Source organism: Streptomyces sp. DH41, assembly GCF_029813785.1.
Taxonomy (GTDB): Bacteria; Actinomycetota; Actinomycetes; order Streptomycetales; family Streptomycetaceae; genus Streptomyces.
Genome location: NZ_JARVKY010000009.1, coordinates 1 through 55,398 on the forward strand (window position 1 = coordinate 1; position 55,398 = coordinate 55,398).

The 55,398-nt window shown below is 72.5% G+C and carries 54 protein-coding genes; 28 read left to right on the forward strand and 26 right to left on the reverse strand.

Translation table 11 applies throughout. The features are described from left to right. Window positions 1-316 precede the first annotated feature (316 nt). Window positions 317-3,700, forward strand: a complete 3,384-nt coding sequence (locus tag QC283_RS16510) for a CARDB domain-containing protein (RefSeq protein WP_279562276.1) — start codon at window positions 317-319, stop codon at window positions 3,698-3,700. Between the two features lie 93 nt (window positions 3,701-3,793). Here QC283_RS16510 and QC283_RS16515 read toward each other — a convergent pair whose 3' ends face one another. The 5 genes from QC283_RS16515 to QC283_RS16535 all read right to left on the reverse strand — a co-directional run bounded on the left by QC283_RS16515 (window position 3,794) and on the right by QC283_RS16535 (window position 11,775). Further along, entirely contained in the window at window positions 3,794-6,046 is a 2,253-nt protein-coding gene (locus tag QC283_RS16515; RefSeq protein WP_279562277.1) for a PI-PLC domain-containing protein, read from the reverse strand. A 100-nt stretch (window positions 6,047-6,146) separates the two neighbouring features. Continuing rightward, entirely contained in the window at window positions 6,147-7,166 is a 1,020-nt protein-coding gene (locus tag QC283_RS16520) for an ABC transporter ATP-binding protein (RefSeq protein WP_279562278.1), read from the reverse strand. Continuing rightward, the gene (locus QC283_RS16525; RefSeq protein ID WP_279562279.1) at window positions 7,163-9,139 is read right to left on the reverse strand and encodes a dipeptide/oligopeptide/nickel ABC transporter permease/ATP-binding protein; all 1,977 of its coding nucleotides are present in this window, start codon (window positions 9,137-9,139) and stop codon (window positions 7,163-7,165) included. The genes QC283_RS16520 and QC283_RS16525 overlap by 4 nt, the downstream gene beginning before the upstream one ends. Further along, window positions 9,139-10,089: an ABC transporter permease gene (locus QC283_RS16530; protein ID WP_279562280.1), complete on the reverse strand. Its 951-nt coding sequence runs from the start codon at window positions 10,087-10,089 to the stop codon at window positions 9,139-9,141. Before QC283_RS16530 ends, QC283_RS16525 begins: the two co-directional genes overlap by 1 nt. Window positions 10,090-10,221: 132 nt before the next feature. After that, a complete protein-coding gene (locus QC283_RS16535; protein ID WP_279562281.1) occupies window positions 10,222-11,775 on the reverse strand; it encodes an ABC transporter substrate-binding protein in 1,554 nt (517 codons plus the stop codon). A 186-nt stretch (window positions 11,776-11,961) separates the two neighbouring features. On the opposite strand from QC283_RS16535, the gene QC283_RS16540 reads away from it, so the two are divergent. From QC283_RS16540 to QC283_RS16565, 6 genes are all read left to right on the forward strand, one after another. Next, complete coding sequence (locus QC283_RS16540; RefSeq protein ID WP_383531571.1) at window positions 11,962-12,714, forward strand: FadR/GntR family transcriptional regulator; 753 nt, start codon at window positions 11,962-11,964, stop codon at window positions 12,712-12,714. A gap of 342 nt (window positions 12,715-13,056) precedes the next feature. After that, complete coding sequence (locus tag QC283_RS16545) at window positions 13,057-14,073, forward strand: acetylxylan esterase (RefSeq protein WP_279562283.1); 1,017 nt, start codon at window positions 13,057-13,059, stop codon at window positions 14,071-14,073. Window positions 14,074-14,100: 27 nt separating this feature from the next. Then, entirely contained in the window at window positions 14,101-15,582 is a 1,482-nt protein-coding gene (locus tag QC283_RS16550) for an exo-alpha-sialidase (RefSeq protein ID WP_279562284.1), read from the forward strand. Window positions 15,583-15,717: 135 nt separating this feature from the next. After that, entirely contained in the window at window positions 15,718-16,677 is a 960-nt protein-coding gene (locus QC283_RS16555; RefSeq protein WP_279562285.1) for a dihydrodipicolinate synthase family protein, read from the forward strand. Beyond that, the gene (locus QC283_RS16560) at window positions 16,674-17,621 is read left to right on the forward strand and encodes an ROK family protein (RefSeq protein ID WP_279562286.1); all 948 of its coding nucleotides are present in this window, start codon (window positions 16,674-16,676) and stop codon (window positions 17,619-17,621) included. Before QC283_RS16555 ends, QC283_RS16560 begins: the two co-directional genes overlap by 4 nt. Further along, window positions 17,618-18,298: an N-acetylmannosamine-6-phosphate 2-epimerase gene (locus QC283_RS16565; RefSeq protein WP_279562287.1), complete on the forward strand. Its 681-nt coding sequence runs from the start codon at window positions 17,618-17,620 to the stop codon at window positions 18,296-18,298. Before QC283_RS16560 ends, QC283_RS16565 begins: the two co-directional genes overlap by 4 nt. A 25-nt stretch (window positions 18,299-18,323) precedes the next feature. Here the strand turns inward: QC283_RS16565 and QC283_RS16570 are convergent, their stop codons facing one another. Next, complete coding sequence (locus QC283_RS16570; protein WP_279562288.1) at window positions 18,324-19,769, reverse strand: glyceraldehyde-3-phosphate dehydrogenase; 1,446 nt, start codon at window positions 19,767-19,769, stop codon at window positions 18,324-18,326. A 107-nt stretch (window positions 19,770-19,876) separates the two neighbouring features. Between QC283_RS16570 and QC283_RS16575 the strand changes: the two genes are divergently transcribed. Continuing rightward, entirely contained in the window at window positions 19,877-20,359 is a 483-nt protein-coding gene (locus QC283_RS16575; protein WP_279562289.1) for an SRPBCC domain-containing protein, read from the forward strand. A 21-nt stretch (window positions 20,360-20,380) separates the two neighbouring features. On the opposite strand, the gene QC283_RS16580 is transcribed toward QC283_RS16575, so the two are convergent. Together QC283_RS16580 and QC283_RS16585 are read right to left on the reverse strand one after the other, a co-directional pair. Beyond that, window positions 20,381-20,986, reverse strand: a complete 606-nt coding sequence (locus tag QC283_RS16580; RefSeq protein WP_443032616.1) for an AMIN-like domain-containing (lipo)protein — start codon at window positions 20,984-20,986, stop codon at window positions 20,381-20,383. A gap of 185 nt (window positions 20,987-21,171) precedes the next feature. Further along, window positions 21,172-21,498 carry a DUF2795 domain-containing protein gene (locus QC283_RS16585; RefSeq protein ID WP_279562291.1) on the reverse strand — a complete coding sequence of 109 codons (327 nt, stop codon included), beginning with the start codon at window positions 21,496-21,498 and terminating at the stop codon, window positions 21,172-21,174. A gap of 278 nt (window positions 21,499-21,776) precedes the next feature. Between QC283_RS16585 and QC283_RS16590 the strand changes: the two genes are divergently transcribed. Beyond that, on the forward strand, window positions 21,777-22,178 hold the full coding sequence (locus tag QC283_RS16590) for an SseB family protein (RefSeq protein ID WP_279562292.1): 402 nt from the start codon (window positions 21,777-21,779) through the stop codon (window positions 22,176-22,178). A gap of 55 nt (window positions 22,179-22,233) precedes the next feature. On the opposite strand, the gene QC283_RS16595 is transcribed toward QC283_RS16590, so the two are convergent. Next, window positions 22,234-22,641: a MarR family winged helix-turn-helix transcriptional regulator gene (locus tag QC283_RS16595; protein ID WP_279562293.1), complete on the reverse strand. Its 408-nt coding sequence runs from the start codon at window positions 22,639-22,641 to the stop codon at window positions 22,234-22,236. A 340-nt stretch (window positions 22,642-22,981) separates the two neighbouring features. Between QC283_RS16595 and QC283_RS16600 the strand changes: the two genes are divergently transcribed. From QC283_RS16600 to QC283_RS16610, 3 genes are all read left to right on the forward strand, one after another. Then, complete coding sequence (locus tag QC283_RS16600; protein ID WP_279562294.1) at window positions 22,982-23,461, forward strand: fluoride efflux transporter FluC; 480 nt, start codon at window positions 22,982-22,984, stop codon at window positions 23,459-23,461. Further along, complete coding sequence (gene crcB, locus QC283_RS16605) at window positions 23,458-23,832, forward strand: fluoride efflux transporter CrcB (RefSeq protein WP_279562295.1); 375 nt, start codon at window positions 23,458-23,460, stop codon at window positions 23,830-23,832. The genes QC283_RS16600 and crcB overlap by 4 nt, the downstream gene beginning before the upstream one ends. An 86-nt stretch (window positions 23,833-23,918) precedes the next feature. Then, window positions 23,919-24,755 carry an undecaprenyl-diphosphate phosphatase gene (locus tag QC283_RS16610; RefSeq protein ID WP_279562296.1) on the forward strand — a complete coding sequence of 279 codons (837 nt, stop codon included), beginning with the start codon at window positions 23,919-23,921 and terminating at the stop codon, window positions 24,753-24,755. Window positions 24,756-24,795: 40 nt separating this feature from the next. Here the strand turns inward: QC283_RS16610 and QC283_RS16615 are convergent, their stop codons facing one another. Then, window positions 24,796-25,854: a fatty acid desaturase family protein gene (locus QC283_RS16615; protein WP_279562297.1), complete on the reverse strand. Its 1,059-nt coding sequence runs from the start codon at window positions 25,852-25,854 to the stop codon at window positions 24,796-24,798. A gap of 95 nt (window positions 25,855-25,949) precedes the next feature. Here QC283_RS16615 and QC283_RS16620 point away from each other — a divergent pair, with 95 nt between their 5' ends. Next, on the forward strand, window positions 25,950-26,882 hold the full coding sequence (locus QC283_RS16620) for a glutaminase (RefSeq protein WP_279562298.1): 933 nt from the start codon (window positions 25,950-25,952) through the stop codon (window positions 26,880-26,882). 45 nt (window positions 26,883-26,927) lie between these two features. Here QC283_RS16620 and QC283_RS16625 read toward each other — a convergent pair whose 3' ends face one another. The 3 genes from QC283_RS16625 to QC283_RS16635 form a co-directional block, all read right to left on the reverse strand. Then, a complete protein-coding gene (locus tag QC283_RS16625; protein WP_279562299.1) occupies window positions 26,928-28,112 on the reverse strand; it encodes a D-alanyl-D-alanine carboxypeptidase family protein in 1,185 nt (394 codons plus the stop codon). A gap of 164 nt (window positions 28,113-28,276) precedes the next feature. Beyond that, window positions 28,277-29,416: a transcription termination factor Rho gene (gene rho, locus QC283_RS16630; RefSeq protein ID WP_279562300.1), complete on the reverse strand. Its 1,140-nt coding sequence runs from the start codon at window positions 29,414-29,416 to the stop codon at window positions 28,277-28,279. 410 nt (window positions 29,417-29,826) lie between these two features. Next, complete coding sequence (locus tag QC283_RS16635; RefSeq protein WP_279562301.1) at window positions 29,827-30,237, reverse strand: nuclear transport factor 2 family protein; 411 nt, start codon at window positions 30,235-30,237, stop codon at window positions 29,827-29,829. Between the two features lie 105 nt (window positions 30,238-30,342). Here QC283_RS16635 and QC283_RS16640 point away from each other — a divergent pair, with 105 nt between their 5' ends. Together QC283_RS16640 and QC283_RS16645 are read left to right on the forward strand one after the other, a co-directional pair. Next, window positions 30,343-30,930 carry a PadR family transcriptional regulator gene (locus QC283_RS16640; RefSeq protein ID WP_279562302.1) on the forward strand — a complete coding sequence of 196 codons (588 nt, stop codon included), beginning with the start codon at window positions 30,343-30,345 and terminating at the stop codon, window positions 30,928-30,930. A 4-nt stretch (window positions 30,931-30,934) separates the two neighbouring features. After that, window positions 30,935-31,660: a class I SAM-dependent methyltransferase gene (locus QC283_RS16645; protein WP_279562303.1), complete on the forward strand. Its 726-nt coding sequence runs from the start codon at window positions 30,935-30,937 to the stop codon at window positions 31,658-31,660. An 18-nt stretch (window positions 31,661-31,678) separates the two neighbouring features. Here QC283_RS16645 and QC283_RS16650 read toward each other — a convergent pair whose 3' ends face one another. From QC283_RS16650 to QC283_RS16670, 5 genes are all read right to left on the reverse strand, one after another. Continuing rightward, window positions 31,679-32,443 (reverse strand): GntR family transcriptional regulator, encoded by a 765-nt coding sequence (locus QC283_RS16650; protein WP_279562304.1) that lies wholly within the window; start codon window positions 32,441-32,443, stop codon window positions 31,679-31,681. A gap of 199 nt (window positions 32,444-32,642) precedes the next feature. Then, on the reverse strand, window positions 32,643-33,611 hold the full coding sequence (locus QC283_RS16655) for an acetylxylan esterase (RefSeq protein ID WP_279562305.1): 969 nt from the start codon (window positions 33,609-33,611) through the stop codon (window positions 32,643-32,645). Window positions 33,612-34,014: 403 nt separating this feature from the next. Continuing rightward, window positions 34,015-34,734, reverse strand: a complete 720-nt coding sequence (locus QC283_RS16660) for a ferredoxin reductase (RefSeq protein WP_279562537.1) — start codon at window positions 34,732-34,734, stop codon at window positions 34,015-34,017. 49 nt (window positions 34,735-34,783) lie between these two features. Beyond that, window positions 34,784-35,389 (reverse strand): sulfite oxidase-like oxidoreductase, encoded by a 606-nt coding sequence (locus tag QC283_RS16665; protein WP_279562306.1) that lies wholly within the window; start codon window positions 35,387-35,389, stop codon window positions 34,784-34,786. Between the two features lie 133 nt (window positions 35,390-35,522). Further along, window positions 35,523-35,930 (reverse strand): MarR family winged helix-turn-helix transcriptional regulator, encoded by a 408-nt coding sequence (locus QC283_RS16670; protein WP_383531174.1) that lies wholly within the window; start codon window positions 35,928-35,930, stop codon window positions 35,523-35,525. Between the two features lie 190 nt (window positions 35,931-36,120). Between QC283_RS16670 and QC283_RS16675 the strand changes: the two genes are divergently transcribed. Together QC283_RS16675 and QC283_RS16680 are read left to right on the forward strand one after the other, a co-directional pair. Then, window positions 36,121-37,185, forward strand: coding sequence for a hypothetical protein (locus QC283_RS16675; protein ID WP_279562308.1), 1,065 nt, complete (start codon window positions 36,121-36,123; stop codon window positions 37,183-37,185). 172 nt (window positions 37,186-37,357) lie between these two features. Then, entirely contained in the window at window positions 37,358-38,179 is an 822-nt protein-coding gene (locus QC283_RS16680; protein ID WP_279562309.1) for a putative protein N(5)-glutamine methyltransferase, read from the forward strand. On the opposite strand, the gene QC283_RS16685 is transcribed toward QC283_RS16680, so the two are convergent. Beyond that, on the reverse strand, window positions 38,169-40,265 hold the full coding sequence (locus QC283_RS16685) for a SpoIIE family protein phosphatase (protein WP_279562310.1): 2,097 nt from the start codon (window positions 40,263-40,265) through the stop codon (window positions 38,169-38,171). The genes QC283_RS16680 and QC283_RS16685 overlap by 11 nt on opposite strands. Before the next feature lie 239 nt (window positions 40,266-40,504). Between QC283_RS16685 and QC283_RS16690 the strand changes: the two genes are divergently transcribed. The 4 genes from QC283_RS16690 to QC283_RS16705 all read left to right on the forward strand — a co-directional run bounded on the left by QC283_RS16690 (window position 40,505) and on the right by QC283_RS16705 (window position 44,650). Then, complete coding sequence (locus QC283_RS16690) at window positions 40,505-41,386, forward strand: hypothetical protein (protein WP_279562311.1); 882 nt, start codon at window positions 40,505-40,507, stop codon at window positions 41,384-41,386. A gap of 80 nt (window positions 41,387-41,466) precedes the next feature. After that, complete coding sequence (locus QC283_RS16695; protein WP_279562312.1) at window positions 41,467-41,835, forward strand: hypothetical protein; 369 nt, start codon at window positions 41,467-41,469, stop codon at window positions 41,833-41,835. 113 nt (window positions 41,836-41,948) lie between these two features. Further along, the gene (locus QC283_RS16700; protein ID WP_279562313.1) at window positions 41,949-43,964 is read left to right on the forward strand and encodes an NADPH-dependent 2,4-dienoyl-CoA reductase; all 2,016 of its coding nucleotides are present in this window, start codon (window positions 41,949-41,951) and stop codon (window positions 43,962-43,964) included. A gap of 98 nt (window positions 43,965-44,062) precedes the next feature. After that, entirely contained in the window at window positions 44,063-44,650 is a 588-nt protein-coding gene (locus tag QC283_RS16705; protein WP_279562314.1) for a PadR family transcriptional regulator, read from the forward strand. Window positions 44,651-44,663: 13 nt separating this feature from the next. Here QC283_RS16705 and QC283_RS16710 read toward each other — a convergent pair whose 3' ends face one another. Next, the gene (locus QC283_RS16710; RefSeq protein ID WP_279562315.1) at window positions 44,664-45,221 is read right to left on the reverse strand and encodes a hypothetical protein; all 558 of its coding nucleotides are present in this window, start codon (window positions 45,219-45,221) and stop codon (window positions 44,664-44,666) included. A 174-nt stretch (window positions 45,222-45,395) separates the two neighbouring features. Beyond that, on the reverse strand, window positions 45,396-46,400 hold the full coding sequence (locus tag QC283_RS16715; protein WP_279562316.1) for a fibronectin type III domain-containing protein: 1,005 nt from the start codon (window positions 46,398-46,400) through the stop codon (window positions 45,396-45,398). Window positions 46,401-46,609: 209 nt separating this feature from the next. Here QC283_RS16715 and QC283_RS16720 point away from each other — a divergent pair, with 209 nt between their 5' ends. Beyond that, window positions 46,610-47,458 carry a glycoside hydrolase family 75 protein gene (locus tag QC283_RS16720; RefSeq protein WP_279562317.1) on the forward strand — a complete coding sequence of 283 codons (849 nt, stop codon included), beginning with the start codon at window positions 46,610-46,612 and terminating at the stop codon, window positions 47,456-47,458. A gap of 54 nt (window positions 47,459-47,512) precedes the next feature. On the opposite strand, the gene QC283_RS16725 is transcribed toward QC283_RS16720, so the two are convergent. Next, complete coding sequence (locus QC283_RS16725; RefSeq protein ID WP_279562318.1) at window positions 47,513-48,274, reverse strand: SDR family NAD(P)-dependent oxidoreductase; 762 nt, start codon at window positions 48,272-48,274, stop codon at window positions 47,513-47,515. Between the two features lie 133 nt (window positions 48,275-48,407). On the opposite strand from QC283_RS16725, the gene QC283_RS16730 reads away from it, so the two are divergent. Further along, a complete protein-coding gene (locus tag QC283_RS16730) occupies window positions 48,408-49,052 on the forward strand; it encodes a TetR/AcrR family transcriptional regulator (RefSeq protein ID WP_279562319.1) in 645 nt (214 codons plus the stop codon). An 82-nt stretch (window positions 49,053-49,134) separates the two neighbouring features. Here QC283_RS16730 and QC283_RS16735 read toward each other — a convergent pair whose 3' ends face one another. The 4 genes from QC283_RS16735 to QC283_RS16750 form a co-directional block, all read right to left on the reverse strand. Next, window positions 49,135-49,545, reverse strand: a complete 411-nt coding sequence (locus QC283_RS16735; protein ID WP_279562320.1) for a PTS-dependent dihydroxyacetone kinase phosphotransferase subunit DhaM — start codon at window positions 49,543-49,545, stop codon at window positions 49,135-49,137. After that, window positions 49,538-50,137 carry a dihydroxyacetone kinase subunit DhaL gene (gene dhaL, locus QC283_RS16740; RefSeq protein WP_279562321.1) on the reverse strand — a complete coding sequence of 200 codons (600 nt, stop codon included), beginning with the start codon at window positions 50,135-50,137 and terminating at the stop codon, window positions 49,538-49,540. The genes QC283_RS16735 and dhaL overlap by 8 nt, the downstream gene beginning before the upstream one ends. 49 nt (window positions 50,138-50,186) lie before the next feature. Next, the gene (gene dhaK, locus QC283_RS16745; protein ID WP_279562322.1) at window positions 50,187-51,179 is read right to left on the reverse strand and encodes a dihydroxyacetone kinase subunit DhaK; all 993 of its coding nucleotides are present in this window, start codon (window positions 51,177-51,179) and stop codon (window positions 50,187-50,189) included. Window positions 51,180-51,368: 189 nt separating this feature from the next. Then, complete coding sequence (locus QC283_RS16750; protein WP_279562323.1) at window positions 51,369-52,058, reverse strand: helix-turn-helix transcriptional regulator; 690 nt, start codon at window positions 52,056-52,058, stop codon at window positions 51,369-51,371. Between the two features lie 441 nt (window positions 52,059-52,499). Here QC283_RS16750 and QC283_RS16755 point away from each other — a divergent pair, with 441 nt between their 5' ends. The 5 genes from QC283_RS16755 to QC283_RS16775 are packed head-to-tail and all read left to right on the forward strand — an operon-like array spanning window position 52,500 to window position 55,335. Then, the gene (locus QC283_RS16755) at window positions 52,500-53,066 is read left to right on the forward strand and encodes a quercetin 2,3-dioxygenase (RefSeq protein ID WP_279562324.1); all 567 of its coding nucleotides are present in this window, start codon (window positions 52,500-52,502) and stop codon (window positions 53,064-53,066) included. Between the two features lie 3 nt (window positions 53,067-53,069). Beyond that, complete coding sequence (locus QC283_RS16760; RefSeq protein ID WP_279562325.1) at window positions 53,070-53,216, forward strand: DUF1427 family protein; 147 nt, start codon at window positions 53,070-53,072, stop codon at window positions 53,214-53,216. Then, the gene (locus tag QC283_RS16765; RefSeq protein ID WP_279562326.1) at window positions 53,213-53,434 is read left to right on the forward strand and encodes a DUF1427 family protein; all 222 of its coding nucleotides are present in this window, start codon (window positions 53,213-53,215) and stop codon (window positions 53,432-53,434) included. The genes QC283_RS16760 and QC283_RS16765 overlap by 4 nt, the downstream gene beginning before the upstream one ends. A 13-nt stretch (window positions 53,435-53,447) precedes the next feature. After that, on the forward strand, window positions 53,448-54,413 hold the full coding sequence (locus tag QC283_RS16770; protein WP_279562327.1) for an amidohydrolase family protein: 966 nt from the start codon (window positions 53,448-53,450) through the stop codon (window positions 54,411-54,413). Window positions 54,414-54,429: 16 nt separating this feature from the next. After that, window positions 54,430-55,335: an alpha/beta hydrolase gene (locus tag QC283_RS16775; RefSeq protein ID WP_279562328.1), complete on the forward strand. Its 906-nt coding sequence runs from the start codon at window positions 54,430-54,432 to the stop codon at window positions 55,333-55,335. The last annotated feature ends 63 nt before the right edge of the window (window positions 55,336-55,398 follow it).

Here is a 55,398-nt window from a genome sequence, read left to right on the forward strand (position 1 = left end):
CCCTTCTGTTTCTCGTCCCCGTACACCACTTGCGTGCCTCACGAGGTTCGGTAGGTGCTAGAAGTCCTTCTCGGCAACACATTCCCAGTTCACGGCTGACGCAAGTGCTTAGCAAGCGACGCAAGTCGCTTGCGTCCCAAATCCCGCTGTAACGAGGACCGTTGACAAACCGGCGACGCACTAGAAATCTGTTGACGCACTTTCCGCAAAGAATCGACTGTCCTGCTCAATTGCCGCGCATGGTCGGTGCCTCGGTGCTTCCCTCTCCCCGCCGGCCTGCCGCGCTCCCCGACTCCCCACGGAACAGAGGACCCCCATGAGATGGAGATCCCTCGGCAGACGGACGCTGACGGGCGCCGTCGTGGCCGGGCTGATGACGGTCGGGCTGCTCCCGCTGCCCCTCACGGCCACCGCGCGGGCGGCCACGGCCGCCGCCGACGTCAACCTCGCCCTCGGCCGCCCGGCCACGGCGGGCGGCTCGCACGGCGCGTACCCCGCCGGCCACACCACCGACGGCACCCAGGCCTCCTACTGGGAGGGCCCGGCCGGCTCCTTCCCCCAGTGGGTGCAGGTCGACCTCGGCGAGACACGGAACGTCGAACGGGTGGTCCTCAAACTGCCCGCCGGCTGGGAGAGCCGCAGCCAGACCCTCTCCCTCCGGGGCAGCACCGACGGCTCCACCTTCGGCAGCCTCGCCGGATCCGCCGCACGGACGTTCACTCCGGACCGGGCCAACACCGTCGCCGTCGACCTCGCCTCCCCCTCCGACGCGCGCTACGTCCGTGTCCAGGTCAGCGGCAACACCGGCTGGAACGCCGCGCAGCTGTCCGAACTGGAGGTGTACGGCGAGGAGGTGGTCACCGAGCCGCCGCCCACCGGCACCAACCTGGCCCGCAACAAGCCGGCCGAGGCCACCTCGTCGGTGCACTCCTACGTCGCGGCCAACGCCACCGACGACTCCACCTCCACCTACTGGGAAGCGGCCGGCCACCCCGCCGACCTCACCGTGCGGCTCGGCGCCGACGCGGACGTCAGCGCCGTCGTCGTCAAGCTCGACCCGAACCCCGTATGGGCCGCCCGGACCCAGAGCATCCAGGTCCTCGGCCGTGCGCAGGGCGAGAGCGACTTCACCTCGCTGCGCGCCCGTGCCGACCACTCGTTCAGCCCGGGCAACGAAAACACGGTGACCATCCCGGTCACCGGCCGCGTGTCCGACGTACGGCTCAGGTTCTTCGCCAACTCCGGTGCGCCCGGCGGCCAGGTCGCCGAGTTCCAGGTCGTCGGCACCGCCGCGCCCGCACCCGACCTGACCGTCACCGGCCTCGACTGGTCACCCGCCGACCCCTCCGAGCGGGACGAGGTGACCGTGAACGCCACGGTCCGCAACGCCGGCACCGCGCCCTCGGCCGCGACGACCGCCGAGGTCACCGTGGAGGGGACGACCGCCGGCAGCGCGGAGGTACCCGCGCTCGACCCCGGCGAGTCCGCCGAGGTCGCCGTCGCCACCGGCACCCACGCGGCCGGTGACTACGCCGTCGCCGCGGTGGCCGACCCGGGCGACACGGTCGCCGAACTGGACGACACCAACAACAGCCGCACCGCCTCCGGCCGGCTGGTCGTCGACCGGGCCCCCGGACCCGACCTGGAGGTGCGCTCGATCACCACCGACCCCGCCAACCCGGCCGTGGGCGCCCGTGTCTCCTTCACCGTCGCCGTGCACAACCGCGGCACGAGCGCCGCCGAGGCCGGCTCGGTGACCCGGCTCCAGGCCGGCTCCACCACCCTGAACGGCACCACCGGTGCGGTGGCCGCCGGTGCCACCGTGAACGTGCCGATCAGCGGCACCTGGACGGCGACCGGCGGCGGCGTCACGCTCTCCGCCACGGCCGACGCGACCGGCGTCGTCACCGAGACCAACGAGAACAACAACGTGCTCGCCAAGTCCCTCGTCATCGGACGCGGCGCCGCCGTGCCCTACACCGAGTACGAGGCCGAGGACGGCCGTCACAACGGCACCCTGCTCACCAGCGACGCCAAGCGCACCTTCGGGCACACCAACTTCGGCACCGAGTCGTCCGGCCGCGAGTCCGTCCGGCTCGACTCGACCGGCGAGTACGTCGAGTTCACCTCCACCGCACCCACCAACTCCATCGTGGTGCGGGGCTCCGTCCCCGACGCACCCGGCGGCGGGGGAGCGGACGCCACCATCGGCCTCTACGCCGACGGCGACTTCGTACAGAAGCTGACCCTGTCGTCCAAGCACAGCTGGCTGTACGGAAACACCGACGACCCCGAGGGCCTCACCAACCGGCCCGGCGGTGACGCGCGGCGGCTGTTCGACGAGTCCCACGCGCTGCTGGACAGGACCTTCCCCCAGGGCACCGAGTTCCGCCTCCAGCGCGACGCGGGCGACTCGGCCGCCTTCCACGTCATCGACCTGATCGACCTGGAGCAGGTCGCGCCGCCCGCGGCCAAGCCCGCCGACTGCGTCTCCATCACCGAGTACGGTGCCGTCCCCGGCGACGGGCTCGACGACACCGACGCCATCCAGCGTGCCGTCACCGCCGACCAGAACGGCGAGATCCCCTGCGTGTGGATACCGGCCGGGCAGTGGCGCCAGGAGCAGAAGATCCTGACCGACGACCCGCACAACCGCGGCCAGCACAACCAGGTCGGCATCCGCGACGTCACCATCCGCGGCGCGGGCATGTGGCACTCCCAGCTCCACACCCTGACCCCGCCGCACGAGGCCGGCGGCATCAACCACCCGCACGAGGGCAACTTCGGCTTCGACATCGACCACAACACGCAGATCTCCGACATCGCCATCTTCGGCTCGGGCACCATCCGCGGCGGCGACGGCAACCACGAGGGCGGCGTGGGACTCAACGGCCGCTTCGGCAAGGACACCAGGATCAGCAACGTATGGATCGAGCACGCCAACGTCGGCGTCTGGGCCGGCCGCGACTACGCGAACATCCCCGAACTGTGGGGCCCCGGTGACGGCCTGGAGTTCACCGGCATGCGCATCCGCAACACCTACGCCGACGGCATCAACTTCGCCAACGGCACCCGCAACTCCACGGTCCACAACTCCTCCTTCCGCAACACCGGCGACGACTCGCTCGCCGTGTGGGCCAGCAAGTACGTGAAGGACACCTCCGTGGACGTCGGCCACGACAACCACTTCCGCAACAACACCATCCAGCTTCCGTGGCGGGCCAACGGCATCGCCGTCTACGGCGGCTACGGCAACACCATCGAGAACAACGTCATCTCCGACACGATGAACTACCCCGGCATCATGCTCGCCACCGACCACGACCCGCTGCCCTTCTCCGGACAGACCCTCATCGCGGGCAACGCCCTGCACCGGACGGGCGGCGCGTTCTGGAACGAGGACCAGGAGTTCGGCGCCATCACCCTCTTCGCGCAGGGGCCGGACATCCCCGGCGTGACCATCCGGGACACCGACATCCTCGACTCGACCTACGACGGCATCCAGTTCAAGACGGGAGGCGGCGCGATGCCGGACGTGAGGGTGGACAACGTCCGCATCGACAAGTCGAACAACGGCTCCGGCGTCCTGGCGATGGGCGGTGCCCGCGGCAGCGCCACCCTCACCGACGTCACGATCACCAACTCGGCCGAAGAGGACGTGACGATCGAACCGGGATCGCAGTTCAAGATCAACCGGTGAGACCGGCCGGCGGTCCCGCACGGCACCGCCGGCAGCACCCGCCCGGCGACGCGGAGCACCGACGCGTCGCCGGGCGGCACGCCGCCGCCTTCCTCACGCCCCGGGAAGCTTCTCCGGTGACCGTCCGGCCGGATGGCGGGAATCGTCCTCGCGGCGTTCGGCGTTGAGTTCCTGGACCGCGCCGAGCGCGTCGCCGATCGTCGCGTAGTCCACCGCGATGAAGTTGACCGGTCTGCCGCGCCGCCGCTCGCAGGTGTGCGCCCGCTCCAGCACGCGCTGCCGGGAGTTGACGACACCGGCGTCCAGCCGCCGTCCGCCGCCGGCCGTGACGAAGTGGTTGAGCAGGAACAGCCGCTTGTCCGCGCCGCCCCGGTTCGGCAGGCAGGACATCTCGTCCGGGCTGCGGAACGCGAAGGGCGTCTCCATGCCGTACCGGTAGAAGTTCCGGTACCACGGCGCGGGCCCGTCGGCCTTCTCCGCGAAGACGACCAGGCGCCGACCGTCGTCGATCATGTCTCCCAGCGGCGGCCACGGGCGGTCCGGGTCGGCGTCCGGCTCGTACAGCAGGTCGGACAGCCCGGCCCGCTCGAAGGCGCTCTGGCTCTCCACGGAGCCGACGCCGTCCTGAAGGATCAGGGTGACTATCTCCGTGGGATTCGCACGCAGCCACTCACCGATCTGGCGCAGTGTGGGCTCCAGTTCGAGGGCCCCGGCCCCGCACACCGAGTGGCACAGCCACAGGCCCGGGTGGGGAGGGTTCACCCGCTCCAGGATCCCGGTGAGCCGCCGGCGCAGTGCCGGGGAGAAGTCCGAGGTGCTCAGCCGGTCCGCGACCTCCGCGGGCCGCTCCCACCGGTGCGTGTCGAGCAGCAGGACGCGCACCCCGGCGTTGAGCTGGCCGACGATGTCCGGGTCCTGGAGGGGGCCGATGAACCGGTCCGCGGTCGTGGCCATCGCGTTGTGCGACGCGAGCTGGGCGATCTCGTCGTAGCGGGCGTCGCACAGCTCGGCGCTCCCCTGGCAGACGCGCGGTCCGGAGCCGGTGATCGCCACCGGTGCCAGCATCGTGCCGACGAGCGCGCACGCCGTGACGGCGAAGGTCAGGGTGGGGCCGTGCCGCGGATCGGTGAGGACCGGCACACCGGGCCTGGTCTGCCAGACCCAGCCGACGGTGATCAGCAGGGCGCCGGCGGCCAGCAGGATCACCGCGACGACGGTGGCGGTGGTCAGGAGCCGGTCGAGAGCGGTCGCCTGGATGTCGCCGAGGAGGGACGACGCCGACGGGGGCCAGGACGACGGGGTGCCGAACAGCGCGTCGCCCAGGGTGAGACGCAGGAGGAGCACCGTCAGCGCCATCAGCGACGCGGCGGCCGCCGGCACCCAGCCGAGCGGCATCAGCCGGCGTTTGGCGGGAGAGGGCGTGGAGAACCACAGCAGCGTGAGCGCGGCGGCACAGAGCACGGCGGCCGCCGGTTCCACCACGTCCTGGAAGAGGCGGGTGACGGCACGCGCGCGGTCCACCGGAGCGAGCGCCTCCTGCCGGGGGTCGAGATCGACGGTGATGACCCACGTGCCGTCGTTCGCCTCCCGCAGCAACTCCGCGGCGGCTGCCCGCACCTGGTCCGTCAGGGCGACCGGCGCGATAGCGGCCAGTGCCGAGGCCACGTCCCCCCGGTCCAGCGCCGTCCGCACGCCCGGTCTGGCGTCGGCGCGTGCGGCCGCCGGCACCAGTCGCATCAGCGCGTCCGTGGCCGCGACCGCCTGGTCGCGGGAGAGCGGCAGCGACGGCAGGCCCTCCAGCGGCGCCTCACCGGCGACCACCTGTGCCGCCAGTTCGGACAGCCGCTGCACGAAGGCCTGGAAGTCGGGTTCCGACCGCTGCTGCAGGGCGGCGACGGCATCACCGAAGTAGGCCTGGCTGAGCCGTTCGACGTTCGCGACCACGGGCTCCAGGTCGACCGTGACCCGCAGCCGGTCGCGGTCGCCCTCCAGGTAGTGGATCATCTCGGCGATCTGCCGGTCGCCCATGGCCCGCAGTGTCTCCGGCGGGATCACGACCTTGAGGTTCGAGGTGATGGTGGACTGCGGGACGGGCAGCCGGTCCAGCAGTTCCTGGGCCAGTGGCGTGCTGGCCGGGTCGACCAGTACCTCGTCGTAGAACCGCTGGTAGGCCCGCTCGTCCTCCAGTACCTGGCCGTAGAACTCCGGATCGAGCACGGTGCTGCGCACGACGGCGGCCGCGGCCAGAACGGTCAGGCTCAGCACCGCCACGCACCAGATCAGCGCCTCGATCCAGGGCGAGCGCCGGGGCGGGCGCCGGGGTGGGCGCCGAACCAGTCCTTGCATGGCCCCATTCTCGTTTCGGCCGGCCGTCGTGCGTTACGGCGTCCGAGCGGAGAACGCCATCACACACATGCCCCGGCCCGGCCGGCCGATGCCCGCCGGGTCAGCCTCCGCTCAGGGCTTCCTCCGTCATCATGCCCGCCTGAGGATGTACGCAGTGCCAGCGATGGCCTCCCGGGCCGTCCGTCGCCGCCGGGAAGGCGGTGGCGCACGCGTCGTCCGCCTTCCAGCAGCGGGTGCGGAACGGGCAGCCGGAGGGCGGGTTGGTGGCCGACGGTACCGGGCCGTGCAGGACGATCCGCTCGGGACGCTCGAGCAGGCTGGGCGTGGCCGACAGCAGGGCCTCGGTGTACGGGTGGCGGGAGGCGCCGGCGACCTCGGCGGCACCGCCCTCCTCGACGACGCGGCCCAGGTACAGCACCGCGATGCGGTCCGCCAGATAGCGCACCGTCTGCACGTCGTGGGAGATGAACACCATGCCCAGACCGAGGCGGGCGCGCAGGTCCACCAGGAGGTTGAGGATCTGGGCGCGCACCGACACGTCCAGCGCGCTGGTGGGTTCGTCGGCGACGATCAGCTCCGGTTCCAGGGCCAGGGCGCGGGCGATGGCCACGCGCTGGCGCTGGCCGCCGGAGAGCTGCCCGGGCAGCGCCTCCATGGTGTGGCCGGGGAGCCCGACCAGGTCGAGGAGCTCCTCGACGCGCCGCTCCCGCTCGGCGCGGGTGCCGCGACGGTGCACGTCCAGCGGGTCGCGCAGGATCTGCCGGACGGACAGCCGCGGGTTCAGCGCGGTGGAGGCGTCCTGGAAGATCACGCCCACGGCGGAACCGAACTCGTCACGGCGCTCGGCCGCGCTCATCTTCCACAGGTCCCGTCCCTGGAAGTACACCTGGCCCTCGGTGGGCCGCTGCAGCCCGGTGACCACGCGGGCCAGCGTGGACTTGCCGCAGCCCGACTCACCGACCAGTCCGAGGATCTCGCCGCGCCGGACCTCCAGGGAGGCGTCGGTGAGGGCGTGCACCGCGTCCCGGCGCAGGATCCCGCCGCTGCGGGCCCTGTGCCGTACGTGGATGTGGTCGAGCCGGATGAGAGGGTCCATGGCGGTGTCCTTCCGCGCGGTCATCGGGCGCTCTCCAGCGACTTGGCCGACCGCTTCTCGGGCGCCGGGTGGTGGCAGGCGAAGAGGTGGTCCTGCCCGGCGTCGCGGTCGGTGGCGGGTGGCGGGGTGGTGGCGCACAGCTCGGTGGCGGCGGCGCAGCGGGACGCGAACCGGCAGCCGGGGCCGAACGCCCTGGGAGCCGGCACGACACCGCGGATCTGGTGCAGCCGCTCGGCGCCCGACTCCAGCGAGACGACCGAGCCGAGCAGCCCCCGGCTGTAGTGGTGCGCCGGGTCGGTCAGCAGCGAGCGGGTGTCGCCGGCCTCGGCGACCTGACCGGCGTACATCACCGCGACCCGGTGGGCGAGGTCGCCGACCAGGGCCAGGTCGTGCGAGACGAGGACCATCGCGAAGCCGAGTTCGTCGCGCAGCCTGATGAGCAGTTCGACGACCTGGGCCTGCACGGTGACGTCGAGCGCGGTCGTCGGCTCGTCCGCGATGAGCAGCCGCGGGCTCCGGGAGAGCGCCATGGCGATCAGCACGCGCTGGCGCTGGCCGCCGGACAGCTCGTGCGGATAGCTGCGCAGGGTGCGCTCGGGGGAGAGGCCGACCAGTTCGAGCAGTTCGGCGGGGGTGCGGGTGCCACCGCGGGAGGTGAGCCAGGTGAGCTGGGTGCCGATCAGCACGGACGGGTTGAGGGACGACATGGCGTCCTGGTAGACCATGGCGATCTCCGGGCCCATGAGCGCCCGGCGTTCCTTCGGCGACAGCTTCAGCAGGTCGCGGCCCCGGTAGAGGATCTCGCCCTCGGCCTCGGCGTTGCGGGCCAGCAGCCCCATGATCGCGAGGCTGGTGATCGACTTGCCGCAGCCCGACTCGCCGACCAGTCCGAGGGTCTCGCCCTCGCGGACGGTGAAGGAGATGCCGTCGACGACCCGGGTGTCGCCGTAGCGGTCGGGGAACCGGATGGACAGGTCGCGCACGACCAGGAGTTCGGATGCGTCCTCGCTCAGCGGAGGCACGGCGGGCTCCGTGGCCGCGAGCCGTGCGGCGAGCTCGTCGAGCGCGGCGTCCACGTCGGCGGTGTCGGCGTCGGGCGCGGCGGCGGTGGCGTTCTCGTCGGAGTCGGTGCCGCCGGTGCGGGACTTGTCCGGGGAGGCCGCGGCGTCCGTCAGACCCTCGGAGAGGACGTTCAGCGCGAGCACCGTGAGCAGCACGCACAGACCGGGGAAGAGGGTCGCCCACCAGCCGCCCGACAGCAGGATCTGCCGGCCGTAGGCCAGGACGCTGCCCCAGCTGGGGTCGGGGTCCTGCACGCCGGCGCCGATGAAGGACAGGCTCGCCTCGAAGATGATGGAGTCGGCCACCATGACGGTCGCGAACACCAGGATCGGCGCCGCGCAGTTGATGGCGACGTGCCGGGCCACGATGTAGCCGCGGCGGGCGCCGATGACCTGCTCCGCGGCGACGTAGTCCTCGCCGTACTGCTCCAGCACGTTGGCCCGTACGACCCGGGCGAGCGAGGGCGAGTAGACGAAGGCGATGGTGAAGATGATGACCGGGACGCTGGGCCCGAACACGGCGACCAGTACGGCGGCCAGCGCGATCGGCGGGAACGACATCACGACGTCGAGCGTGCGCATCACCGACTCGTCGGCGAGCTTGCGCGAGGTCGCCGCCAGCGCGCCCAGGGCCGAACCGAGGACCAGGGCGAGGAGGGTCGCGCCGAGACCGATGACCAGGGAGTAGCGCGCGCCGTGGACGACCCGGGCGAACACGTCGCGGCCGGCCCGGTCGGTGCCGAACCAGTGGTCGGCGCCCGGCGCCTGGGCGGGTATGCCGGTCGCCAGGGGGTCCTGGGTGAGCAGCGGGGCGAACACCGCGCCGACCACGACCACCAGCAGGATCCCCAGGGCGATCCGGGAGGGCACGGGCAGGCGGCGCAGGCGGGCGCCGGGCCGGGACAGCCGCGCGGCGAGGGAGCTTCGGGCGAACATCACACCGTCCTGATGCGCGGGTTGACGAGCAGGTAGAGCAGGTCGACGACGACGTTGACCACGAGGAAGGCGACCGCGATGGTGAGCACGGTGCCCTGGACGAGCCCGACGTCGCCGCCGTTGACGCCCTCCAGGATCAGCTTGCCCATGCCGGGCAGGTCGAAGATCGCCTCGATGACGACGGCGCCGCTGAGCATGTAGCCGACCTTGACGCCGAGCACGGTCAGCGGGGTGACCAGGGCGTTGCGCAGCACCGACCGGATGATCAGGAAGGGCGGCAGGCCGCTGCCCCGGGCGGTGCGCACGTAGTCGCGGTCGAGTTCGGTGACCATCGAGGTGCGGATCAGGCGGGCCAGCGAGGCGGCGACGGGCAGGGCGAGGGACAGCGCGGGCAGCGTCATACTCTCGAGCCAGCCGGAGAAGGAGTCGGCCGGGTTGACGTAGCCGCCGGTCGGGAAGATCGGCATGTTCAGCGAGAACTGCTGGATGAGCAGCACACCGACCCAGAACGAGGGCAGGGCGATCCCGGCCATCGACAGCACCCGGAAGACCTGGTCTGGCCAGCGGTCCCGGTAGATGGCGCTGAGGACGCCGAAGACCAGCGCCAGCACGATGGCCAGCGTGAGACCGAGCAGCGTCAGCTGCAGCGTGAGCGGGAAGGCGGTGGCGATCCGGTCGGTGACGGGCTGGCTGGGCGACATCGTGACGCCGAGGTCCCCTTGCAGCAGATCGCCCAGGAAGGCGAAGTAGCGCACGGGCAGGGGGTCGTCGAGTCCGTTGGCCTCGGCGAACGCGGCTCGCGCCTCGGGGCTCGCCGAGTCGCCGAGCGCGTTGTACGCGGGATCGGTCGGCGAGAACTGCAGGACGACGAAGACCAGCAGCGCGATGCCGAGGACCATCACCGGCATCATCGCGACGCGGCGCAGCGCGAGCCGGAGAAATGCAACCATCGTGAGGTTCCTAGAGATTGGGGCGGGGGCCGCCGCCCGTGGTGGCGTGGCGACGGCCCAGCGGCCTGGGCGTGCGGGTCAGGGGGTGTCGTTCGGATCAGGTCGGCTCCGGCAGGATCCGGACGACACCCCCTATGCCCGGCCGACGTCGATGAAGGACAACCCGGTGGTGGGCAGCGGCTCGAACCCGGTCAGCGTTCCGTCCCGCCAGGCGGTGGGCAGCTTGCGGTGCAGCACCGGATACAGGGCGGCCTCGTCGGCGACCAGGTCGGTGACCTGGCCCCACAGATGCTTGCGCTTCGCCTCGTCGGCCTCCGCCGCGGCCTTGTCGAGCAGGGACTTGGTCTGCTTGTAGGGCGCGGAGCCCTTCCAGCCGTAGCGGTTCTCCGGCCAGAAGCCGTAGTAGAACCAGCGCAGCAGCAGGTCGGCGTCGTTGCCGAAGACGGACGGGTCGCCCGGCGCGGCCAGGGCGTCGAAGTCACCCTTGTCGATCTTGGCGTACTGGGCGGCGGACTGGGCGATGTCGAGCTGGGCGTCGACTCCGATCGCCGCCCAGCTCTCCTTGATCAGGGGCGCGATGTCCTTGACCCAGCCGTTGTCGGTGAGCAGCAGCGTGAAGGAGAGCTTGCCCACGCCCGCGTCGGCGAGCAGCTTCTTGGCCTTGGCCGGGTCGTGCTCGTAGACGGTGGAGGCCTTGTGGTAGTCGGGGTGCGTGGCCGGCACGTATCCGGTGGCGGCCTCGGCGTTGCCCAGCAGCGCCGTGGAGATGATCTTCTCGGTGTCGAGCGCGTAGTGCAGGGCCTGCCGCACCCGCTTGTCCTCGAAACGCTTGTCGGCGCAGTTGAACATGAGGAAGAGCAGCCCGAAGGACTGGACGGACTCCACCTTGTCCTTGCCGGTGAAGCCCTTGACGTCGATGTAGGGCACGTCCTCGATGGCCTGGACCCGCCCGGACTTGAGCGCGCTGACCCGCGCGGACGGGTCGGACATGAGTCGCCAGACCATCTTCTTGGCCTTGGCCGGGTGCGGGCCGTTGTACTTGTCGTACGCCTCCATGACGATCTTGTCCTCGCGGACCGCCGACACGAAGCGGTACGGGCCCGAGCCGACGGGCCTCGCGTCGAAGGCCTTGGCGTCGGCGCCGGCGATCTTCTTCGGCACGATCCGCACCACGGATATGCGGGACGGGAAGAGCGCGAAGGCGTACTTCAGCTTGAACTCGACCGTCGAGGCGTCGACCGCGGTGACCTTGTCGATGAACGGGACGAACTGCGCCATCAGCGAGGCGTTCTTCTCGTCCAGCACCCGCTCGAAGCTGAACACCACGTCGTCCGCGGTGACCGCCGAACCGTCGTGGAACGTCGCCCCCTCGCGCAGGGTGGCCCGGTACGTGGTCGCGTTGATCTTCTTGGGCATCTCGGTGGCCAGCGTCGGCCGCGCCGCCAGCGTGGCCGGGTCGAGGTCCACCAGGCCCTCGAAGATGTGCATGTTCGCGGCGAACGGGGTCGCGCCCGAGGTGATCATCGGGTCGAAGCCCGTGGAGAGGGGATAGGAGAGCCCGGCCTCGATGGTGTCGCTGCCACTGCCCGAGTCGCCGCCGCCGTCTCCGCTGGAGGCCGGGCCTCCACAGGCGGACAGGCCCGCGGTCACGGCGGTCGCCACACCGATGGCGCTGGTGTATCTCATGAAGGTGCGGCGATCGACGCCGGCTGCACTGCGCGCGGACAAGGAGTCCTCCATGCGGGAGATGAGAGGTCGAGCTGGGGAGGAGGCGAGAGTGTGATCGGCGCCTCACCGACAGTGCATCAGACGTCTGATGTCTGATGCTTGGTAGTGTGGGAACGTAGCTGGGCAAATGAGAGGGGTCAAGAGGTGGCGGTGGGGCAAAGGGCGATTCGGCATACGGTGCCGGAGCCCAAAGCGGCACGACAACCGTTGCGGCAGGAGGTCGTCGACGGAATCAAGGCGTACATCCTGCGCAACGAACTGCGTCCGGGGGATCCCTTGCCGACCGAGCCCGCCCTGTGCGAGGCGCTCGGCGCGAGCCGCTCCAGCGTGCGGGAGGCGATCAGGATCCTCACCGCGCTCGACATCGTCGAGGTGCGGCACGGACACGGCACCTATGTGGGGCGGTTGAGCCTGTCCGCCCTGGTGGAGAGCCTCACCTTCCGCGGTCTGCTCAGCCCGGACGACGACTTCCAGGTGATGTCCGACCTGATCGAAGTGCGCGAGCTGTTCGAGCGGGGCATGGCCGAACGCCTCGTCTCGTCCCTCGACCAGGCGCAGATCGACCGCCTCGGGAGCCACGTCGACGAGATGCGCAGGGCCGGTGCCGGGGAGGGGCACGGCTTCGTCGAGGCGGACCGCGCCTTCCACACCCTGCTCCTCGCTCCGCTCGGCAACGACCTCATCGGCCAGCTGTCCACGGCCTTCTGGGACGTCTACGTCATCGTCGCGCCGCACCTCGACGTCTTCACGCACGAGCACGAGGCGGCCACCATCGCCAATCACCAGCGCATCGTGGACGCCGTGGCGGACCGTGATCCGGCCGAGTTCGCACTGGCACTGACCGAACACTACGCGCCAGTACGGCTGAGAATCGCCGAGGCCCGCGCCCGACGCTGACCGGCTCCCGCGCCCGACGCCGACCGGCTCCCGCGCCCGACGCCGACCGGCTCCCGCGCCCGACGCCGACCGGCTCCCGCCGACGAGCCGACCGACTCCCGCCGACATCGCGGGCGCTCCCGCCGTGCGGGGACGCCCGCGTCGTGCTGTGGCCGGCCGACGTCCTGCCGGGGAGGGGGCACTTGACGGCCGTCGTGGGCACTTGACGGTCGTCGTCCGGATCTCTAGTGTCCCAGGACAACAGACATCAGACGTCTGCTCTTGCCGGGGGTCCGGTTCGACCGGCCCCCTCCGTAACTCCGCGCTGCGCCGCGCGCACGCCTCACCCATCGGGGCCCCTTCATGCCACTGACGGACCTCACCCTCGCCGAGTGCCTCGCACTGCGGCCCGACCTCGACGAGCCCGCCGACCTCGACGCCTTCTGGGACCAGACCGTGCGCGAGGCCCGGGGGAGCGGCGACGCGCCCCTCTTCGTCCCCGTGGACAGCGGTCTGACCGGAGTCACGACCTACGACGCGACCGTGCCCGGCTTCGCCGGGGAGCCCGTCCGGGGCTGGCTCCACCTGCCCGCCGACGCGAAGGAGCCACTCGGCTGCGTCGTGGAGTTCCTCGGCTACGGACGCGGGCGCGGCCTGCCGCACGAGCAGGTGCTCTGGGCCAACGCGGGCTACGCGCACTTCATCATGGACACGCGTGGCCAGGGCTGGTCCACCGCCGGCGGGGACACCCCCGACACCGCCGCCCTCAACGGCACCGTGCCCGGCTTCCTGACCCGCGGCGTCGAGAACCCCCACGACCACTACTACCGGCGCGTGTTCACCGACGCGGTGCGCTGCGTGGAGGCCGTCCGCGAGCACCCGGCCGTCGACCCGGCCAGGGTCGTCGTCACCGGCATCAGCCAGGGCGGCGGCATCGCGCTCGCCGTCGCCGGGCTCGTGCCGGACCTGGCGGGCGTGATGCCCGACGTCCCGTACCTGTGCGACATCCGGCGCGGGGCGAGCATCGCGGCCCAGCCGCCCTACACCGAGGTCGCCGAGTACCTGCGTCTGCACCGTGACCGGACCGAGACCGTCTTCATGACCCTGTCCTACGTCGACGCCGCCCTGCTGGCCGCCCGCGCCACGGCCCCGTCACTCTTCTCCATCGCCATGATGGACGAGATCTGCCCGCCCTCGACGTGCTTCGCGGCCTACCACCGCTACGGGGGCCCCAAGGACCTGCGCGTCTACGAGTTCAACGGCCACGAGGGCGGCGGCGGCCACCACCGGCGCGAACAACTCGCCTGGCTGCGGGAACTACTGGCCCCGCCCGGCACCCCCACCGACCTCTCCGCCCTGCACGACCCCCAACTCGCCTGACCCCTCACCCGAGAAGAGGCCTGTCTCATGCAGCGAAGAGTCCTTCTGACCCTCGGCACCGCCTCCCTGCTCACCCTGGGGGCCATGGCCCCCGCCGCCCACGGCGCCACCGAGGCAGCGCCCTCCGGCACCGCCGGCACCCTCACCTCGCAGGACATCGCCACCGCCGGCACCGGCTCCCCCTACTACCGCATCCCCGCCCTCACCCACACCACCGAGGGCACCCTGATCGCCGCCTACGACGCCCGTCCGACCCTCGGCGACCTGCCCGGCAACCTCGGCGTCGTCCTGCGGCGCAGCACCGACGGCGGCACCACCTGGCAGGCCCAGCAGGTCGTGCGGAAGGAAGCGGCGCCCAAGGGCTTCGGCGACCCCAGCCTCCTCGTCGACCGGGAGACCGGACGGATCTTCGTCTTCTACGCGGCCTCGGTGAACCAGGGCTTCTTCGGCTCGGCGACCGGCAACGACGAGAGCGACCCCGACGTCCTCCAGGCCGACTACAGCTACTCCGACGACGACGGCCTGACCTGGAAGCACGAGCGGATCACCGCCGAGATCAAGAACCCGGCCTGGGCCGGCATGTTCGCCGCCTCCGGCGAGGGCATCCAGCTGCGGCACGGCACCTACAAGGGCCGCCTCATCCAGCAGTACGCCATCCGCAACAACGGCCTCAACTACGCCGTCAGCGCCTACAGCGACGACCACGGCGCCACCTGGAAGATGGGCACCCCGGTCGGACCCGGCGGCGACGAGAACAAGACGGTGGAGCTGTCCGACGGCCGCGTCATGCTGAACAACCGCTCCAAGCCGCACCGCACGGTCGCCTACTCCACCGACGGCGGTGTCACCTACACCCCCTTCCAGAAGGACACCGAGCTGCCCGACCCCGCGAACAACGGCTCCATCGCCCGTTTCGCACCGAACGTGGCCGCCTCGCACCCGCGCTCCTCCTGGCTGCTGTTCAGCAACACCGCGACCACCGGCAGCCGCAGCAACCTCACCGTCCGCCTGTCCTGCGACAACGGGCAGAACTGGCCCGTCCGCAAGACCGTCGAGGCCGGCTCGGCCGCCTACTCCACACTCACCCCGCTCGACGACGGCACCGGCGCCAACTCCCGCGTGGGCCTGCTGTGGGAGCGGGACAACCACAAGCACATCACCTACTCGTCCTTCGACCTCAGGTGGCTCGGCGGAGTCTGCGCGCCCGTCACCGTCACCCCGCCCGCCTCCCTGCCCGCCGGGAAGACCACCGACGTCACCGTCCGCGTCGTCAGCCAGAACGACGTGCGGCTCCCCGCCGGCACGGTCTCCCTCAAGCTGCCGCAGGGCTGGAGCGCCCCCGGCGTCACCATGCCCGCGCTCGACCCCGGCCAGGGCGCCAACGTCAGGATCCCCGTCACCGTGCCCGCCGACGCCACCGCGGGCGGCGTGGCGACCACCGCGACCTACCAGGTCCGCGGCTCCCAGCACTCCTACGGCGACTCGACGCTCACCGTCGCCGCGCCGTAGCAGGGCCACGGGCCGCCCGCACGCCCGCCCCCGACGCGGCGGCGGACGGCCCGTCCCACCTCGTACCACCGACGTTCCACCCCGTACCACCGACGTTCCACCCCGTACCACCACTCGCACAGCCCAGGAGACACCATGTCCTCGTCCCAGCCCCTGAGCGGCGTCGTGCCGCCCGTCTGCACCCCTCTGGATGCGTCGGGCGAGGTCGACACCGCCTCGCTCACCCGGCTCGTCGAGCACCTCGTCAGCGGGGGAGTGCACGGGCTGTTCGCCCTGGGCTCCAGCAGTGAGATCGCCTTCCTCACCGACCGGCAGCGGGCCGTGGCCCTGGAGACGGTCGTCGAGGCCGCCGCGGGACGCGTGCCCGTACTCGCCGGCGTCATCGACATGACCACCCCCCGGGTGCTGGAACACGCGGATGCCGCCCGGAAGGCCGGCGCCGACGCCCTCGTGGCCACCGCGCCCTTCTACGCCCGCACCCACCCCCGCGAGATCGCCGCCCACTTCCGCACGGTCCGCTCGGCCGTCGACCTCCCCCTGTACGCCTACGACCTCCCCGTCTCCGTGCACAGCAAGCTGTCCGCCACCCTGGTGCGCGAACTGGCCGAGGACGGCACGCTGGCCGGCCTCAAGGACAGCAGCGGCGACGAGGGCGGGCTGCGCAGGCTCCTCGTCGAACTCGGCGGACGCCACGGCCGCGCGGACGGCCCGGCGCCCTCCTTCAGCATCCTCACCGGCTCCGAACTCACCGTGGACGCCGCCCTGCTGGCCGGCGCCGACGGCGTCGTCCCCGGGCTGGGCAACGTGGACCCGGCGGGCTATGTGCGCCTCTACGACGCCGTGCGCGGCGGCGACCTGGACGGCGCCGTGAGGGAACAGGAGCGGCTCGTCGAGCTGTTCGGCCTGGTCGACGCCGGTCCGGAGGAGGAGATGGGCCGCAACTCCTCCGCCATCGGTGCCTTCAAGCACGCGCTGCGGCTGCTCGGGGTGTTCACGCACGGCACCACCGCCGCACCGCAGATCCAGCTGGGCGACGCCTCGGTCGCCCACGTCGAGCGGCACCTGCGCGGCGCCGGGCTGCTGCCGGCCCGATGACCCGCCGTCACTCCGACGCGCCGGTGATCGGCCTCGACCTGGGCGGCACGAAGATCGCCGCCGCCCTGGTCGGGGCCGACGGCACCGTCCTGGCCCGGCACACCCTGCCCACGCCGTCGACGAGCGGCGCGGACACGGTGCTCGACGCGCTGGCCGAGGCCGCCCGCGCGGTGTGGACGCCGGGCACCGCCGCGATCGGCGTCGCCGCGGCCGGTGTGATCGACCCCGCCGCCGGGACCGTCACCAGCGCCACCGACACGATCCGCGGCTGGGCCGGCACCGTCCTGGCCACCGGCCTCGCCACCCGTACGGGGCTCCCGGTGGCCTGCGACAACGACGTACGCGCCGCCGCGGCGACAGAACTCGCCGGGCTGGGCGCCGACGGCACCCTGATCTACGCCGCCGTCGGCACCGGAGTCGGCGGCGCCGTCGCCGCCGGCGGGCGCGTGCTCCACGGCGCGGCCGGTATCGCGGGCCACCTCGGTCACCTGCCGAGCCCCGAGGCGGCCGGTCTGCCCTGCACCTGCGGCGCCACCGGCCACCTGGAGGCGATCGCCGCGGGACCCGCCATCACCGCGCACTACGGACGGATCAGCGGGGAAGGCGCCGACCGCCTCCAGACCGTCGCCGAGCGCGCGGCCCACGGCGACACGCACGCCACGTCCGCCATCACGCTCGGCGCCCGGGCGGTGGGCCGCGCCCTCGGCGGCCTCGCCAACGCGCTCGGCCCGCACCGCGTCGTCGTCGCCGGCGGCGTACCCGGGATCGGTGCCCTGTACTGGGACGCCCTGTGCACGGCGTTCGCGGCGGAGCTCATGCCCCCGCTGCGGACGCTGCGCCCCGCCGCGCCGAACGGAGGCGCCGACGCCGCGGTCCTCGGCGCGGCCGAGCTGACCCGCACCCTGCCTCTGCACGACCCCCTCACCACTGGAGTCCGTACATGACCTCGGCCCCGTCCCTGGCCGAAGCCCTCAAGGGCCGCCTGATCGTGTCCTGCCAGGCGCCGCCCGGCGACCCGATGCGCCATACCGACACCCTGGTCCGCATGACCCTCGCGGCGCGGTCCGGCGGCGCGGCGGCCGTGCGCGTCAACGATCCCGAGGTCGTCGCGGCCACCGTCGCGGCCGTCGACCTTCCGGTGATCGGCCTGTGGAAGGACGGCGACAGCGGCGTCTTCATCACCCCGACCGTGCGCCACGCGCTCGCCCTGGTGGAGGCCGGCGCGGCGGTCGTCGCGGCCGACGCCACCGCGCGCCCGCGCCCCGACGGCAGTACCTTCGCCGAGCTCGTCGAGGCCGTCCACGCGGCGGGCGCTCTGGTCATGGCCGACGTGTCGACGTTCGACGAGGGGGTCGCCGCCGCCGGTCAGGGCGCCGACCTCATCGGCACCACCCTGTCCGGCTACGTGCCGGGATCCCCGGTGCAGACCGCCCCGGACCTGGCCCTCGTCGCCGACCTCGCGGCCGCGCTGGCCACCCCGGTGATCGCGGAGGGCCGGATCGCGACGCCGGAACAGGCCTCCCGGGCGCTCGCGGCGGGTGCGCACAGTGTCGTCGTCGGCACCGCCATCACCGCGCCGACCGCGCTCACCCGCGTGTTCGTCGAGGGCCTCACGTCCTGACCCGGCACGCGCGCTCCGCTCCGGATCAGACCGCCGGGGCCGGATACGTCGGGTACTCCACCCCGGAGACGTGCTGCACGACGCGCACGACCTGGCAGGAGTAGCCGAACTCGTTGTCGTACCAGAGGTAGAGGATCGCGTTGTCCCCCTCGACCTTCAGCGCGCCGGCGTCGACGATCGAGGCGTGCCGCGAGCCGATGAAGTCGCTGGAGACCGCGTCGGGCGCGCTGATGAAGTCGATCTGGCGCTTGAGCGGCGACGTCAGCGACACGTCGCGCAGGTGGTCGAGGACCTCCTCGCGCGTGGCCTCGCGGGCCAGCTGGAGGTTGAGGATCGCGATCGACACGTCCGGCACCGGCACGCGGATCGAACTGCCGGTGATCTTCGCCTTGAGCTCCGGAAGGGCCTTGGCCACGGCGGAGGCGGCACCGGTCTCGGTGATGACCATGTTCAGCGGCGCCGAACGGCCACGCCGGTCCGACTTGTGGTAGTTGTCCAGCAGGTTCTGGTCGTTGGTGAACGAGTGGACCGTCTCCACGTGGCCGCGCAGCACACCGTACTCGTCGGCCATCGCCTTCAGCGGTGGGACGATCGCGTTGGTGGTGCACGACGCGCAGGACAGGATCCGCTCGTCCGGCTTGATGGTGTCGTGGTTGACACCGTGGACGATGTTGGGGACGTCGCCCTTGCCGGGCGCGGTCAGGACGACCTTGTCGATGCCCGGACGCAGGTGCTTCGACAGGCCTTCGCGGTCGCGCCACTTGCCGGTGTTGTCGATGAGGATGGCGTTCTTGATGCCGTACGCCGTGTAGTCGACCTGCGTCGGGTCGTCGGCGTAGATCACCTTGATCGCGTTGCCGTTGGCGAGGATCGTGCTGTTCTCCTCGTCGACGGTGATCGTGCCCTGGAACTGGCCGTGCACGGAGTCGCGGCGCAGCAGCGAGGCGCGCTTCACCAGATCCTGCTCGCCACCGCCCCGGACCACCATGGCGCGCAGCCGGAGGCCGTTGCCCGAACCGGCCTTCTCGATGAGCAGGCGGGCGACGAGCCGGCCGATGCGACCGAAGCCGTACAGGACGACGTCGCGCGGCTCGCGGCGGTCGATCTTGTTGGCGCCGGTGGCCCCGGCGACCGCGTCGGCGGTGAACTCCTCCACCGTCAGCCCGCGGTCGTCGCTCTTGTAGGTCGCGGCGAGCATGCCGATGTCGATCTGCGAGGGACCGAGGTCGAGCGTGGTGAGGGCCTGCAGGAAGGGCATCGTCTCGGTGACCGACAGCTCCGCGCCGGCGATCTGGCGGGCGAAACGGTGGGTCTTGAGGATGCTGACCACAGACTTGTTCACCAGGGAACGGCTGTGCAGCAGGATCGTGACGTCCTGCTCCCGGTGCAGCTTCCCGATCATCGGGATCATCGATTCCGCGATCTCTTCGCGGTTCTTCCAGTTGGTGAACGAGTCGTCGTTGGCAGTCACGTCTCTATCTTTCGAGCTAGGCGGCGCTCATATGCTAACCCGACCGCCCTTCTGATCGATCAAGTGGGCCCACAGGCGATCAGATGAGTGCCAGTAGCATCGTGTCCATGCACTCGACCCGGGTCTCCTGGCGCGTGAAAGCCCCGCGCTCCGCCGTGTACCGCGCGCTGCTGGACGCGGACGCCGTCGCCGCGTGGCGGGCCCCGGACGACATGACCGCACAGGTGCACACGTTCGACGCCCGCGAGGGCGGCACCTTCCGCGTCTCGCTCACCTACGAGGCGCCGACGGGGGTCGGCAAGTCGGGCGGGCGCACGGACACCTACCACGGGCGCTTCGCGCGGTTGGTGCCCGACGAAGAGGTCGTGGAGGTGCTCGAGTTCGAGTCGGCCGACGCCGCCTTCGGCGGCACGATGACGATGACCACCACACTCACCGACGCGGACGGCGGCACGGAGGTCGTCGTCACCCACGAGGGACTCCCGGACGCCGTGCCGGCCGCGGACAACGAGACGGGCACGCGCATGTCCCTGGCCAAACTGGCCGCACTCGTGGAGGCCGGAGCGGAGGCCGGCGGGCGCCCCGCCTGAGCGCGTCCCGGCCCGCCCGCCTCAGCGCGCGCCGTCCCACGTGTGGGCGACGTCCACCACGACACGGCCGTCCAGCGCCAGTACCCGGAAGGGCAGCCGGGCGCGGAGGCCGAGCCCGATCTGGGTCTCGCCCTCGAAGCTGCCGGCGAACCGGGTGTCCTCGAAGGACCGGTAGCCGGTGAGGTCGACACCCGGCAGGGGCCGCCCGGCCCGGCCGGGGTAGGTGGAGGCGCCGCTCTCGGGGCGGTAGCCGGGCGCTGCGATCCTGATCTCCAGGACGGCTCCGCCGCCCACCGCGATCGGGCGGCCCGAGCCGTCCTGGTGCAGTCGGTCGACGTACCGGACGAAGTAGCCGAGACGGTCGGCGCTCGCACCGGGCACATCGACGACCATCCGGTCGAAGCACGCGTGGCGACCGGTCCTGACGTCCTTCACCGGCGTCGTCGTCCCCGCGACGCGGGTCTTGTCGTGACCGCCCCAGCCGGTGGCGCACGCCGTGGAGCGCGTGGTGTCGCGCACGGTGCTCCGTGCGTCCGTGACCGGGGCCGCGTCGGCCGCGACCGTGGCCGTCCCCAGGGCGGCGCCCGCGAGCACGACCGCCATCCATGTCGCTCTGCTTCGTCGCATTGTGTCCCCCGGAGGGTGAGCATGTTCTGGTATTGGATGAGACGGGCCGATTGACCGAAAGGTTGCGGTGCGGCGGGAGCTTTTGAGTGGTGCGAGGAGCGCACGTGGTGGTCCGACGGGCGCGCAGACCCGCCGTGCGCCGGCCGAGGGGTCCGGCCGGCGCGACGCGGCGAGGTGTCAGGACGTCAGCGGTCCCGGTCCAGTTCCTCCTCCACGGGGGGCTTCGGCACCTCGCGCAGATGCTGCGACTGGCCCGGCTTGCCGCCGGCGCGAGCTTGTTCGGCGCGCTGCGCGGGCGAGGTGTCGAGGTCGGAGGCGGGGTCCACACGCACCGACCTCGCCACCTCCTCGCGGTTGGCGTAGCTCTCGGGCGGAATGCCGCGCAGTGCGGCGACGGCGTCCGGCGAGGCGCCCGCCTCGCGCGCCGCCCGGATCAGATCGTCCTTGCCCGCCGGGAAGTCGACGTCCTTGACGGCGTCGACCACCTCTCGGGCGCTGGTGGTGTGGGACATGAGTACTTCTCCCAGTCGGTGGCTCGACTCCCGGGGCCCATCCGGACCTTCGTGGCCCCTCGGGGACCTCCCGGGTAACCGCATGAGTCCCAGGACTCACATCCCGGGCACCTCGTCGCGAACCCCGCCCCGTCCTGGTCGTGCCGGGCCCGAACCGTCGGTGGCGGCGTCGGGCGTCGAACAGGATTGCGCCCCGGGTGATCGGGTACGCGAGCCTGGACCGTCCCCGTGCCGACCATCGGGGCGGCCCCCACCACCGCCGCTACCAGGGATCTGCCATGGAAACACCCGCGAACGAAAACTCCGTCTCGCCCGCCCACCGCGCGCTGGACGCACTTGCCGAGAACACCGAGGACACGGCGGCGCTCGACACGCTCGCGAGCAGCGACGTCCTCGTCCCGGTGCCCGACGACGCGAACGACCAGGACGCCGCCGACCCCGGGATGCTGGCACTGCCGGTACTGGAACAACAGGGCGGCCGTCAGGTGGTGCCGGTGTTCACCTCCGAGCTGGAGATGGCCGATCTGCTGCCGTACGTCTCCCGCTACCGCATGGTGCCGCTGGGCGCCCTCGCCGCGCAGTGGCCGGCCGACGACCTGTCGCTGTCCATCGACGCCGGCTCGGAGCACCGCCTCACCCTCACGTCGGACGGCGTACGCACCCTGCTGGCCCGTCCCTAGGGGAGAGTCCGTCCCTGGGCGAAGGCCCGCCCCCGGAGGAGAGGGAACACGCCCGTCAGACGTGAGCGGGTTCGTCGTCGCCGAGCATGCGGGCCAGCACGGCCCGCTGCAGCGGCAGTACCTCGGCGTGCAGGTCGCGGCCCCTGCGGGTCAGGGCGACGTACACACCGCGCCGGTCCTCCGCACACATCGTGCGCTCCACCAGCCCGTCCTTCTCCAGCCGGGCGATGAGCCGGGACAGCGCGCTCTGGCTCAGATGGACCCGGCCGACCAGGTTCTGCACCCGGCACTGGGCGCCCTCCTCGGGCCCCTCGGTCACGAGGAGGTCGAGCACCTCGAAGTCGCTCGCGCCCAGACCGTGCGGGTGCAGCGCGCGGTCGATCTCGCACATCGTGCGGGCGTGGACCGAGAGGATCTCCCGCCACCGTTCCTCGAGCCGCGCACCGGCCGTCTTGACTGCCATAGGTGCACGGTAACACCGAAACGACCGGTCGTTGCCTGTGCAACTAGTGCGTGCGCAAGGAACGGCGGCGCGGGCTCGCTCAGGCGGGCCCCCGCTTCGCCGGCTCCGTCGGCGGGATCACCGTCGCCGGGTCCTCCCCGCCTGGCAGACCCGCGTCCGCGAGGCGTCACCGGGAAGTGACCGGGAGGTCGCACCGGCGCTAGGCTGGCCGCCGGCCGCGCCGGTGCGCACGGCGCGGCGGTGGGGCCCGCCGTACCCGAACCGCGGCACGCCCGCCGCCGACGGTCCCTACTTGCGCACGGGGGCATCCCCCTGCCCGCCGAGTAGGAGACGTACGCCCATGACAGCCCCGGACACCGAGAGCGCCACCGTCCGGCCCGCCTGGCGCGTCCAGGCGCCGGTCGTCGTGGCGGTCTCCCTCGGCGGCGGCACGGGTGCCGCCGCCCGCTACGCGGCCTCCCTGTGGTGGCCGACCCGGACCGGCGGCTTCCCCTGGACGACCTTCTGGGTCAACGTCGCCGGCTGCGCCGTGATCGGCGTGCTCATGGTGGCCGTCACCGAGGTGTGGGCCGTGCACCGCCTGGTGAGGCCCTTCCTGGGCACCGGCGTGCTCGGCGGCTTCACCACCTTCTCCACCTACGCCGTCGACCTCCGCCATCTGTTCACCGCCGACCAGGTCCGCACGGGGCTGGCCTGCCTCGCCGCGACTCCGCTCGCGGCCCTCACGGCGGTGTGGTTCGCCACCTGGACGGCCCGCCGGGTCCTGGCACCACGTACCGGTGGCGGCCCTTCGGGCGCGAAGGGGGAGGGACCGTCGTGAACTGGCTGCTGGTCGTCGTGGGCGGCATGATCGGCGCCCCGCTCCGCCACCTCACCGACCGCGTGGTGCGGTCCCGGCACGACACGGTCTTCCCGTGGGGCACCTTCACGGTGAACGTCGTCGGCTGTCTGGCCCTGGGGCTGCTGACCGGCGCGGCGCTCGCGGGAGCCGCGGGCTCCGACCTGCGGCTGCTGCTCGGGACCGGGCTGTGCGGCGCCCTCACGACGTACTCGACCTTCTCCTACGAGACGCTCCGGCTGGCCGAGACGGGCGCCCGCCTCCAGGCCGCCGTGAACGTGGGGGCGAGTGTGGCGGCCGGCCTGGGGGCGGCGTTCGCGGGGGTGACACTGGCCGACGCGCTCTGGGCATGACACGAGGCACGGCCCCGCGTGTAGTAGGACTGGCCGCTCCACGCCTGTCGCCCTCGTGTCCGCCGCCCCGAGCAGAACGGGAACCCATGAGTGTCATCAGCATCGGTCAGGCCGTCGTCCTCGGAGCCGTCGAGGGGATCACCGAGTTCCTGCCGGTCTCCTCCACCGGCCACCTCAAGATCGTCGAGGGGCTGATGGGCATCCCCGTGGACGACGACGCCGTCGTGGGGTTCTCGGCGGTCATCCAGGTCGGTGCGATCGCCGCCGTGCTCGTCTACTTCTTCAAGGACATCGTGCGGATCCTCTCCGCGTGGGCGCGCGGACTGGCCGACCGGGAGGAGCGCTACCACCACGACTACAAGTTCGCCTGGTGGGTCGTCTTCGCGACGATCCCGATCGTGCTCGTGGGCCTGGCCGCCAAGCCGCTGATCAAGGGACCGCTGGCCTCGCTGTGGGTGGTCGCCGGCTCGCTGATCGTCGGCAGCGGCGTGATGTGGGTGGCGGACCGCACGGGACGGCACAAGCGGGGCGAGGACGACACCTCGTTCAAGGACGCGATGCTGGTCGGCGGCTCCCAGATCCTCGCCCTGCTCTTTCCCGGCTTCTCCCGTTCCGGCGCCACCATGTCCACCGCGCTGATGCTCGACCTCGACCGGGTGGCCGCCACCCGGCTCTCCTTCTTCCTCGGCATCCCGGCCCTGACCGGCGCCGGACTGTACGAGCTGAAGGACGCCCTGGGCGCGGGGGCGGGCGCGGCGCCCCTCGCGGTCGGCACCCTCGTCTCGTTCGTGGTGGCCTACGCCTCGATCGCCTGGCTGCTGAGGTTCGTGGCCAAGCACTCCTTCAACGCCTTCGTCATCTACCGGATCGTCGTCGGCGTGCTGCTGTTCGGGCTGCTCGGCGCGGGCGTGCTGCACGGTTGACCGCCGCACGCCGAGACCCCGTCGGCACCGCACCCGCCTCTCAGCGGGCTGCGCGCAGCGGCTCCCCGACGCTCCTGAGGTGCCGCAGCGCCTGGCCGTACGAGGCGAGCAGCCCGGTCTGGTAGTACGGCACGTCCAGTTCGGCGCAGTACCGCTCGGTGATGACCTGGGCCCTGCCGAGGGCGGGCGTCGGCATGCTGGGGAAGAGGTGGTGCTCGATCTGGTAGTTGAGGCCGCCCATGAAGACGTCGACCAGCGCGCCGCCCCGCACGTTGCGGGAGGTGAGGACCTGGCGGCGCAGGAAGTCGAGCCGCGTACCCTCCTCGATCATCGGCATGCCCTTGTGGTTGGGCGCGAAGACCGAGCCCAGGTAGACCCCGAACAGTCCCTGGTGCACGGCGATGAAGGCGAGCGCCTTTCCGGGGGAGAGAAGCGTGAACAGGCCGCCGAAGTACAGGACGAAATGGGCGACGAGCAGCGTGCCCTCCATGACCGGACGCTTCATGTGCGAGCTGCGCAACGCCTTGAAGCTGTTGAAACTGAGGTTGAGCCCTTCCAGCGTCAGCAGCGGGAAGAACAGGGCGGCCTGGTGTTTTCCGATGAAGCCGGGCAGGCCCTTGGCCTTGCTCGCCTGGCGCTGTGACCAGACCAGGATGTCGGGGGAGACGTCCGGGTCCTTCTCCTCGTGGTTGGGGTTCGCGTGGTGGCGCGTGTGCTTGTTCATCCACCAGCCGTAGCTCATGCCCAGCAGGAGGTTGGCCACCAGGAGGCCGCCGATCTCACTGGGGCGCCGGCGGGAGAACACCTGCCGGTGGGCGAGGTCGTGCGAGGCGAGGGCGAGCTGGCCGAAGACGAAGGCCAGGGCCACCGCGACGAACAGCTGGTACCAGCTGTTCCCCAGTGTGAGGAAGGCGGCGACACCGCCCGCGAGCGCGAGGGCGACGGCGCCGAAACGGACCGTGTAGTAGAAGGGGCGGCGCCGGAGCAGCCCCGCGTCGGCTATGCGCCGTGAGAGTTCGGAAAAGTCGCTTCCCTTGTCGCGTCCCTTTTCCTGTTCGCGCGTGGGCGGGGTCTCGATGAGCACCGTTGGGTTGACCATGCGCACAGTATGTGGCCAGGTTCTCCGGACGCAGAATGACGTCTGCCCCCGAAGAGGGGTGCAGCTACCCCCACCTTCCGGGGCCCGGAGGGAGAATGGCGATCATGAGTACGCGGACGACCTTCCAGCCGGTCCTGGAGCGCATCGCCGAGGAGATCGAGCGGACCCCCGGCAGCGGCCGGCCCGCCGACTACATCCCGGCGCTCGCCGCCTGCGACCCGCGCCGCTTCGGCATGGCCGTCGCCGAGCCGGACGGCACGGTGTACGGGGTGGGGGACTGGCGCGAGCCCTTCTCCGCGCAGTCCATCACCAAGGTCTTCACCCTCGCCCTCGACCTGGCCCGCGAGGGCGACGCCCTCTGGGAGCACGTGGGCCGTGAACCCTCCGGCAACCCGTTCAACTCCCTGGTGCAGCTGGAGTACGAGAACGGCATCCCGCGCAATCCGTTCATCAACGCGGGTGCCCTCGTCGTCACCGACCGCCTGCACACCCGTACCTCCAACGCGGCGGGCGAACTGCTCGCCTTCCTGCGCGCCGAGAGCGGCAACCCGGACCTGACCTACGACGAGGAGGTAGCCGCCTCCGAGACCGCCCACGGGGACCGGAACGCCGCCCTCGGCCACTTCATGGCGTCGTACGGCAACATCGACAACCCCGTACCGGTCCTGCTGGAGCAGTACTTCCGCCAGTGCTCCGTCGCCGCCTCCTGCGCGGACCTCGCCCTGGCGACCGGCTTCCTGGCCCGGCACGGTATCCGCGCCGACGGCACCCGGCTGCTGAGCCGCAGCCAGGCCAAGCAGGTGAACGCGGTGATGCTGACCTGCGGAACGTACGACGCGGCCGGTGAGTTCGCCTACCGGGTGGGCCTGCCGGGCAAGAGCGGGGTCGGCGGCGGCATCATCGCGGTGGTGCCGGGTCACTGCACGCTGTGCGTGTGGAGCCCCGGCCTGGACGAGCGGGGCAACTCGGTGGCCGGGGTGGCGGCGCTGGACCGCTTCACGACGCTCACGGGACTGTCGGTCTTCTGAGCGGTCGGCCGAACACGCCGGCCCGCCGGCCGGACGACGTCGGCGTCAGTTTCTCTCGTCCCGCACGAGCTTGAGCCGCAGTGCCAGTGCCATGACCCCCGCGCCGAGTCCGGCGACGCCCATGACCGCACCGGTCTCCGGCCAGCCGGAGTCGTCCTGCGACGGCCGCGCCGCGGTGACCGCCGCGGGTACTGCCGGTGGCCCCTGCCGAGGCCGGACGCCCCCGGTCGCCAGCGAACCCACCGGGTCGACGTGCCCGGCCGCCTCGAATCCCCAGTCGAGCAGCGAGCGGGCCTCCTCGTACACGGCGTGGCCACCGCCCCTCTGCGGGTTCATCACGGTCACCACCAGGGTCCGTCCGTCCCGGCGCGCGGCGGCGATCAGCGTGTTGCCGGCGTTGCTGGTGTAACCGTTCTTGATACCGATCAACCCCGGGTACGGCTCCACGCCGTCCTCCCCGGTGAGCAGCCGGTTGGTGTTCACGATCCCGTACGAGGCCCCGTTCCGGCCGGGGAACATCGCGTCGATCTTGGCGCAGTACCGTGCGAAGTCCGGGTTGCGCAGCCCCGCCCGGCCGAAGACCGCCAGGTCGTACGCCGACGACACCTGGCCCGGCGCGTCGTAGCCGTCGGGCGAGCGTACGTGTGTGTCCCGGGCGCCGAGGGCACGGGCCTCGGCCTGCATGCGGGCGGCCGTGGCACTCCAGCCGCCGGTGAGCGAGGCCAGGACGTGGACGGCGTCGTTGCCGGAGTTGAGGAAGACGCCGTTCCAGAGATCGGAGACTCGGTACGTGCGGCCCTCGACGACCCCCACCAGGCTGCTGCCCGGACCGATGCCGTTCAGGTCGTCCGCGCTCACCTCGTGCCGGATGCCGCCCGGCAGGACCGGCAGCACCGTGAGGGCGAACAGGGTCTTGAGGGTGCTGGCCGGCGGCAGTTTGCGATGCGCGTCGTGTGCCGCCAGCACGTCGCCGCTGCCGGCCTCGGCCACCACCCAGGACAGCGCGGAGACCTCGGGGACCTCGGGCGCCCCGGTCCGGGGCCGGACCTGCGTACCGGAGCGGTACAGCGTCGACGGCTGCGGTGCCGCGGCCGCCCGTGGTCCCCCGGGCGGTCCGGGGTCCGGCATCTCGGCACGGGCGGCCGCGGCGGCGGGCATGAGTGTCAGCAGTCCTGCGACACAGAGCACGCAGGTGGATCGAGCCGCCCGGGATGAGAATCCGATAGTCATACCGCAAACGTAGGAACGGACCCCCGGACCGCCACGCTGCCCGGGCCGAGTCGCGCACGCAAGCACCCGGATGCCGCAGGGGAGACCGACCGGCCGGGGCCCGTCGCCCGTCGCCCGTCGGCCGGCGGGGCGTCAGTCGGCGGGCGGCGTCGGCCCGCGGGGCGTCAGTCGGCCGGCAGCGTCGGCTGGACGCGCCGCAGGAACGTGGCGTTGTCCGGTGTCTGACGCATCCGCTCCAGCAGCGTCTCCAGGCCCGACTGCCCGTCCCGCGACCCCAGGGCCCGCCGCAGCCCGCGTACGGCCGCCGACTCGCCGGCGGACAGCAGGAGTTCCTCGCGCCGGGTGCCGGAGCCGGTCATGTCCACGGCCGGGAAGACCCGGCGGGAGGCGAGCTCACGGCTCAGCCGCAGCTCCATGTTGCCGGTGCTCTTGAGCTCCTCGAAGTAGAAGTCGTCGGCACGCGAGCCGGTCTCCACCAGGGCGGTGGCGAGAATGGTGAGGGAGCCTCCCTCCTCCGCCGTCCGGGCCGCGCCGAAGAACCGCTTGGGGCCGAGCAGCGCCCCGGCGTCGACACCGCCGCTGAGGGTACGTCCGCCGGAGGAGGCGGCGTTGTTGTGCGCCCTGCACAGCCGGGTGAGGGAGTCGAGGAGGATGACGACGTCCTCACCGGCCTCGACCAGCCGCTTGGCCCGCTCGATCACGAGTTCGGCGAGCGCGATGTGCTGCTTGGCGCTCTGGTCGAAGGTCGAGGCGTACACCTGGCCCCGTACGGACCGGCGCATGTCGGTGACCTCCTCGGGCCGCTCGTCGAGCAGCACCACCATCAGGCGGGAGTCGGGGTGGTTGCCGGCGACCGCGGCGGCCAACTGCTGGAGGAGGACGGTCTTGCCGGTCTTCGGCGGGGCCACGATCAGACCGCGCTGGCCCTTGCCGACCGGGGCGATCAGATCGGCGACCCGCCCGGTCAGGCCGGCCCCGGGGTGCTCGAGACGCAGCCGCTCGTGCGGATGCAGTGGGGTCAGGTCGTGGAAGTGCCGTCGGCCGCCCTGCCGGTCGGGCGTGCGGCCGTTGACGCGGACGACGTCGGTCAGGGCACCCCGGTCGCCGCGTACGCCCTCGACCAGGTCGCCCTTGCGCAGGCCGTGGCGGCGGATCAGGGTGGGGGAGAGGGAGAGGTCGGACGGCTCGGGCTGGAGGCTGGTGCCGCGCAGCTGCCCCTTCCCGCCCGCGACGATGTCGAGGACACCGCTCGCGATCTCGGCCGGGGACTGCCGCACAGGGGGGTGTTCGAGCGTGGTGGTCATGGAGTCGGTCCTTTCGAGGACGCGGGCACGGAAGATGCGGAAGGAAGGGGGAGAGGCCGTGCGAGGGGTCGGACGACACGCCTCTGGACGGCGGTAACAGCACCTCGGACATGGCGGGGAGAAAGACCCTGCTCACGAGGTTGTGCTGAGAAGCGGACACGCCGGTCGCATCAGGACGGGCGGGTCGGCGAACCGAAGGAGAACTGGCACCGGCGCCCCAGTAGGGCGTACACAAGTGCTGACCGCACTCTACCACCGGGTGGCGGTGGAGGGGCGGTGAGGCGGAACGGCCGGAGCCGTCCCACCTTCGTCAACAGGCCCGATGCGCTTCCTGTTCCCGTCTTCCGCGATGCGCCGGACCGGACTCAGCCGTCCGAACGCGCCTGTGCCTTCCGCTGGTCCCGAACCCTCTACGTGTCCCGCACCTCCTGCGTGTCCCGCACCTCCCGGGCGATCAGCTCGAACCGCGCGCTCATCGCCGCCTGGAGTGCCTGCGCGCCCGACAGTGGGCGCACCATCACCGTGAGCTCGTCGATATGCCCGGACTCGTCGATGTGGAGGAAGTCGCAGCCGCTGATCTCGCGGTCGCCCACCCGCGCCGTGAAGAGCAGCGCGTGGTCGTCGCCGTCCGCCTGGCCGATGACCCGCTCGTAACGGAAATCCTCGAAGACACGGGCGACGGCGCGCAGGATCGCCGCCGTGATCACCTTGCCGTGGTAGGGCTTGAACACGACGGGGCTGGTGAAGACCACGTCCTCGGCCAGCAGCGCTTCGACGGCATCGAGGTCGTGCGCCTCGACCGCCGCGCGGAATGCCCGCATCGCAGCTCCTGTGGTGAGCGGTACCTGGGGGGTACCTGAACAGTCAGTACTAAACTTTTTGAATAGGTGCGGAGTAGACTAGCCCTCGCTTGCTAGCGTGTCGACATGTCTCTCAAGTACGCCGTTCTGGCCGCTCTGCTGGAGGGCGAGGCCTCGGGCTACGAGCTGTCCAAGGTCTTCGACGTCTCGCTGGCCAACTTCTGGCCCGCCACGCCGCAGCAGCTCTACCGCGAGCTCGAGCGCCTCGCGGGCGACGGGCTCATCGAGGCGCGGACGGTGCCGCAGGAGCGCCGGCCGACCAAGCGGCTGTTCTCCCTCACGGAGGCCGGCCGGGAACAGCTGAGCGCCTTCGCCGCCGAGCCGACCCGGCGGCCCACCGCCATCCGCGACGAGTTCCTGATCAAGATGCAGGCCATGGACGGGGTCGACCCGGGGGAGGTCCGAGCGCTGGTCGAGGAGCGCAGGGCCTGGGCCCTGGGCAAGCTCGCCCGCTACGAGCGCGTCCGCGAGCGCCTCCTGGACGGCCGTTCGGAGGAGGACCACCTGCGGGAGTCCGACCGCGTCGGGCCCTACCTCACTCTCCTCGCCGGGATCACCTTCGAGCGGGAGAACGCCCGCTGGTGCGAGCGCGTGCTCAGGGTGCTGGAGCAACGGCACGCTCCCGCCGGACCCGCCGGACAGGCTCTAGGCTGACCGGATGTTCAGCCCCGAAGGCCCCACCCTGCGCGAACTCGCCGTCCAGGCCCTGTCGTCGGTCGAGCGCGGCTACGACCTGCTCGCCCCGAAGTTCGACCACACCCCGTACCGGACGCCTGCCCGGGTGCTGGACGCCGTGGCCTCGGCGCTGGCGCCGGCGGGACCGTTCGACGCCGGACTCGACCTGTGCTGCGGCACCGGCGCGGGCGTGGACGTACTGGCCCGGGTGTGCCGGGAGAGCGTGACGGGGGTCGACTTCAGCGCGGGCATGCTGGAGGTCGCCCGGGGGCGCACCGTGCCCGAGGGCCCGGCGGTCTCCTGGGTGCGCGCGGACGCCCGCGCCCTGCCCTTCGGTCCCGCGTTCGACCTCGTGGTCAGCTTCGGGGCGTTCGGGCACTTCCTGCCCCGTGAACTGCCGGGCCTGTTCACCCAGGTGCGTTCCGTACTGCGGCCGGGCGGCTGCTTCGCCTTCCCCGTCGGCGCCCCGCCCCGCCCCGGCTCCCGGGAGTACTGGACGCTGCTCGGCTTCGACAGCGCGATGCGGGTGCGCAACGCCCTGTGGCGGCCGCCGTTCGTCATGTACTACCGGACGTTCCGGCTCGGCGACGTGGGCCGGGAGCTGACGCGCGCCGGTTTCCGGGCGGACCTGCACGCCCTGCCCGAGTTCGGGAACCGGCCCGACGGCAGCCCGCGCGCCCGGCTGGTCGTGGCACGGCGGCTGCCATGAGGCGGCGCGCGGGCGGGATCAACCGGCCGCCGGCAGTGTGAACTCGTAGACCAGCGCGTCCTGTCGGGCGTCCACGAGGAGGTCCGTGATCTCCAGAGGGCGCTCGTACTGGTCGTGCACCCGCCGGACGACCCGCACCGACGGCGTGTCCGCGAGCCGCGTGATCGTGTCGCGGTGGTGCAGGGCCAGGCCCGCCCTGCGCATCCAGTCGTAGGCCCGCCGCAACTGTGCCGAGGCGGTGCCGTCGGCGCGGTAGCGGTAGCGGGCCAGCTCCTCGACCTCGGCGAGCGCCACGGCGGAGAACGAGGTCACGGCCGTCCGCCGGCCGATTCCGTCGGCGGTCGCGGAGGCGTAGCGGTGCACCAGGGTCGGCCGGTCCGGCGCCAGTCCCAGCGCCGCGGCGTGTTCCGGCGGCGGTGCCTCCCAGGCGACGGTGGCCCGGTCGCCGGTGCGGGGCTCCGCCGCCCGGGCACCCACGGGGAAGGTGAGGGACGATGCCGGGCTCTGCGCCGGTGACCTGGGCAGGGTGGCGTGACTGCCTCGCCGGTCGGTGGCGAGCAGACCGTCCCGGCGCAGCACCTCCAGGGCCTGCCGTACGGTCTCCCGGCTCACCCCGAACCGCTCGGCCAGCCGGCGTTCGCCCGGCAGCCGTTCGCCCGGTGGGACGGCCCCGTCGCGCAGTTCGCCGAGCAACCGCGCCGCCACCCGCCAGTACAGGGGCTGTTGGTCGGTGAGGGCCGTGAGGGCGGTGAGGGGGTGGTCGTGCGGGGTGGTGCGGGCCATGCCGCGCCCTCCTGTTGGTGACGTGCGGTAGCCACGCGGGCTCGGTGCGCCACCAGAATTACCATTGGTCTAAACCAACTGGGAAGGGCGGACCATCGGTTCGGCCGAAACCTCACCCGCGCGTCGACCGCCCGTCACCGCGTCACAAGGCCCCGTACAGGGCGTCGGCCGGTGCCGCGGGCCGGGCGGCCCGCCCGGCTCAGACGTACGAGCGCAGCCAGCGCAGCTTGGCGGCCTCCTGGAAGGGGCCGCCGCCCTCGTGGTCGTTGAAGTCGTACACCTCTATCGCCTTGTCGTCGTGCGCCCAGGCGTTGAACGCCGCGAAGACGGTCGACGGCGGACAGGTCTGGTCCTCCAGGGCCGCCGAGAACAGGGCGGGCGCCCGGCCGCGCGCCGCGAAGTGCACGCCGTCGAAGTAGGAGAGCGTGCGCAGCGCGTCCTCGGTGCGGCCGCGGTGCGTCTTGAGGTACAGGCCGATCTCCCGGTAGGGGTGCCGGTCGGTGAGCTTGACCGCGCGCGGGAAGTCGCTGAGGAACGGCACGTCCGGCGCGACGGCCGTCAGGTCCGGCACCAGGCCGCCGACGGCGATCGTGATGCCGCCGCCCTGGCTCCCGCCGAGGACCACCGTGCGGGACGGATCGGCCAGCGGGTGCGAGCGGGCCGCCTCGACCGCGCGCACGGCGTCCGTGAAGACACGGCGGTAGTAGTAGTTCTCCGGGGCGTCCAGGCCGCGGGTCATGAAGCCCGGGTACGAGGGGGTGCCGCCGACGGGGTCCGCGGTTCCGCCACCGCCGCCCCAGGCGCTGCCCTGGCCGCGGGTGTCCATCACGAAGTGCGCCCGGCCCGTGGACGCCCACAGCAGGTGCTCGTGCGGCAGTCCGCGCCCGCCGCCGTAGCCGACGAACTCCACGACCAGCGGCAGCGGTTCCTCGGCCGCGGCCGGCAGGAGCAGCCAGCCCTTCACCGGGTGACCGCCGAACCCGGCGAACGTCACGTCGTACACCCGCACCGTGGACAGTCCCGTCTCGACCGGTTCGAAGCGGGCGTCCAGATCGTGCTCCCGGGCTTGCTCGAGCGTCTTGCTCCAGAACGCGTCGAAGTCCTCGGGCTCGGCCGACGCGCTGCGGTACGCGCGGAGTTCGTCGAGCGGAAGGTCGAACAGGGCCATCGAGAACCGCCTTTGCGGGGAGACAGTGCCGGGGCGTGCGGATGATCACACCGTACGTGAATGGTCGGAGGTCTCGCCAGATCCCTGCTGGGCGCAGCTGGGAAACGGCCCGGCGTACGCCGGCGTTCGATCCGTCGAACCGCAGGTCAAGGGATTGACTGCTCCTTGCGGGTGGGAGCGGGGAGTGGGACGGTCCGTCGAGGGCCCGGTCGGGTGGTCGGGTGACCGGTGCCGTCGTCGTGCCCGGCGGTGCGTCCATCGCGGCTCGGTGAGGGCCCAGCCGCGGTCCCACTCGACCATCCGGCGCCGGAGCGCCATTCTCCGTACGGCGGTTCGGGTGGTTCAGCCGAAGCCAGCCGACGGCGACAGAAGTCGGCCGAAAGTCGGCCGAAGCCGACGGGAGTCAGCCGAAGCGTTCGATGCGGATCCGGTGCACCGGCTGGCCTGCCGCCACCAGCTGCCGGGACGCGTGCTCCGCGAAGGAGTTGGAGCCGCACACGTAGGCCTCCCAGCCCCCGGCGGGTGCCTCGGACAACAGCGGTGCCAGATGCGCGGCCGTCATCCGGCCCACGGGCGTCCCGGGCGGCGCGCTCCGGGTGAACACGGGCGTCGTCTCGGCGCCGAACTCGCGGGCGTAGATCAGCTCCCTCGGGCTGCGCGCGGACACCAGCAGCCGCAGCGGCACCGTCAGCTCCCGCGCCCGGTGATGCCGCACCATCGACATCAGCGGCACGACGCCGGAGCCCGCGCCCAGCAGCAGGGCGGGCCGGTCGCCGGGCCACGCGAAGAAGCCGCTCAGCGGGCCGCGCACCTCGATCCGGTCGCCGGGCCGGGCCACCGTGTGGAACCAGCCGGACACCTCCCCGTCCGAGACGTGGTCGAGGGTCAGCTCGATGTGCCCGGAGTCGTCCGGAGCGGATGCCAGCGAATAGTGGCGCTGTGCCACGTACCCGTCCTCGGCGGTCAGCCGGAGCATCAGGTGCTGGCCGGGCAGATGGCCGGCCCACCCGGGCACCGCGAACCGGAAGGTGGACGCGCGGGGCGTCTCGCGGCGGATCTCCGTGAGCGTGGCCGTCTGCCACGTCCCGGCCACCTCGCCGTTCACCTCGATGCGGCCGGGCACGGCGAACCGCGCCGGGGAAGTGAAGGCCCCGGCCGTGTGCGTCGCTGTCTCAGTCACCGGAGTACCGCTGCTCCTCCCAGGGGTTGCCGCGTGCGTGGTAGCCGTTCTGCTCCCAGAAGCCCGGTTCGTCGTGGTCGAGGAGCTCCAGCCCCGCGATCCACTTCACGCTCTTCCAGAAGTAGAGGTGCGGTACCACCAGCCGTGCCGGGCCGCCGTGCTCGGGGGCGAGCGGCCGGCCGTCGTACTCCCACACGATCCAGGCGCGCCCGCCGGTCAGGTCCGCGAGCGGCAGGTTCGCCGTGTAGCCGGTGTGCGAGTGGGCGACGGCGTGCGTGGCGGCCGGCAGCGGGCGCACCGCGTCCAGGAAGGCGTCCAGGCGGACGCCGCCGAACCGCACCCCGAACTTCGACCAGCCGGTCACGCAGTGGATGTCGCCCGCGTACGCCGACGCGGGCAGCCGGTGCGCGGCGGCCCAGTCCCAGGTGCGGGGTTCGGCCACCAGTCCGCCCACACGGAAGGTCCAGTCGGCGGGCGACAGGTCGGGCGTGACCTCGGCGGACAGCACGGGCCAGTCGTCGCCGGCGTCGTACTGGCCCGGCGGTAGCCCCGGCCGGGCGCCGCGCGGGCGTCCGGTGAAGCCTCGGGTGGTGTTCATGCGGAGGAGCCTTTCGGGCCGCCGCGAAGGGGTGATCGCGGCCGGCGTGATTCAGTGCGTACGCGTTCAACCGTAATTCAGTGCGTACGCGTGCAACCGTACGTGCCCCCGGAGCGGTCCTCGGCTCCGGTCCTCACTTCTCGTCCCCGGCCGGTGCGGCCCCCTGCCACGCGTTGTACCGCTCCAGGTACGCGGCGAAGCGGGTCAGGTCCTCCTCGGGCCAGTCCGCGAGCCGCTCCCGGAAGGCGGCCCGGCGGCTGTCGGTGACCTGGGCCAGGATGCGGCGCCCGGCCTTTGTCAGGTGCAGGACCTGGACGCGGTGGTCGTCCGGGTCGACGCGCCGCTCGACGAGGTCGCTGCGCTCCAGGGCGGACACCTGGCGGCTGACGGTGGACTTGTCCAGGGCGTAGTGGGCGGCCAGGTCGGTGGCCCGGCAGCCGTCCCGCTCCTCCAGATGGCCGAGCAGTGTGTACGACACCAGGGACAACTCGGGGTGCATACGGCCCGCCGAGGCGCGGGCACGGCGGGCGAAGGCCGTCATCTCCCGCTGGATGGTCTCCACGGCCGCGTCCGCCGGGCGCTCGCCGGGGGTGACAGTCGTCTCATCGGGCGTCTCGGCTGCCGTCACAGGTCCTCCTCCGCATTGCTAGTTGTACAGTACAACTTGAAATGAAGAGTTGTATAAGCCAACCACTTCCGCCTGCCGAACCAGTCATTGGAGGATGTGAGCGATGAGGTCGCACGACCTGCGCCACGTGCTCACGCACCTGATCACCCCGCTGCTGATGTGCGTCGGGATGGGACTCGCGTACATGGGGGCCTTCGTCACCCCCGAGCCGAACCATCTGCCCGTCGCCGTCGTCGGCTCCGGGCCCGACGCGAAGGTGCTCGCCCAGTCCGTCAAGGACGAGGCCGGCGACGACCTCGACGTACGGACCGTCGCCACCCGCGCCGACGCCGTCGACCTGCTCGAGTCCCGGGACATCACCGGCGCCTACGTGCCCGGCGGCAAGGCGCCGGAGGTCGTGGTGGCCACCGCCGCCTCCGACATGGGCGCCATGGCCGCCGAGAAGGTCTTCACCCCGCTCGCCGACCAGCAGGGCGTCCCGCTGAAGGTGACCGACGTGGCCACCCCGGTCGACGACGACCCCACCGGCCAGGGGCTGTTCTTCCTGCTGATCGCCGTCAGCATCGGCTCCTACGCCTCCGTGGCCGCTCTCGGCGCCGCCGGTGGCGCCCTGCCGATGCGCGTCCGGGCCCTGCTGACACTCGGCGTCTCCGTCGTCGTCGGCGGTGTCGGTGCCCTGCTCGCCGGGCCGGTGTTCCATCTCGCGCACCACGACCTCGCCGGCCTGTGGGGCATGGCCTGGCTCTACGCCGCGGGCATCCTGTTCATCGGGGTCGGCCTGCACACCTTCCTCAAACGGTGGACCACGCTCGCCATGATGGTGCTGTTCGTGATGCTGAACTTCACCAGTTCCGGCGGTTTGTTCCGGCCCGAACTGCAGAACGGCTTCTTCGGCACCCTGCACGCCTTCTGGAACGGCGCCGGGTTCGTCGAGGGCGCCCGCAGCCTGCTCTACTTCGAGGGCGACGGACTGGGCCGCAGCGTCTGGACCCTGGCCGCCTGGCTGCTGCTCGGCCTCCTGGTGACGGCGGTCGCCGCCCTTCGTGAACGGGCCGGCGCACCGGCGGCGGCCACCCTCCCGGGGCACGCGAAGCCCGACGAGCGGAAGGCCGTGTCCGCGGCCGAGGAGGGCGCGGAGGAGGAGGTGGAGGAGACGGTCGGCGTCTGATCGTTGGGGTAGGGTGACCGGCGACCGCGGACAGTCCCGGTCGCCGGACGCCTGGGAGGTGAGTCCCATTACCGCTGTGTCGGCCCGGGTGCTCTCACCTCATGGCAGTGCGGTCCCCGCCAACGGGTGACCATGAGAGCGCCCTTCGGTTCTCGAAAGGCTCTCGGCCTCCATGCCTCCACTGTTCTCCGCGGCTTCCTTCCCCTCACCCTTCTCCGGCTCCCTCCCGTCTCCCGAGTCCGTCGTGGCCGCGCTCCGTGCCGCGGGCTGCGTCTTCGCGGAGGACGAGGCGGAGTTGATCCTGACCGCCGCCCGCACCGCGGGGGAGCTCACCGCCCTGGTGGACCGCCGTGTCACCGGACTGCCCCTTGAACTCGTCCTGGGCTGGGCCGAGTTCCGCGGTCTGCGCATCGCCGTCACCCCCGGTGTCTTCGTCCCCCGGCGCCGTACCGAGTTCCTGGTGACCGAGGCCCTCGCCCACGCGCCGGACGCGGCCGTCGTCGTGGACCTGTGCTGCGGATCCGGCGCCGTCGGTGCCGCCCTGGCCGCCGCCCTCGACCGGCCCGAGGTGCACGCCGCCGACGTCGACCGGGCCGCGGTGCGCTGCGCCCGCGGCAACCTGGCGGCCGCCGGCGGCCGGGTGTACGCGGGTGACCTGTTCGACGCGCTGCCCGACGCGGTGCGCGGCCGGGTGGACATACTCGCGGCCAACGTGCCGTACGTCCCCACCGGCGAGGTCGGCCTGCTGCCCGCCGAGGCCCGTGACCACGAGCCGCTGGTCGCCCTCGACGGCGGCACCGACGGCCTCGACGTACTGCGCAGGGTCGCCGCCGAGGCACCCCGCTGGCTCGCGCCCGGCGGCTGCCTGCTGGTCGAGACGAGTGAACGCCAGGCACCGGCCGCCGTCGACGCCTTCACCCGCGCCGGACTGACGACCCGCCTCGCGGTCTGCGACGAGTTGTACGCCCATGTGGTGATCGGCGTCAGGGACTGACCGCGCCCGGCCTGTTCGACGGCGTCGTGGCCCGGGCGATCAGCAGGGCCACGTCGTCGGAGTTCTCCGGCTCGTGCAGGGTGCGCAGGAGCAGGTCGCAGACCTCCTCCAGAGGGCGGTCCGGGCCCTCCAGCAGGGCGAGGAGCGCGTCCAGCCGCTCGTCCAGCGGATGCCGGCGCGTCTCGACGAGACCGTCGGTGTAGAACACCAGCCGGTCGCCCGGCTCCAGGCCGATGGTGGTGGTGGCGAAGGCGACGCCGCCCACTCCGAGCGGCACCCCGGTCGGCAGGTCCAGCAGCTCCGGCGGACGGCCGGTGCGCAGCCGGACCGGCGGCAGGTGCCCGGCGTTGGCGATCCGGCACTGCCCGAGGTGCGGATCGTGGACGGCGTAGAGACAAGTGGCGATGGCCTGGTCCAGGCCGGCCGTGGTCCGGTCGAGGTGTCCCAGCAGGAACGCCGGATCGAGGTCGAGGGCGGCCAGGGTGTTCGTCGCGGTGCGCAGCCTGCCCATCGAGGCCGCCGCCGCGATGCCGCTGCCCATCACGTCACCCACCACGAGCGCGGTCTTGCAGCCCTCCAGCTCGATGACGTCGAACCAGTCGCCGCCGACCTCGCTGGTGGCCTCGGCGGGCTGGTAGCGGGAGGCCACCTCCAGCCCGCCCGTCACCGGCGGATGGCTCGGCAGCAGGCTGCGCTGAAGGGTGAGGGCGGCGTCGCGGGCGTTCTGGTACCAGCGGGCGTTGTCGATCTGCACCGCCGCGCGGACGGCCAGTTCCCGGGCCAGCAGCAGGTCGTCCTCCCCGAACGGCAGCGGGTTGCCGACCCGTTTGAGGTCCAGGGCGCCGAGCACCTCGCCCCGTGCGATCAGGGGCACGGCCAGGTAGGAGTGCACACCCGCCCGGCGCAGCAGCTCCGCCGCCTCCGGCGAACGGGCGATACGCGGCAGGTCCTGCGCCGTCACCCGCGCGACCATCACCGGCCGTCCGGTGCGTACGCACTCGGTGACCAGCCGGTCCGGCCCGTACCGGGCGACCTCGCCGGGCGGGTCGGCCGCCCGCAGCGCCCCCGGGGCGTTCTCCGCCTGGACGGCCAGGGCCCGCAGCATGGCCGGCTCGGCCGGTCCCAGGATGCTGCGCCGTCCTTTCACCACGGCGTCCAGCAGATCCACGGCCGCGATGTCGGCGAGGCCCGGCACGGCCACGTCCGTCAGCTCGTGCGCGGTGCGGTCCAGCTCCAGCGTGGTGCCGATCCGCGCGGAGGCGTCGGCCACGGCGGCCAGCCGACGACGAGCGGCCTCGGCCTCGACGCCCGCCCGGTGCTGCTCGGTGACGTCCACGACCGAGACCGCCACGCCCAGCACGGCGCCGACGGCGTCCTCCAGCCGGTACAGCGAGAGCGACCAGGTGCGGTCCTCGTCCGGGTCGGCGGGGGTGCGCCCGGTCGCGAGCCGGTCGACCAGCGGCCGCCCGGTCTCCAGCACCCGGCGCGCCGCCGCCTCCAGGGCGTCGGCGTCCACCTGCGGCAGTACCTCGCGGACCGTCCGGCCGAGGTGGTCCTCGGCGGGGACGCCGTCGAGCCGCTCCAGGGACGGGTTGACCGAGACGTACCGCAGCTCGTTGTCCAGGACGGCCAGCCCGATCGGGGACTGCCGGATCACCCGCGTGGACAGCGCCACGTCGTGCTCCAGCCGGCGCACGGTGGAGCGGTCGGCCGCGAGCCCCAGCGCGTAGACGTGCCCCCGGTCGTCGAGGAGACGCATGTTGCGGAACTCGACCAGCCGGGTGCCGCCGTCCTTGTGGCGGACGGGGAACGCCCCGGCCCAGCTCCGGCCGGTCTTCATCACGTCGGCGAACAGCTTCACGACCAGGTCGAAGTGGCGTTCGTGGACCATGACGCGCGCGGCGTACCGCCCCAGCACCTCCGGCGCGGAGTATCCGAACAGCTCCTCGGCCTGCGGGCTCCACAGCACGATCCGGCCCTCGGTGTCCAGCACGACCGAGGCCACGTTCAGCACGTCGAGCAGCCCGCCGGGCCGCTCTGGTCCGCGCGGCGTCGCGGCGCCCCCGGCAGATCCGGCCGCACTCATCCCATGCCCCGCCTTCGCCGTTTCCCGCGGCACGCCCTCTGTGATGCCGACTCCCTCGCTCCACCGCGTTCCACCGGGCACAGGGCCGCTCTCCGGGGCCTTGGCCGTCTCTCCTTCCAGCATCACCCGGTACGGCGGTGACCGCCGCACGGAACACGGCCGACCTTGGTCTGTACATGGCTAGGGGAGCGGGTCAGACTGTGCGCCGAGTGCGTACCCCCCCACCTAGGAGCCCACCCATGCCCCTGTGCGCCCGGCAACGTTGTCACGCCGTCCTGACCGGACTCGCCGCCCTCGCCCTCGGTCTCGCCCTCACCGGGCCGGCCGCCGTGGCGGCACCGGCCGCCGACACCTGGACCGAGGTGGGCTCCGACCGAGCCGATCCGCTGACCGAGAGCCAGGGCCTGGCCTCGGTCGAGGTGCCGGCCGGCAGCCCCAACCGCTACACCGGCATCGGCACCATCCCCCTGAGTCTGAGCGGTCGGGGCTGGAACCACGTCGGCGACCCCGACGCCTCCTACGACGGCCACTATGTCGAGCCGTACCAGCGGGACGACGGGAACACCAAGATGTTCCGCGTGCGGGCGCCGGACGGGCGCTGGTCGGAGTACGTGCACACGCTGAGCCCCGGCGAGGCGCTGAACAACTCGTGGTCCGCGATCTCCCCGGACGGCCAGTGGATGCTGGCGGGCGAGTGGGGCACCATGAACCGGCTCCTGGTCTTCCCGACACCCGGCGTCAACCCGGGCACCTCGCCCTCGGCGGACCTCCCGCAGGCGGCCACCGTCCACCTGGACCACGCCGTGCGCGACGTCCAGGGCTGCGACTTCCTCGACGGGACCACGCTGCTGTGCTCCTCCGACGATCCCGCGGGGACCCTCTTCGGCATCACCAAGCCGCTGCTGCGCATCGACCTGTCCGCTCCGCCGAACGGCACCGCGGACATCACCGGCCACGTCAGCGCCCTGCGGCAGCTGCCCCTGCGCAGCGCCTGCTCCGGCGGCTTCGAGGCGGAGGGCATCGACTACGACCGGCGTACCGGAACCCTGCGCGTGATCGTTGTGTCGCCGGGCTTCTGCGTACTGACCGACAGCAAGACCTACCGCTTCACGCGGGGCTGACCCGCCCCCTTCGCGCCGGGCCGCAAGTGGTGCTTTTCTGATGGTAGTGGCGGTATGGGTCCACGAGAGGAGCGATCACGATGGACGGTGAGCGACTGCATCCGGAGTCCGTCTCGGTGGAGCTGAGCGGGTGCAGCAAGGAGGACGCCCGGACCGTGTTCGACGCCCTGTGCACGTGCTTCTCGTCCGACCGGCGTTCGGAGGAGGTGCCCCGGGACTACGACAGGGTGCGTCCCACCGTGTGGCTCGGCACCTTCGACGTGGCCGAGGCCAGAGGCGAGTGCGACCCGGCCCGGCTCACGGCGTCCGTGGAGGCCGACGTGCAGGGCGGCTACTGGGCGATCGACCGGTTCCGTACCACCCTGGACTCGCTGTTCACCGTGCACGACCTGAGCACGGCCTCCGGGGACCAGGAGCGGGAACTGCACGTACGGCTGGAGAGCCACTGACCGAGGTCCGCCGGTGCGGCGGTGTGGCGTGCGCCGCCTTCTTGTGCAACTAGTTGCACAAGAAGGCGGCGGTCCTCTACAACAGAGGCACCACACCGCGCACGGAGGCCCCGATGAGCCGCTACCCCCACCTGCTGAGCCCGCTCGACCTGGGCTTCACCACGCTCCCCAACCGGGTCCTGATGGGCTCCATGCACGTCGGCCTGGAAGAGGCCGAGCGCGGCTTCGAGCGCATGGCCGCCTTCTACGCCGCCCGCGCCCGCGGGGGAGTGGGCCTCATCGTCACCGGCGGCATCGCCCCCAACGACGAGGGCCGGCCGTACGAGGGCGGCGCCAAGCTCACCACCGCGGCGGAGGCCGAGCGGCACCGCGTCGTCACGGAGGCCGTGCACCGCGAGGGCGGCCGGATCGCCCTGCAGATCCTGCACTTCGGCCGCTACGCCTACCACGCCGACCTGGTCGCGCCGAGCCCCCTCCAGGCGCCCATCAGCCCCCACGTACCCCGCGAGCTGACCGACGCCGACGTCGAGCGCACCATCGACGACTACGTCCGCACCGCCCGCCTCGCCCGCGAGGCCGGGTACGACGGCGTCGAGGTCATGGGCTCCGAGGGATACCTGATCAACGAGTTCATCGCCGCGCGCACCAACCACCGCACCGACCGCTGGGGCGGCTCCTACGAGAACCGCACACGCCTGCCCCTCGAGATCGTCCGCCGGGTGCGCGAAGCGGTCGGTGAGGACTTCATCCTCGTCTACCGGCTCTCCATGCTGGACCTGGTCCCGGGCGGCTCCACCCTCGACGAGGTCATCACCCTCGCCAAGGCCGTCGAGGCCGCCGGAGCCACCATCATCAACACCGGCATCGGCTGGCACGAGGCCCGCATCCCCACCATCGCCACCTCCGTGCCGCGCGGCGCCTACACCTGGGTGACCAAGCGCCTGATGGGCGAGGTGACGGTGCCGCTCGTCACCACCAACCGCATCAACACCCCCGAGGTGGCCGAGGGGTTGCTCGCCGAGGGCGCCGCCGACATGGTGTCGATGGCCCGCCCGATGCTCGCCGACCCCGACTTCGTCGCCAAGGCCGCGGCCGGCCGCCCCGAGGCGATCAACACCTGCATCGGCTGCAACCAGGCCTGCCTGGACCACACCTTCAGCGGGAAGATCACCTCCTGCCTGGTCAACCCGCGCGCCTGCCACGAGACCGAACTGGTCCTCGCCACCACCCGGCGGCGCAAGCGCGTCGCGGTCGTCGGCGCCGGACCGGCCGGACTGGCCTGCGCGGTCAGCGCCGCCGAGCGCGGCCACGAGGTCACCCTGTACGACGCGGCGAGCGACATAGGCGGCCAGCTCAACGTCGCCCGCAAGGTCCCCGGCAAGCAGGAGTTCGACGAGACGCTGCGCTACTTCCGTACGCGGCTGGGGGAGCACGGCGTCGACGTGCGCCTGAACACCCGCGTCGGAGCCGACGACCTGGCCGGCCACGACGAGGTCGTCGTCGCCACCGGCGTCACCCCGCGCACCCCGGACATCCCCGGCGTCGACCACCCGAGCGTCGTCGGCTACCTCGACGTGCTCCGCGACGGCGCCCCCGTCGGCGACCGTGTCGCGATCCTCGGCGCGGGCGGCATCGGCTTCGACGTCGCCGAGTACCTCACCGACGGCGGCGACAAGGCGCACGAGGACCCGGAGACGTACTTCCGCCTCTGGGGCGTCGACATGGACTACCGCGCGCCCGGCGGCCTCGCCGCGCCCGAGCGGCCCGCACCGCCGCGCACCGTGCACCTGCTCCAGCGCAAGACCTCCAAGGTCGGCGCGGGACTCGGCAGGACCACCGGCTGGATCCACCGCGCCGAACTGAAGCACCGCGGCGTCACCATGGTCCCGGGCGTGCGCTACGACCGGATCGACGACGCCGGGCTGCACGTCACGATCGGCGACGAGTCCACGGTCCTGGAGGTCGACACGGTCGTCCTGTGCACGGGACAGGAGCCGCGCCGCGGCCTGTACGACGACCTGGTCGCCGCCGGGCACAGCGCGCACCTCATCGGCGGCGCCGACGTGGCCGCCGAACTGGACGCCAAGCGCGCCATCAAGCAGGGCACCGAGCTGGCGGCGGCGCTGTAGGGGGGTGCCGGGCGGGAAGGTGTGGGGGCCGGATGGTGCGAGGGGCCGGAAGGTGTGCGGGGCCCAGAACGCGTCCGGGCCGTCCCTAGGATGAGCGCATGTCACTCCCGCACGCGATCCTCACCGCCCTGGTCGAAAAGCCGTCGTCGGGGCTGGAGCTGACCCGCCGCTTCGACAGGTCGATCGGCTACTTCTGGTCGGCGACGCACCAGCAGATCTATCGCGAGCTGGGAAAGCTGGAGGCGGACGGCCTGATCCGGGCGCTGCCCGGACAGCAGCCGTCCCGCGGGCAGAAGAAGTCCTACGAGGTCCTGCCCGCGGGCCGCGCCGAACTGGCCCGCTGGACCGCCGCGGCCCAGGACCCCAAGCCCCTGCGGGACACGATGCTGCTGCGGCTGCGGGCGGCCGCGGTGGTCGGCACCACCGGCATCGAGACAGACCTGAGACGCCATCTGGAGCTGCACGAACGGCAGTTGGCCGAGTACGGGGAGATCGAGACGCGCGACTTCCCACCCGGGAGCGACAGTGCCGAGGACCGGCTGCGGCACCTGGTGCTGCGCGCCGGCATCGACCTGGAGACCTTCTGGACGCGGTGGCTCAGGCACGCCCTGGCGGAGCTCGCCGAGCTGCCGGATGACGGCCGTATGCCGGGTGGCAACGGGCTACCGGGTGACGGACGGGCCTGAACGCGTCCGTGGCTCAGAACCGGTACGGCTTCTGACGGCGGCGCAGGAACCACGCCGCGGCGATGACCCCCGCGCCGACCAGCGCGCCGCCCGCCACGAGGGTGGCCGTGCCGTAGTCCTCGACGGCCCCGCCGAGACCGCCCAGAACGCCGCGTGGTGACGCGGAGGGAGAGGGGGAGGGGGAAGGGGACCGGCTGGGTGAAGGGGAGGGCGCCGGGGAGACGATGACGGTCTGGGAGCCGGCGGTGCTGTTGTTGGAGCACATGACGATGACCGTGTACGTGCCCGGGCTGATGCCGGACCAGGTGGCGGACTGGCCCGCACCCGTTCCGGACAGCGCCACCTGGCGCCCCTGGGCGAAGTCCCCCTGGGTGCCGGTGAGCAGTGAGGCGGTGCCCCAACTGCCGCTCAGCTGGGCGCAGGCGGTGGTCGTGACCGACACCGTGGTCCCGGTGGTGCTCACGGAGATCCCCGGGCCCGCGGAAGCCGGCCCGGTGGCCAGGGCGACGGGCAGCGCGGCGGCGGCCGCCACGGTCAGGCCGGAGCGGAGAAGTGGCGATGAGATGCGCATGTGGACTGCTCTCCGGCGGCACGGTTGGCGGTACATCCCTTGCGCCGCCGAGATCGGGAACGCCCGTGCTGCCCCACGGGCAGCCAACACGGCGGCGGCCGTGCCCGCATGCCGAGCGCGACCGCCCAGGTGACAGGCCCACCGGGACCGGCCCGGCGCACCACCGCCCGACCGTCATCCGCCGTCGCCCGTGGTCACCTTCCGCTCGTCCGAAAAGCCGCCCCAGGTCCCGTCGGACAGCCTGGCCCGCACGCGCACCCGGTGCGTGACGCCGGACCGGCGCCCCGCGTAGAAGCTGTACTCGGCCCGGTCGCGCGGCGCGTCGCCGCCGTAGACGAGTGAGGTCGCCGGACGGCCGTCCAGGTGGATCTGGTACTCGGTGACCACACCGTCCGTGCGCGGCGGGGCCCAGGTGAGGTCGATGTAGTAGGCCCCGTCGGCCTTGCGCGAGGCCGCGTGCAGGGCACCCGGTGCCGTGGCACGGCCGTCGTCGGAGCCGGGGGTGGTGATCCGGACGGTGGTGCCGGCGGGGGAGACGTTGTCGGCGGCGTCCCGTGCCCGGACGGTGAAGGAGTAGCGGGTGCCCGCGCGCAGCCCCGTGACGACGGCCGCGGTCTGCCCGCCGCCGACGCTGTGGACCTTGGTGTCGCCCTGGTAGACGTCGTACGACACCACTGCGCGGTCGTCGGTCGCGGCGGACCAGGTGAGCTGGACCGCCCGGCTGCCCGCCGCCCGGCCGCGGGTACTTCGAGGGCGGGTCGGGGCGGAGTCGTCGGCGACCGCCGCGGGGGTGGTCGCCCGTACCTCCCGGCTGTGGGGTCCGAGCCGCCCGCCGGCGCCGCGCGCCCGCACGGTGAAGGCGTAGGCCGTCGAGGGGCGCAGTCGGGTGACGTCCACCATGCGGTCGGACGCCGGTACCGCCTTCACCAGTGTGCCGCCGCGATGGACCTCGTAGGTCTCGACGCCGTCGACCGCGTTCCACATCACGTGCACGGTCGTGGCACTGCCCGCCTCGGCGGTGACGCCCGTCGGCGCACCGGGCGGCCTGCCGCTCGCGTCACCGTCGCCGCCCACGCCCCAGCCGCAGGAAGTGACCAGGAGAAGCGCCCCGCAGAGCAGGGCGCAGCGGCGCAGCACGGCGCCGGGGACGGGAACAGCGGGGACGGGGACGTGTCGCACGGCGCTGCCTCCGGGGTGACTCAGACATGGCGGCAATGGTCCGGACCAATATGACGTCAGTGACGCGACCACATCAAGAGGGTCGTCGGACCCGCGTCGGCACGGCCGGCCGGGTATGCACCGTCTGGCCCACAAAAGGTGGCCCCGTGCGCGATTCGGGGACAGATGAGGCCGAGTGACCGTCCATGTCCCCCAGGAGAGGCCACAATGTGCGTGTCCAGTCGCTGACTCTGGTCGCGGCCAGCGCCGCCCTGCTCGCCCCGACGACGTTCCCCGGCGCTCCGCTCCCGCCCCGCCCCGCCCCGAGGGTCGAGCCCCCGCCCGGGTACCAGCCGCACGCCGACCCGGTCCGGGCGGGCAGGTCCGGCCCCCGGACCGGACCGGTGTCGCGGCCCCAGGCCGGGCCCGCACTGCCGACCGGCATCCGGCCCAGGGCCGGGGCCGTGGCCCGGCACAAGGACGGCGGACGTCAGGAGCCCGTCCGCGCCGAAGACCTGCTGGCCAGGGTGCGGGGCTGCGACCCCGTCTCGCACGGGCGCTACCGCACCGACGCCGGAGCGCCGGCGGACACCCCGGTCTGCGGCAGGGGAGACGCCGTGTACTGGAAGGCCGACCTGGACGTCGACTGCGACGGCCGGCCCGGCGACCGCTGCAACAGCGGCACCGATCCGTACTTCTCCTCCGCCACCGCCTACACGCAGTCGGACGGCCTGCCCCTGGACGCCGAACGCCTGCCCTACGTCGTCGTCCCCGAACCGAGCGACATCTGGGACCACCGTGAGCACGACGTCCACGGCGGATCGGTCGCGGCCGTCGTCTACGGGGACCGGGTGCGGTACGCGGTCGTCGGCGACGTCGGCCCACGCGACCTCATCGGTGAGGCCTCCTACGCCGCCGCGCGGTCGCTCGGCATCCCGGCCGACCCGCACGGGGGCGGTACGCCGTCCGGTGTGACGTACATCGTCTTCGAGGGCAGCGACGTCGAGCCCCTGGAGGACAAGGCCGCCGCCGAGAAGACCGGGGAGCGGCTGGCGCGGGAGTTCGTCGACGGCGGCTGACCCGCCGACGCGTCGCTCGCGGCGGGCCGCCCCGGACGGTGGGCGGAGGGGTCCTCAGACGGCGGACCAGCCGTCGTCGACGGGCAGGATCGCGCCGTTGATGTTGCCCGCCGCCTCCGAGGCGAGGAACACGATCGCCGCGGCCTGCTCCTCCGGCTGCGACACCCGGCCGAGATTGACGAAGTGCGGACCGAGCGTGGCCGGCCCGTGGGCGCCCTGCTCGGCGTCGACGCTGATGGCGGTCTGCGTGCCGCCCGGGCAGATGGCGTTGGCGCGGATGCCCCGCCCCCGGTACATGACCGCCAGGGACTTGGTCAGCCCCACCACGCCGTGCTTGGAGGCCGTGTAGGCGGCGCCCGCGGCGCTGCCGCGCAGGGCCGCCTCGGAGGCGGTGTTGACCACGGCGCCCCGGCCCGCCGCCAGCATGTGCGGCAGCACCGCGCGGGTCAGCAGGAAGGGAGCGGTGAGGTTGACCCTCAGGATCCGCTCCCACTCGGCGTCACTCACGTCCGCGAGCGCCGACATCCGGTCCATGATCCCGGCGTTGTTCACCAGGACGTCGACGCCGCCGAAGAGCTCGACCGCGGTCGCCGTCACCCGGTCGACGACCGCCTGCTCGCTCAGGTCGCCCGTCACGGCGACGGCGGTGCCGCCCGCCCGCTCGATCTCCTGGACGGCCGCGGCCGCGCCCTCGGCGTTGAGGTCCGCCAGCACGACACGGTCGCCCTGCGCGGCGAACGCCAGGGCCGCGGCCCGCCCGATGCCCGATCCCGCTCCGGTGACGATGACACTGCGTCCGCCCGGTCCGCCGGCCATGTGGTGCTCCTTCTCATGAGGTCCAGGGGGCGTCGTGCCCACTGCCCGGCCACCCTACGACTTAATGTCGGTGAGTGACAAAAATTAGTCGGGGAGAATCCCGGGAGAAACACCACCGGCGCCGGAGGAACAGATGGCCGCAGCCCGCGGACGCACAGGAAGACCGCCCCTGACCGAGGAGCGCAAGACCGAGATCCGGCTGGAGATCGCCCGCGCCGCCGTGGACCTCTTCGTCACCCAGGGGGTCGCCGCGACCACGGGCGAGCAGATCGGCCGGGCGGCCGGCATCTCAGCGCGTACGGTGTGGCGCTACTTCCCCACCAAGGAGAGCTGCGTACGACCGCTGCTCGCGGCCGGCATCGAGCTGATCGCCGACTCCCTGCGGCAGTGGCGGCCCGGCCAACCCCTCGACGAGGCCATCGACTTCGAGCAGCGCGCGGAGGACGACGACCGTCTCCTCGCCGGGCCCGCCCAGGCCACCGTCGGGGCACTGGTACGGCTGACCCGCACCGAACCGGGTCTGCGCGCGGTCTGGCTGCAGACCTACGACGAGGCCGAGCCGGCGTTCGCCGCCGCGCTGGCCGAACGGGCCGCGCTGCCCGCCGACGACCTGCGGCCGGCGATCCAGGCGGCCATGTTCAACGCGGCGCTGCGCGCGGCGGTCGAACACCACGCCTGGCGCACGGCCGACGACCGCGCCGACGCCGCGACGGCGCGGGCCGAACTGGCCGCCACCCTGCGCACCGCTCTCAGGGCCGCGGCGGCCGGCCTCACCTGACGGACCGCGCCGCGCCGGTCGCGCGACCGGCGCGGCGCGGCGGGGGAGCGCCCTCCCGCCCGGCGCGCGCCCGGTGCTGCGGCTACACCTTCCGGTAGGAGTACGCCTCCGCGGCCGCCGCCTGCACGGCCGCGAGGTCGGCGCCCGTCGCGGCCGTGACGACCGCGGCCACCGCGCCCTCGACGAAGGGGGCGTCCACCAGGCGGGTGTTCTCCGGGAGTTCGTCGCCCTCGGCGAGCAGCGCCTTGACGGTGAGCACCGCGCTGCCGAGGTCGGTGAGGACGGCGACCCCCGCGCCCCGGTCCACGGACGCGGCAGCGGCCGAGACCAGCTCGTAGCTGGTGCCGAACCCGCCGGACGCGGTCCCGCCCGCCGGCGCGATCGGCACCGTCACGCCACCGCCCGACAGGGCCTTCGCCAGTTCGGCCACGGACGCGGCGACCTCGGCGCTGTGCGACACCAGCACGATTCCGACCAGCTTCCCGTCACTCACCGGCCGCCTCCTCCAGTGCCGCGACGAGCAGCGCCGCCGATGTGGCGCCGGGGTCCTGGTGCCCGATGCTGCGCTCGCCGAGATAGCTCGCCCTGCCCTTGCGGGCCCGCAACGGCACGGTCGCACCGGCCCCCTCCTCGGCCGCGGCGCGGGCCGCCGCGAACGAGTCGCCGAGGGCCTCCACGGCGGGCACCAGGGCATCGATCATGGTCTTGTCACCCGGCGCGGCACCCCCGAGCGTCCGGACGGCGTCCACCCCCGTCCGCAACGCCTCGGCCAGCTGCTCCGGACTCACCTCGGCGGCGTCCCCGAGCGCCTTGCCGGCGCGGCGCAGCAGCGTCCCGTACAGCGGCCCCGAGGCGCCGCCGACCGTGGAGATGAGCCGGCGCCCGGCGAGCGTCAGGACCGCGCCGGGCGTGTCGGGTGCCTCCTCCTCCAGCGTGGCCACCACGGCCGTGAACCCGCGCTGGAGATTGCTGCCGTGGTCGGCGTCGCCGATGGGCGAGTCGAGGGCGGTGAGCCGTTCCGCGTCGCGGTCGACCGACGCGGCGGTCGCCGTCATCCAACGGCGGAAGAATTCGGCGTCGAGCACTGGATCTCCTTGCCTGGTAGGTACGTGGTGATCCCTTCCCCGCCCACCGTCACATGCCCCACCTCAGGCCCGGTGTCTTCACCGGCGCGTCCCACAGTCCGAGCAGCTCCTCGTCGATCTCGCACAGGCTCACCGAGGCCCCCGCCATGTCCAGCGAGGTGACGTAGTTGCCGACGAGGGTGCGGGCGACGGCGACACCGCGCTCGCCGAGTACGCGCTGCACCTCGGCGTTGAAGCCGTACAGCTCCAGCAGCGGCGTCGCGCCCATGCCGTTGACCAGGACCAGGACGGGATTGCGCGGGCTGAGGTCCGTCAGGACCGCGTCCACGGCCGCCTCGGCGATCTCCCCCGAGGTCATCATCGGGCGCCGCTCCCGGCCGGGCTCGCCGTGAATCCCGATGCCGAGCTCCAGCTCCCCGGCCGGCAGGTCGAAGGTCGGGCTGCCCTTGGCCGGCGTGGTGACCGCGCCGAGCGCGACACCGAAGCTGCGTGAACTGTCGTTCACCTGCCGGGCGATCGCCTCCACCCGCTCCAGCGGCCGGCCTTCCTCCGCGGCGGCCCCTGCGATCTTCTCGACGAACAGCGTCGCCCCCGTACCGCGCCGCCCGGCCGTGTAGAGGCTGTCCGTCACCGCCACGTCATCGTTGACCACTACCTTCGCCACCTGGATGCCCTCGTCCTCGGCGAGCTCGGCGGCCATGTCGAAGTTGAGTACGTCACCGGTGTAGTTCTTGACGACGAACAGCACCCCGGCACCGCTGTCCACGGCCGCCGCGGCCCGCACCATCTGGTCCGGCACCGGCGAGGTGAACACCTCGCCCGGACAGGCCGCCGACAGCATCCCGGGACCCACGAACCCGCCGTGCAGCGGTTCGTGCCCGGAGCCGCCCCCCGACACCAGGGCGGCCTTCCCGGCCACGGGAGCGTCCCGCCGCACGATCACCCTGTTCTCGACGTCCACGGTCAACTCGGGATGGGCGGCCGCCATACCGCGCAGCGCGTCCGCGACCACGGTCTCGGGGACGTTGATGAGCATCCGCAAGGGTTCCTCCTACTTGGTGCCGGCTTCGGTGGCGGTTCGTCAGGTCGGTCGGGCGGCCGGATCGCCGAGGATCGGGTGTGTCTCGGCCGGGGCGCCGCTGTCGGCAGTATCGGCCTTGTGGCAGCGAAGGTCACGCGTGAGAACGCCACGGGCGTGCCCCGGCCCCGGATCAGGGGCACTCGCTCTTCCTCAGGTCTGTGTCAGGCACCGGAACTCGGTCGGTGTCATTCCGGTGTGCTGCCGGAAGAAGGCACTGAAGACGGTCGGGTAGGCGAACCCGATGCGCACGCTGATGGCTGTGGGCGTCAGCGAGGTGTGGATGAGCAGGCGTTTGGCCTCCAGCAGCACCCGGTCGTCGATGTAGCGCTTGGCGCCGCAGCCGAGGGCCGCCCGCGTGGCACGGGTAAGGGTGCGGGGGCTGTAGCCGAGTTCAGCGGCGTAGTCCTCGACCCGGTGGGTCCGCCCGAAACCCTCCTCGACCGCCTGGCGGAACCGGTGGAACGGCTTGCCGCCGCCGGCGCGGGTCTGCCGTCGTGGGTCGGCGAGGTGGACGAGCCGGATGAGGATCACCGAGAGCAGGTCGCGCAGCGTCTCGATGTACGCCTCCAGCGCGAGGCCGCCGAGATCGGCGTGCTCCTCGACCAAGGCGTCCAGCAGACCGAGCAGGGCCGTCTGCCGCGCGGGGGCGGGTGTGACGAGGCGATACGGCACGTACTCCGCGTCCCGGATCAGCGCGTCGGTCGCGGCGCTGGGAAAGCCCGTCGGGAAGACCAGCACCGTGGCGCGGCACTCCCCGGGACCGCCGGGAAACTGCAGCACCTGCCCCGGCCACACCCACAGCCAGTCACCCGGACCCAACTCGTACGCGGTGAAATCCACGGAACACCTCAGCCCGCCGTCCCGCACCGCGATGATCAAGTGAAAGGCAGGGCGCCCGGGACCGGTGAGCGGGCGTCCCCGTTCGAGGGCGCGGGCTGCCAGCTCAGGCAGGTCGAGGACTTCCAGACCCGGTGGCCTGCCGGGTGTCGGACGATAGGCCACGGCGGGAATGGCGGACGCCGCCGGCCCCGCCGCGACGGAGGCGGCCCCGAGTCCGGCCGTGGGCTGTCCGTTTTCCTTCATCGCGTGCCCGAGTCTACGCCGAGGGGCCCGTTCCAGCGGGCCTAACGTTGATGACGGAAGCCACCAGCGGCCGAGATCCCGGGCGACTCCCGGCAGACCTCCACGGGCAGGACACGCGGTGCCGCGGCCTGCCGCCACCCACCACCACACGCTCGCGCGTGTCCTGGTGCTCCGCTGCCCCCGTCAGGAAGGACACCCATGACCATCGAGTTCGCCACCCGCTACCGCGAGCGCTCCCACATCCCGCCGAAACCGGGGAAGCCGTACTTCATCGAGAAGGGCATGGGCGACCGCGCCCACCTCTTCAGCGACATGTTCACCGTCTACGCCGGCGGCGAGCAGACTGAGAACACCTTCAACTTCTTCACCTGCGACGGGCCCAAGGGCGAGATCATCCCCGCCCACTCGCACCCTGACACCTACGAGGTCTTCTACATCACCGACGGGGCCGTGCGCCTGTTCGTGGAGGACCTGGAGGGCGAGCAGTACGAGAAGCTGCTCACCGTGGGCGACTTCGGCTTCGTACCCAAGAACTGCCCGCACGCCTACCGCATCGAGCGCCACCACAGCCGGATCGTCGGAGTGGCGGCCGGCCCGGGCGGCACCTTCGAGCGATTCTTCGAGAACCTCGGCACGCCCACCGAGGAACTCACCATGCCGCAGCGGCCCCACATACCCGGGCGGGAGAAGTTCGCCACCGTGCCGCAGAAGTACGACGTGAGGTTCCTGCCCGATCACAAGTGGCGCACCGCCAGCCGAGGATGAGCAGTGCCGTACCTGAAAGCCCTGCTCGCGGGAGCGCTGATCGGCGTGCTGTACGTGATGGTGCGGGTGAGGTCGCCCGCACCACCCCCGGTCGCCCTGGCCGGGCTGTCGGGCATGCTGCTGGGCCAAGCCGCGCTGGACGCCTGGTGAGCGCCGCCGGCGCCGGCCGGGCGTTTCTCCGTCCGGCCGCCCTGTCCTTCGCCGCCGGCCTGCTCATGGGAGCGGTGTACTGGGCACTGGATCTCACCTCACCCGCCCCGCCGCTGCTCGGCCTGACCGGGCTGGCCGGCATCGTGCTCGGCGAACGTGCCGCCACCGCCGTCCGTGACCGCCTGACGCGCCGCCGCCCCTCTCCGCCCGCACCCTGAAGGAGGAACCCCCGTGTCCCCTGATGCTCCTGGTTATCTCGACGTCCACGCCCACTTCGTGACCGACTCCTACGTCCGCCGGGCCCGGGCGGCCGGGCACGAGCTGCCCGACGGCGTGCCCGCCTGGCCGTCCTGGTCGGCCAAGGCGCATCTGGAACTGATGGACCGCTGCGGCATCGAGACGTCGATGCTGTCGATCTCCTCCCCGGGCGTCCACTTCGGTGACGACACCGCGGCACGCCGCCTGGCCCGTGAGGTCAACGAGGACGGCGCGGACACCGTGCGCGAGCATCCCGGCCGCTTCGGACTGTTCGCCTCTCTGCCCCTGCCGGATGTGAACGGCGCTCTCGAAGAGATCGCCCACGCCTACGACAACCTGCACGCGGACGGCGTGGTACTGGAGACCAACACCCACGGCACCTACCTCGGGAACTCCGGCCTGGAGCCGGTCTGGGCCGAGCTGGACCGGCGCGGCGCGGTCGTCTTCCTGCACCCCACCTCTCCGGTGTGCTGGGAGCGGTCCGCCCTCGGACGTCCCCGCCCCATGGTCGAGTTCATCTTCGACACAGCCCGGACCGTCACCGATCTGCTCATGTCCGGCACCTTGGACCGGTACCGGAACCTGACGGTGATCGTGCCGCACTGCGGTGGCGCCCTGCCGGTGCTGGCTGACCGCATCGACGGCTTCATGAAGATGTTCATGCCCGCCGGCACGGAAGCCCCCGGCGCGGTCGAACAGCTCGGCCGTCTCTACTACGACCTCGCGGGCCCGGCTCTGCCCCGCCAGCTCCCCGCGCTGACGAGCCTGGTCGGCACCGACCGTCTCCTCTACGGGAGCGACCACTGCTGGACGCCCGCCGCCGGCGTGGAGGCACACGTCGCGGGCCTGGACGCGGCTCCCGCGCCCGAAGGCTCCGCGACCTGGCGCGCGCTCACCACCGCCAACGCCCACCGCGTCCTGCCCCGCACCGCCCGCTGAGACAGAGGTCCCCGCCGTGACCTTCCCCTTCCGTCTGCTGGCCCCGCCGGACCCGGCCACGCTGCCCCTGCCGTACCCGGCCCGCCCGGCCGACGGCGTGCGGCTCCTGCGCGGCGCTGTCTACGCCATTCCCGACGGCAGCCGCCCCCTCACCGCCGATGTGTGGCTGCCCGAGGACGCCGCGGGACCCCTGCCTGTCGTCGTGTTCGTCCATGGTGGGGCCTGGCGCGCCGGTCTGCGCGACGACCTCGGACCCCGTTTCCGCTCCTGGCGGCCGGGCCCCTTCGCCCGCCTCGCCCGGGCCGGATTCGCCGTCGTCTGCCCCGACTACCGCCTCAGCGGCGAAGCCGCCCACCCCGCTCAGCGCGACGACCTGGCCGCCGTACTGGCCTGGCTCCGCGCCCGCGGTGACGAGCTCGGCGTGGACGCCGGCCGTACCGTGCTGTGGGGCGAGTCCGCCGGTGGACACCTCGCCGCCCTGACGGCTCTCACCCAGCCCGCCACCACCATCTCCGGCTGCGTCACCTGGTACGCCCCCACCGACCTGCCCGCACTCGCCGAGGACCGCCCCGAGGGCACGTACGACGCCCGCGACCCACGCTCCTTCGAGGCCCTGCTGCTCGGCGGGGCGCCGGCGGACCGGCCCGAGGCGGCCCGTGACGCCAGCCCGGTCGCCCACGTCGGACCCGAGGCCCCGCCCTTCCTCATCCTGCACGGCACCGACGACGCGCTGATCCCGGTCCGGCAGTCCGTCCGGCTCGCGGAGGCCCTGCGTGATGCCGGCAGCCCCGTGGACCTGCGTCTGCTCACCGGCGGCGGCCATCTCTGGGTGGGACTGTCCGACGAGGACGTGGAGGACTGCCACGTCCGCACGGCCGACTTCGCCCGCCGCTGCACGAGTGGCGCCACCGGGCGGGCGTAGAGCGGGCCGAAGCGGCAGCGGCGAAGGGGTGTCGAGAACCTCGCCCTCGACCGGGTCACCGGG

Coding starts and splice junctions, on each gene's coding strand:
- QC283_RS16730 (WP_279562319.1), top strand. CDS start 48,408: ATGGCCGCAGCCCGCGGACGCACAGGAAGACCGCCCCTGACCGAGGAG.
- QC283_RS16620 (WP_279562298.1), top strand. CDS start 25,950: ATGGCGATCATGAGTACGCGGACGACCTTCCAGCCGGTCCTGGAGCGC.
- QC283_RS16565 (WP_279562287.1), top strand. CDS start 17,618: ATGACCTCGGCCCCGTCCCTGGCCGAAGCCCTCAAGGGCCGCCTGATC.
- QC283_RS16635 (WP_279562301.1), bottom strand. CDS start 30,237: ATGCGGGCATTCCGCGCGGCGGTCGAGGCGCACGACCTCGATGCCGTC.
- QC283_RS16595 (WP_279562293.1), bottom strand. CDS start 22,641: ATGGCAGTCAAGACGGCCGGTGCGCGGCTCGAGGAACGGTGGCGGGAG.
- QC283_RS16600 (WP_279562294.1), top strand. CDS start 22,982: ATGACAGCCCCGGACACCGAGAGCGCCACCGTCCGGCCCGCCTGGCGC.
- QC283_RS16640 (WP_279562302.1), top strand. CDS start 30,343: ATGTCTCTCAAGTACGCCGTTCTGGCCGCTCTGCTGGAGGGCGAGGCC.
- QC283_RS16615 (WP_279562297.1), bottom strand. CDS start 25,854: ATGGTCAACCCAACGGTGCTCATCGAGACCCCGCCCACGCGCGAACAG.
- QC283_RS16535 (WP_279562281.1), bottom strand. CDS start 11,775: ATGAGATACACCAGCGCCATCGGTGTGGCGACCGCCGTGACCGCGGGC.
- QC283_RS16695 (WP_279562312.1), top strand. CDS start 41,467: ATGGACGGTGAGCGACTGCATCCGGAGTCCGTCTCGGTGGAGCTGAGC.
- QC283_RS16705 (WP_279562314.1), top strand. CDS start 44,063: ATGTCACTCCCGCACGCGATCCTCACCGCCCTGGTCGAAAAGCCGTCG.
- QC283_RS16725 (WP_279562318.1), bottom strand. CDS start 48,274: ATGGCCGGCGGACCGGGCGGACGCAGTGTCATCGTCACCGGAGCGGGA.
- QC283_RS16580 (WP_443032616.1), bottom strand. CDS start 20,986: ATGCGACGAAGCAGAGCGACATGGATGGCGGTCGTGCTCGCGGGCGCC.
- QC283_RS16645 (WP_279562303.1), top strand. CDS start 30,935: ATGTTCAGCCCCGAAGGCCCCACCCTGCGCGAACTCGCCGTCCAGGCC.
- QC283_RS16510 (WP_279562276.1), top strand. CDS start 317: ATGAGATGGAGATCCCTCGGCAGACGGACGCTGACGGGCGCCGTCGTG.
- QC283_RS16515 (WP_279562277.1), bottom strand. CDS start 6,046: ATGCAAGGACTGGTTCGGCGCCCACCCCGGCGCCCGCCCCGGCGCTCG.
- QC283_RS16610 (WP_279562296.1), top strand. CDS start 23,919: ATGAGTGTCATCAGCATCGGTCAGGCCGTCGTCCTCGGAGCCGTCGAG.
- QC283_RS16655 (WP_279562305.1), bottom strand. CDS start 33,611: ATGGCCCTGTTCGACCTTCCGCTCGACGAACTCCGCGCGTACCGCAGC.
- QC283_RS16670 (WP_383531174.1), bottom strand. CDS start 35,930: ATGACGGCCTTCGCCCGCCGTGCCCGCGCCTCGGCGGGCCGTATGCAC.
- QC283_RS16590 (WP_279562292.1), top strand. CDS start 21,777: ATGGAAACACCCGCGAACGAAAACTCCGTCTCGCCCGCCCACCGCGCG.
- QC283_RS16525 (WP_279562279.1), bottom strand. CDS start 9,139: ATGTTCGCCCGAAGCTCCCTCGCCGCGCGGCTGTCCCGGCCCGGCGCC.
- QC283_RS16680 (WP_279562309.1), top strand. CDS start 37,358: ATGCCTCCACTGTTCTCCGCGGCTTCCTTCCCCTCACCCTTCTCCGGC.
- rho (WP_279562300.1), bottom strand. CDS start 29,416: ATGACCACCACGCTCGAACACCCCCCTGTGCGGCAGTCCCCGGCCGAG.
- QC283_RS16690 (WP_279562311.1), top strand. CDS start 40,505: ATGCCCCTGTGCGCCCGGCAACGTTGTCACGCCGTCCTGACCGGACTC.
- QC283_RS16665 (WP_279562306.1), bottom strand. CDS start 35,389: ATGAACACCACCCGAGGCTTCACCGGACGCCCGCGCGGCGCCCGGCCG.
- QC283_RS16530 (WP_279562280.1), bottom strand. CDS start 10,089: ATGGTTGCATTTCTCCGGCTCGCGCTGCGCCGCGTCGCGATGATGCCG.
- QC283_RS16555 (WP_279562285.1), top strand. CDS start 15,718: ATGTCCTCGTCCCAGCCCCTGAGCGGCGTCGTGCCGCCCGTCTGCACC.
- QC283_RS16520 (WP_279562278.1), bottom strand. CDS start 7,166: ATGACCGCGCGGAAGGACACCGCCATGGACCCTCTCATCCGGCTCGAC.
- QC283_RS16585 (WP_279562291.1), bottom strand. CDS start 21,498: ATGTCCCACACCACCAGCGCCCGAGAGGTGGTCGACGCCGTCAAGGAC.
- QC283_RS16550 (WP_279562284.1), top strand. CDS start 14,101: ATGCAGCGAAGAGTCCTTCTGACCCTCGGCACCGCCTCCCTGCTCACC.
- QC283_RS16560 (WP_279562286.1), top strand. CDS start 16,674: ATGACCCGCCGTCACTCCGACGCGCCGGTGATCGGCCTCGACCTGGGC.
- QC283_RS16710 (WP_279562315.1), bottom strand. CDS start 45,221: ATGCGCATCTCATCGCCACTTCTCCGCTCCGGCCTGACCGTGGCGGCC.
- QC283_RS16545 (WP_279562283.1), top strand. CDS start 13,057: ATGCCACTGACGGACCTCACCCTCGCCGAGTGCCTCGCACTGCGGCCC.
- QC283_RS16700 (WP_279562313.1), top strand. CDS start 41,949: ATGAGCCGCTACCCCCACCTGCTGAGCCCGCTCGACCTGGGCTTCACC.
- QC283_RS16650 (WP_279562304.1), bottom strand. CDS start 32,443: ATGGCCCGCACCACCCCGCACGACCACCCCCTCACCGCCCTCACGGCC.
- QC283_RS16625 (WP_279562299.1), bottom strand. CDS start 28,112: ATGACTATCGGATTCTCATCCCGGGCGGCTCGATCCACCTGCGTGCTC.
- QC283_RS16675 (WP_279562308.1), top strand. CDS start 36,121: ATGAGGTCGCACGACCTGCGCCACGTGCTCACGCACCTGATCACCCCG.
- QC283_RS16755 (WP_279562324.1), top strand. CDS start 52,500: ATGACCATCGAGTTCGCCACCCGCTACCGCGAGCGCTCCCACATCCCG.
- QC283_RS16685 (WP_279562310.1), bottom strand. CDS start 40,265: ATGAGTGCGGCCGGATCTGCCGGGGGCGCCGCGACGCCGCGCGGACCA.
- QC283_RS16575 (WP_279562289.1), top strand. CDS start 19,877: ATGCACTCGACCCGGGTCTCCTGGCGCGTGAAAGCCCCGCGCTCCGCC.